This window comes from Pseudoflavonifractor sp. An176, assembly GCF_002160435.1.
GTDB classification, from domain to species: domain Bacteria; phylum Bacillota; class Clostridia; order Oscillospirales; family Oscillospiraceae; genus Enterenecus; species Enterenecus faecium.
In genome coordinates, this window is the sequence record NZ_NFKO01000009.1 from 1 (window position 1) to 57,671 (window position 57,671).

General features: G+C 60.2%; 44 protein-coding genes (1 of these 44 running past the window's edge). 31 read left to right on the forward strand and 13 right to left on the reverse strand.

Annotation, left to right across the window (positions count from 1 at the left end; genetic code table 11):
* Positions 1-114: 114 nt before the first annotated feature.
* The 5 genes from asnS to asnA form a co-directional block, all read right to left on the reverse strand.
* Positions 115-1,509: an asparagine--tRNA ligase gene (gene asnS, locus B5F12_RS06105; protein WP_087231853.1), complete on the reverse strand. Its 1,395-nt coding sequence runs from the start codon at positions 1,507-1,509 to the stop codon at positions 115-117.
* Between the two features lie 192 nt (positions 1,510-1,701).
* Positions 1,702-2,529: a DUF3021 family protein gene (locus B5F12_RS06110; RefSeq protein WP_087231855.1), complete on the reverse strand. Its 828-nt coding sequence runs from the start codon at positions 2,527-2,529 to the stop codon at positions 1,702-1,704.
* A 14-nt stretch (positions 2,530-2,543) separates the two neighbouring features.
* Positions 2,544-2,987 (reverse strand): LytTR family DNA-binding domain-containing protein, encoded by a 444-nt coding sequence (locus B5F12_RS06115; protein ID WP_087231857.1) that lies wholly within the window; start codon positions 2,985-2,987, stop codon positions 2,544-2,546.
* A gap of 139 nt (positions 2,988-3,126) precedes the next feature.
* The gene (locus B5F12_RS06120; protein ID WP_087231859.1) at positions 3,127-4,239 is read right to left on the reverse strand and encodes an aldo/keto reductase; all 1,113 of its coding nucleotides are present in this window, start codon (positions 4,237-4,239) and stop codon (positions 3,127-3,129) included.
* Between the two features lie 15 nt (positions 4,240-4,254).
* Positions 4,255-5,268: an aspartate--ammonia ligase gene (asnA, locus tag B5F12_RS06125; protein WP_087231862.1), complete on the reverse strand. Its 1,014-nt coding sequence runs from the start codon at positions 5,266-5,268 to the stop codon at positions 4,255-4,257.
* 160 nt (positions 5,269-5,428) lie between these two features.
* On the opposite strand from asnA, the gene B5F12_RS06130 reads away from it, so the two are divergent.
* Together B5F12_RS06130 and B5F12_RS06135 are read left to right on the forward strand one after the other, a co-directional pair.
* A complete protein-coding gene (locus B5F12_RS06130; protein ID WP_087231865.1) occupies positions 5,429-6,670 on the forward strand; it encodes an aminopeptidase in 1,242 nt (413 codons plus the stop codon).
* A 32-nt stretch (positions 6,671-6,702) separates the two neighbouring features.
* Entirely contained in the window at positions 6,703-8,430 is a 1,728-nt protein-coding gene (locus tag B5F12_RS06135; RefSeq protein WP_087231868.1) for a phospho-sugar mutase, read from the forward strand.
* Between the two features lie 262 nt (positions 8,431-8,692).
* Here B5F12_RS06135 and B5F12_RS06140 read toward each other — a convergent pair whose 3' ends face one another.
* Complete coding sequence (locus B5F12_RS06140; RefSeq protein ID WP_087231871.1) at positions 8,693-10,957, reverse strand: glycogen/starch/alpha-glucan phosphorylase; 2,265 nt, start codon at positions 10,955-10,957, stop codon at positions 8,693-8,695.
* 94 nt (positions 10,958-11,051) lie between these two features.
* Between B5F12_RS06140 and B5F12_RS06145 the strand changes: the two genes are divergently transcribed.
* The 4 genes from B5F12_RS06145 (at position 11,052) to rpsR (ending at position 13,425) form a co-directional block, all read left to right on the forward strand.
* Positions 11,052-11,969 (forward strand): LacI family DNA-binding transcriptional regulator, encoded by a 918-nt coding sequence (locus B5F12_RS06145; RefSeq protein ID WP_158096759.1) that lies wholly within the window; start codon positions 11,052-11,054, stop codon positions 11,967-11,969.
* Positions 11,970-12,390: 421 nt separating this feature from the next.
* Complete coding sequence (rpsF, locus tag B5F12_RS06150; protein WP_087231877.1) at positions 12,391-12,687, forward strand: 30S ribosomal protein S6; 297 nt, start codon at positions 12,391-12,393, stop codon at positions 12,685-12,687.
* 14 nt (positions 12,688-12,701) lie between these two features.
* Positions 12,702-13,148: a single-stranded DNA-binding protein gene (gene ssb / locus B5F12_RS06155; protein ID WP_087231880.1), complete on the forward strand. Its 447-nt coding sequence runs from the start codon at positions 12,702-12,704 to the stop codon at positions 13,146-13,148.
* A 34-nt stretch (positions 13,149-13,182) separates the two neighbouring features.
* The gene (rpsR, locus tag B5F12_RS06160; protein ID WP_087231883.1) at positions 13,183-13,425 is read left to right on the forward strand and encodes a 30S ribosomal protein S18; all 243 of its coding nucleotides are present in this window, start codon (positions 13,183-13,185) and stop codon (positions 13,423-13,425) included.
* 831 nt (positions 13,426-14,256) lie between these two features.
* On the opposite strand, the gene B5F12_RS06165 is transcribed toward rpsR, so the two are convergent.
* Both B5F12_RS06165 and B5F12_RS06170 read right to left on the reverse strand, forming a co-directional pair.
* Positions 14,257-22,650, reverse strand: a complete 8,394-nt coding sequence (locus tag B5F12_RS06165; protein ID WP_158096760.1) for a S8 family serine peptidase — start codon at positions 22,648-22,650, stop codon at positions 14,257-14,259.
* A 308-nt stretch (positions 22,651-22,958) separates the two neighbouring features.
* A complete protein-coding gene (locus tag B5F12_RS06170; RefSeq protein ID WP_143482342.1) occupies positions 22,959-23,531 on the reverse strand; it encodes a hypothetical protein in 573 nt (190 codons plus the stop codon).
* A gap of 447 nt (positions 23,532-23,978) precedes the next feature.
* Here B5F12_RS06170 and B5F12_RS06175 point away from each other — a divergent pair, with 447 nt between their 5' ends.
* The 4 genes from B5F12_RS06175 (at position 23,979) to B5F12_RS06190 (ending at position 28,577) form a co-directional block, all read left to right on the forward strand.
* Positions 23,979-24,650 (forward strand): response regulator transcription factor, encoded by a 672-nt coding sequence (locus B5F12_RS06175; protein WP_087231892.1) that lies wholly within the window; start codon positions 23,979-23,981, stop codon positions 24,648-24,650.
* Between the two features lie 14 nt (positions 24,651-24,664).
* A complete protein-coding gene (locus tag B5F12_RS06180; protein WP_087231895.1) occupies positions 24,665-25,657 on the forward strand; it encodes a sensor histidine kinase in 993 nt (330 codons plus the stop codon).
* A 110-nt stretch (positions 25,658-25,767) separates the two neighbouring features.
* Positions 25,768-26,532, forward strand: coding sequence for an ABC transporter ATP-binding protein (locus B5F12_RS06185; RefSeq protein WP_087231898.1), 765 nt, complete (start codon positions 25,768-25,770; stop codon positions 26,530-26,532).
* Positions 26,529-28,577, forward strand: a complete 2,049-nt coding sequence (locus B5F12_RS06190) for an ABC transporter permease (protein ID WP_087231901.1) — start codon at positions 26,529-26,531, stop codon at positions 28,575-28,577. The genes B5F12_RS06185 and B5F12_RS06190 overlap by 4 nt, the downstream gene beginning before the upstream one ends.
* Positions 28,578-28,682: 105 nt before the next feature.
* On the opposite strand, the gene B5F12_RS06195 is transcribed toward B5F12_RS06190, so the two are convergent.
* Together B5F12_RS06195 and B5F12_RS06200 are read right to left on the reverse strand one after the other, a co-directional pair.
* Complete coding sequence (locus B5F12_RS06195; RefSeq protein ID WP_087231904.1) at positions 28,683-29,093, reverse strand: hypothetical protein; 411 nt, start codon at positions 29,091-29,093, stop codon at positions 28,683-28,685.
* Between the two features lie 122 nt (positions 29,094-29,215).
* Complete coding sequence (locus B5F12_RS06200) at positions 29,216-30,010, reverse strand: FAD-dependent oxidoreductase (RefSeq protein ID WP_087231907.1); 795 nt, start codon at positions 30,008-30,010, stop codon at positions 29,216-29,218.
* A gap of 147 nt (positions 30,011-30,157) precedes the next feature.
* On the opposite strand from B5F12_RS06200, the gene B5F12_RS06205 reads away from it, so the two are divergent.
* A complete protein-coding gene (locus tag B5F12_RS06205) occupies positions 30,158-31,153 on the forward strand; it encodes an asparaginase (RefSeq protein ID WP_087231909.1) in 996 nt (331 codons plus the stop codon).
* A 3-nt stretch (positions 31,154-31,156) separates the two neighbouring features.
* Complete coding sequence (locus B5F12_RS06210; protein WP_087231912.1) at positions 31,157-31,750, forward strand: sugar O-acetyltransferase; 594 nt, start codon at positions 31,157-31,159, stop codon at positions 31,748-31,750.
* 36 nt (positions 31,751-31,786) lie between these two features.
* On the opposite strand, the gene B5F12_RS06215 is transcribed toward B5F12_RS06210, so the two are convergent.
* The 3 genes from B5F12_RS06215 to B5F12_RS06225 form a co-directional block, all read right to left on the reverse strand.
* On the reverse strand, positions 31,787-32,164 hold the full coding sequence (locus tag B5F12_RS06215; protein ID WP_087231915.1) for a metal-dependent transcriptional regulator: 378 nt from the start codon (positions 32,162-32,164) through the stop codon (positions 31,787-31,789).
* Positions 32,165-32,264: 100 nt separating this feature from the next.
* Complete coding sequence (locus B5F12_RS06220) at positions 32,265-33,647, reverse strand: undecaprenyl-phosphate glucose phosphotransferase (protein WP_087231918.1); 1,383 nt, start codon at positions 33,645-33,647, stop codon at positions 32,265-32,267.
* A gap of 17 nt (positions 33,648-33,664) precedes the next feature.
* Positions 33,665-34,771, reverse strand: coding sequence for a glycosyltransferase family 4 protein (locus B5F12_RS06225; protein ID WP_087231921.1), 1,107 nt, complete (start codon positions 34,769-34,771; stop codon positions 33,665-33,667).
* A 218-nt stretch (positions 34,772-34,989) separates the two neighbouring features.
* Between B5F12_RS06225 and B5F12_RS06230 the strand changes: the two genes are divergently transcribed.
* The 19 genes from B5F12_RS06230 to B5F12_RS06320 form a co-directional block, all read left to right on the forward strand.
* Positions 34,990-36,408: a sugar transferase gene (locus tag B5F12_RS06230; RefSeq protein ID WP_158096658.1), complete on the forward strand. Its 1,419-nt coding sequence runs from the start codon at positions 34,990-34,992 to the stop codon at positions 36,406-36,408.
* A 44-nt stretch (positions 36,409-36,452) separates the two neighbouring features.
* On the forward strand, positions 36,453-37,553 hold the full coding sequence (gene glf / locus B5F12_RS06235) for a UDP-galactopyranose mutase (RefSeq protein WP_087231928.1): 1,101 nt from the start codon (positions 36,453-36,455) through the stop codon (positions 37,551-37,553).
* Positions 37,550-38,323 (forward strand): DUF4422 domain-containing protein, encoded by a 774-nt coding sequence (locus B5F12_RS06240; RefSeq protein ID WP_087231931.1) that lies wholly within the window; start codon positions 37,550-37,552, stop codon positions 38,321-38,323. Before glf ends, B5F12_RS06240 begins: the two co-directional genes overlap by 4 nt.
* A 24-nt stretch (positions 38,324-38,347) precedes the next feature.
* Entirely contained in the window at positions 38,348-39,388 is a 1,041-nt protein-coding gene (locus B5F12_RS06245) for a glycosyltransferase family 2 protein (protein WP_087231934.1), read from the forward strand.
* 11 nt (positions 39,389-39,399) lie between these two features.
* A complete protein-coding gene (locus B5F12_RS06250) occupies positions 39,400-40,506 on the forward strand; it encodes a glycosyltransferase family 1 protein (RefSeq protein ID WP_087231937.1) in 1,107 nt (368 codons plus the stop codon).
* A complete protein-coding gene (locus B5F12_RS06255; protein ID WP_087231941.1) occupies positions 40,503-41,558 on the forward strand; it encodes a sugar transferase in 1,056 nt (351 codons plus the stop codon). Before B5F12_RS06250 ends, B5F12_RS06255 begins: the two co-directional genes overlap by 4 nt.
* Positions 41,555-42,790 (forward strand): hypothetical protein, encoded by a 1,236-nt coding sequence (locus B5F12_RS06260; RefSeq protein WP_087231944.1) that lies wholly within the window; start codon positions 41,555-41,557, stop codon positions 42,788-42,790. Before B5F12_RS06255 ends, B5F12_RS06260 begins: the two co-directional genes overlap by 4 nt.
* Before the next feature lie 2 nt (positions 42,791-42,792).
* Entirely contained in the window at positions 42,793-44,256 is a 1,464-nt protein-coding gene (locus B5F12_RS06265; protein WP_087231947.1) for a flippase, read from the forward strand.
* Positions 44,257-44,349: 93 nt separating this feature from the next.
* The gene (locus B5F12_RS06270) at positions 44,350-45,198 is read left to right on the forward strand and encodes a DUF4422 domain-containing protein (RefSeq protein WP_158096761.1); all 849 of its coding nucleotides are present in this window, start codon (positions 44,350-44,352) and stop codon (positions 45,196-45,198) included.
* A 5-nt stretch (positions 45,199-45,203) separates the two neighbouring features.
* Positions 45,204-46,220, forward strand: coding sequence for a glycosyltransferase family 2 protein (locus tag B5F12_RS06275; protein WP_158096762.1), 1,017 nt, complete (start codon positions 45,204-45,206; stop codon positions 46,218-46,220).
* A gap of 2 nt (positions 46,221-46,222) precedes the next feature.
* The gene (locus B5F12_RS06280) at positions 46,223-47,290 is read left to right on the forward strand and encodes a glycosyltransferase (RefSeq protein ID WP_087231953.1); all 1,068 of its coding nucleotides are present in this window, start codon (positions 46,223-46,225) and stop codon (positions 47,288-47,290) included.
* Positions 47,278-48,198: a hypothetical protein gene (locus B5F12_RS06285; RefSeq protein WP_087231957.1), complete on the forward strand. Its 921-nt coding sequence runs from the start codon at positions 47,278-47,280 to the stop codon at positions 48,196-48,198. Before B5F12_RS06280 ends, B5F12_RS06285 begins: the two co-directional genes overlap by 13 nt.
* Before the next feature lie 53 nt (positions 48,199-48,251).
* Entirely contained in the window at positions 48,252-51,374 is a 3,123-nt protein-coding gene (locus B5F12_RS06290; RefSeq protein WP_158096763.1) for a glycosyltransferase, read from the forward strand.
* A 5-nt stretch (positions 51,375-51,379) separates the two neighbouring features.
* Positions 51,380-52,612, forward strand: coding sequence for a nucleotide sugar dehydrogenase (locus B5F12_RS06295; protein ID WP_087231963.1), 1,233 nt, complete (start codon positions 51,380-51,382; stop codon positions 52,610-52,612).
* Positions 52,613-52,626: 14 nt separating this feature from the next.
* The gene (locus B5F12_RS06300; protein ID WP_087231965.1) at positions 52,627-53,394 is read left to right on the forward strand and encodes an ABC transporter permease; all 768 of its coding nucleotides are present in this window, start codon (positions 52,627-52,629) and stop codon (positions 53,392-53,394) included.
* A 32-nt stretch (positions 53,395-53,426) separates the two neighbouring features.
* Complete coding sequence (locus B5F12_RS06305; RefSeq protein ID WP_087231968.1) at positions 53,427-55,109, forward strand: glycosyltransferase family 39 protein; 1,683 nt, start codon at positions 53,427-53,429, stop codon at positions 55,107-55,109.
* Positions 55,106-56,071, forward strand: a complete 966-nt coding sequence (locus B5F12_RS06310; protein WP_087231971.1) for a glycosyltransferase family 2 protein — start codon at positions 55,106-55,108, stop codon at positions 56,069-56,071. The genes B5F12_RS06305 and B5F12_RS06310 overlap by 4 nt, the downstream gene beginning before the upstream one ends.
* Positions 56,068-56,832, forward strand: coding sequence for an ABC transporter ATP-binding protein (locus tag B5F12_RS06315; protein WP_087231974.1), 765 nt, complete (start codon positions 56,068-56,070; stop codon positions 56,830-56,832). Before B5F12_RS06310 ends, B5F12_RS06315 begins: the two co-directional genes overlap by 4 nt.
* Before the next feature lie 221 nt (positions 56,833-57,053).
* Positions 57,054-57,671 carry the 5' portion of an iron-containing alcohol dehydrogenase gene (locus B5F12_RS06320; protein ID WP_087231977.1) on the forward strand. It continues 591 nt past the right edge of the window, so 618 of the gene's 1,209 nt are visible here — the first part of the coding sequence; the start codon lies at positions 57,054-57,056; the stop codon falls past the right edge of the window.

The window sequence follows — 57,671 nt, forward strand, 5'->3', positions numbered from 1 at the left end:
GCAAATTCGTAAACAGCACTTATGCGATTGAACCGCCGTGTACCGAACGGTATGCACGGTGGTGTGAGAGGACGGCTACTCAACTAATGGGTAGCCTCCTACTCGATTTTTAAATTAGAACTCAGCGTTGCCCACGGTACGGGGATGCAGCTCCACGTCCCGGATGTTGCTGATGCCGGTGAGGTACATCACCATGCGCTCGAAGCCCAGGCCGAAACCGGCGTGGCGGCAGGAGCCGTAGCGGCGCAGGTCCAGGTACCACCAGTAGTCCTCGGGGTTGAGACCCAGCTGGTGCATGCGCTCCTCCAGCACCTCGATGCGCTCCTCACGCTGAGAGCCGCCGATGATCTCGCCGATGCCGGGCACCAGGCAGTCGGCAGCGGCCACGGTCTTGCCGTCGTCGTTGAGGCGCATGTAGAAGGCCTTGATGTCCTTGGGGTAGTCGGTGACGAACACGGGCTTCTTGTACACCTGCTCGGTGAGGTACCGCTCGTGCTCGGTCTGCAAGTCGCAGCCCCACTCCACCTTGAAGTCGAACTTGTCGTTGTTCTTCTTCAAAATCTCGATGGCGTCGGTGTAGGTCACACGGCCAAACTCGGAGTTGGCCACCAGCTCCAGACGCTCCTTCAGGCCCTTGTCCACGAAGGAGTTGAAGAAGTTGATCTCGTCGGGGCATTTCTCCAGCACAGTACGGATGATATAGCGAATCATGTCCTCGGCCAGGTCCATGTCGTCGTTGAGGTCGGCGAAGGCGATCTCCGGCTCGATCATCCAGAACTCGGCGGCGTGGCGCTGGGTGTTGGAGTTCTCAGCCCGGAAGGTGGGGCCGAAGGTGTACACAGAGCCGAAGGCCATGGCGAAGTTCTCGGCGTTGAGCTGGCCGGACACGGTGAGGTTGGCCTTCTTGCCGAAGAAGTCCTGGGACCAGTCCACGCTGCCGTCGGGCAGGCGGGGCGGGTTGTTCACGTCCAGGGTGGTCACCTGGAACATCTCACCGGCGCCCTCACAGTCGGAGGCGGTGATGATGGGGGTGTGGACGTACACAAAGCCACGGTCCTGGAAGAAGCAGTGGATGGCGTGGGCGGCCACGCTCCGCACCCGGAAGGCCGCAGAAAACAGGTTGGTGCGGGGGCGCAGGTGCTGGATGGTGCGCAGGTACTCCACGGTGTGGCGCTTCTTTTGCAGGGGGTAGTCGGGGGCGGACACGCCCTCCACCGCCACAGAGGCGGCCTTGATCTCCAGGGGCTGCTTGGCCTCGGGGGTGAGCACCACGGTGCCGGTGACAATGAGGGCAGCGCCCACGTTCTGGCCGGTGATCTCCTTATAGTTGTCCAGGACGTTGGCGTCCAGCACGATCTGGAGATTCTTGAAGCAGGAGCCGTCGTTGAGCTCCACAAATCCAAAGGTTTTCATGTCACGGATGGTGCGGGCCCAACCCATGACGGTGACCGTCTGGCCGGAGAGCTTCTCGCTGTCGGCAAAGACGGAGGCAATGGTGATGCGATCCATACTACTTCCCTCAATTCTCAAATGATCTATCCGAACACAACAAGTTGTGTCAAAGGCGTTGATGATACAACGCCAGGTTTTTCGGTTGTCCCGTCAGGGGCAAGAAAAACGGCAATTGATAACAGCCGCCGTGCGGCTATTATACCATTTTCTGAAGATTTTGCAAGGGCTGAGGGAAAAAAGAGGGGGGAGCTAGGGGTTCTTTTCCCGTGTGGCCCGCTTTTTCAGCAGAGTTCCCACCCCATTTCCCATCAGGGCGCACATCAGGGAGATACCCCCGTGGAAGAGGGCGGAGCCGTTGAACAGCAGAAACACCGCCGCCACAGACAGCAGGGCGCAGGCCGCCGGATACAGGGGAGAGAAGCCGTGCCGATGCCCCAGGGACACCCCCGAGCAGAAGGTGCCGATGGGCAGCAGCAGGAAGGGAAAATACACCCCAGAGAGGACGGGCACGTCCTGGGGGTCTACCAGACGCAGCAGAGCGGGCAGCCCCAAGCACAGCCCCAAGGCAAACACCAGATAGGGAAGACTTTCTCGCCAATGAAGGAGAGAGGGACCGGGGGCAAGCCCCAGCTTGGCCCGGATGGCGGCCACCTCCACATACCAGCCCACCCAGCGGCCCAGCCACACCAGCACATAGATGAATGCCAGGAGGATGAGGCAGAAGGCAGCCCCCGCCCCGCCAAAGTTCAGCCCACCCCACAGGGCCACCGTGGCGGCCATGAGGGCGAAGTGGGCCAGGGTGCGAAGAACCAAGGTGCGGCCATGATCGGCGAAGGGGAGGGTGGACACCCCGATCTCCGCCCCCAGGACGCCAAACAGAAGATAGGATAGAAGAATCCCACAGTCCTCAAACGGGGGAGGGAAGGAGCAGGTGGGGGAGGAGAACACGGCGGCCAATCGGTCCCCCAAGAAACCCAGGGTCCCCAACACATAGCCCAACAGGACATGAATGGCCACCCCAGCCACAGCTCCCACGGCGATGCGGCACAACGCCTGTTTCTTATCGTCAAAGAGCATGGTTCACCCTCCTTTCACAGGTCCAGCGCTTGTTTGATCTTCTTCACATACCGCCGGGACACATACACGGTGGTCCCGCCCGCCAGGGTCATTTTGATGGTTCCGGTGAGGGACAAATCCAAAGCGGTGACGTGGTCTAAGTTCACCACCTCTGAGTGGGATACCCGCACCAGCCGGGTCCCGGCCAGGGCCTCCTCCAGCTCGTACAGCCGCTCCCGCACCGTGTAAATCCCCGTGGTGGTCTGGCAGGACACCCCTTTACCGTCGGCGTAAAAGCGGAGAATGTCCGAGAGGGGAAGAAGCCGAGCCTCGCCGTCCCGGAAGACGGTGAAGGTGGAGGGGGCGGCCAGTTCTTCCAGCTGGCGTACCAGCTGTTCCACCTGGGGAGAGCAGGCGGGGGCGCGGATGACCACATGGGTGTGGGTCAGCTGGGGGTCGATGTGCACTTCCACTTTCATGGCGTTCCCTCCCTTCTCTTGGTACTTTGAGTATACGGAAAATCCGGGGTGTTGTCTACCGATTGGGAATAGGCGGCCTGTTTTTTGGGACAGGTGGAAAAACAAACGGGCCGCAAGAAGCACTTGCGGCCCGTTGGGGTCAATCTTCGAACACTTTGGCCACACGCTGGAGCTGGTTCACCACCTCCAGGTGCTGGGGACAGGCTCCCTCACACTGGCGGCAGGCGCTGCAGGCCGAGGCAGGCGCGCCTTGGACGCACAGCTCCCGGTACTCCTTCTTGTGGGGAAGCCCAGGTTGGCCCAGCGTCCGGTTATACAGGGCAAACAGGGCGGGAATGGGAATGCGCTGGGGGCAGCCGTCGGTGCAGTAGGAACAGGCAGTGCAGGGGATGGTGCCGTCTGCCTGGATCTGCTGGGCGGCCTGCTCCAGCACCGCTACCTCCTGGGGAGTGACGGGGCGGAAATCCGCCATATACCCGGTGTTGTCCGCCACCTGCTCCAGGGAGGACATGCCGGAGAGCACCATAAACACATGCTCCAGAGAGGCGGCAAAGCGGATGGCAAAGGAGGAGGGGGAGGCGTTGGGGTCCAGGGTGGCGAACATCTCCCGCACAGCGGGGGAGGGATTGGCCAGCTTGCCACCCTTCACCGGTTCCATCACCACCACTGGCTTGTGGTGGGCCACCGCAACCTCGTAGCAGCGGCGGGACTGGACCTTGGGGTTCTCCCAGTCCAGGTAGTTGATTTGCAATTGCACAAAGTCCACTTCCGGGTGCTGGGTGAGCACCTCCTCCAGCAGCTCGGGGGTGCCGTGGAAGGAGAAGCCCGCCTGACGGATGTACCCTTCCGCCTTCTTCTGCTGGACAAAGGCGAAGCTGTCCAGCCGCTGGGCGATCTCGTAGTTCTCGTCGTCGATGCAGTGGAGCAGATAGTAGTCGAAAAACTCCACGCCGCAGCGCTTGAGCTGGAGCTGGAACATGTCGGCCTGCTCCTGGGGGGTGGCCTCTTTCAGCTTGGCCAGGGGCAGCTTGGTGGCCAGGGTGAAGGAGTCCCGGGGGTGCCGCTGCACCAGGCAGCGGTTCACCGTCTCCTCACTGGTGCCTCCGTGGTAGAAGTAGGCGGTGTCAAAGTAGGTAAAGCCCCGCTCCAGAAACAGGTCCACCATCTGGCACACCTGGGGGAAGTCGATGGAAGTGTTGTCCTCGGCATCCAGAAGGGGGAAGCGCATACAGCCAAAACCAAGTTTTTTCATGGTAGGCACCCCTTGTTACAGAAGGATGACCCCGGCGTCCCGGCAGGCCTCCAGGGTCTGCTGGTCCCACACAGAGGCCTGGACCTCGCCGATGTGGGCCTTGCCCAGCAGGTACATGGACACCCGGCTCTGGCCGATGCCGCCGCCGATGGTCAGGGGCAGCTTGCCCTCCAGGAGCATCTTGTGGAAGGGCAGCTCCCGGCGGTCGTCGCACCCGGCCAGGGTGAGCTGGCGGTCCAGGGACTCGGGGCTGACCCGGATGCCCATGGAGGAGATCTCAAAGGCGCTTTCCAGCACCGAGTTCCAAACCAGCAGGTCGCCGTTTAGGTTCCAGTCGTCGTAGTCGGGGGCACGGCCGTCATGGGGCTTGCCGGATTTCAGGGGGGCGCCAATGCCCATGAGGAAGGTGGTGGGGTGGTCCTTCACCCAGGCGCTCTCCCGCTCCTTGGGGGACAGCTCCGGCCACAGGTCCTCCAGCTCCTGGGCGGTGACAAAGGACACTTCCCGCTGAATGGTGGGAAGGGGAGTGAGCTGGGGATAGACCGCCCGGAGGGTAGACTGGGTGTCCGCCAGGGCTGCCACAATGGTGGTGACGGTGTTTTTTAAGTAGGTCTCGTTGCGGTCCCGGGGGGCCAGCACCTTCTCCCAGTCCCACTGGTCCACGTACACGGAGTGGATGTTGTCCAGGTCCTCGTCCCGGCGGATGGCGTTCATATCGGTGTACAGCCCTTCGCCCACCGAGAACTGATAGCGGTGGAGGGCCAGACGCTTCCACTTGGCCAGAGAGTGCACCACCTGGGCGTCCCGGCCTGCGTCGGGGATGTCAAAGGACACCGCCCGCTCCACGCCGTTGAGGTCGTCGTTGAGACCGGTGGAGGCCTCCACAAACAGGGGGGCGGAGACCCGGCGCAGATGGAGGGCGCCGCCTAAATTGTCCTCAAACAGGCGCTTTAAAAGACCGATGGCCTTTTGGGTATCGTATAGGTTTAAACAGGGGGAATACCCTGCAGGAATGACAGTGTTCAGCATGGCGCAGCTCCTCCAGACGTTAAGATAGAAAAGATTATACTTCATCACGCTAAAAAATGCAATTTCCGATTTGTATTTTTTTTGATGTGATGTTATAATATTAAGGTATTTTGAAATCCCCGTTCTGGGGGAAATGCACAGCGAAAGGAGAACCTATCCTATGGTTCCAAATTTTAAGGAAAAATTGGAAGAATACGCCCATCTTTTGGTAGAAGTGGGCTTGAATATCCAGCCCGGCCAGATGGTCAATCTGGCTGCCCCGGTGGAGTGTGCGCCTCTGGCCCGTCTGTGTGCCCAGGTGGCCCTGGACCGTGGGGCCAAGGACGTGATCATGGACTGGCGGGACGACTTCATCGTCCGGGAGCGGTACCTGAAGGCGGACAGCCAGGTGTTTGAGGAGTTCCCCCACTACCTCAAGGAGAAGTACGAGTGGCTGGTGCAGGAGGGCTGCACCGCTCTGTCCATCATCGGCTCGGACCCTGAGATGCTCCGGGGCGTGGACTCCACCCGAATCCAGACCTGGCAGCGGGTGCAGGGAGAGAACACCCGGATGTGGCACGACTCCCTCAGCGCCAACCGGTTCCAGTGGTCCATCGGAGCTCACCCCACCAAGGCTTGGGCGGAGAAGGTGTTCCCCGACAAGAAGGGGGAGGAGGCCATTGACGCTCTGTGGGAGGCCATCTTCTCGGTGTGCCGCATCACGGGGGACGGCAAGGCCGTGGAGCGTTGGCGCGACCACGTGGACGCCACGGCCCGGAGAGCCAAACTGCTCAACGAGTATAACTTCAAGACCCTGCACTACACCAACTCCCTGGGTACCGACCTGACCATCACCCTCCCCGACAACCACGTGTGGATGGGCGGCAGCGAGGACACCCCCCGTGGTGTGGAGTTTGTGGCCAACATGCCCACCGAGGAGATTTTCACCGCTCCCCGCTGGGACGGCGTCAATGGCCGGGTATACGCCGCCATGCCTCTGGCCCTCAACGGCAACCTGGTGAAGAACTTCTACATGGACTTTGAAAACGGCAAGATCGTGAATGTCCACGCCGAGGAGGGCGAGGAATACCTGCGCCACTCCGTGGGCATGGACGAGGGCTCTTCCTATCTGGGTGAGGTGGCCCTGGTGCCCTATGACTCCCCCATCCGCAACAGCGGCATCCTGTTCTACAACACCCTGTTTGATGAGAACGCCTCCTGCCACCTGGCCTTTGGCTCCGCCTATCCCAACTGCGTCAAGGGCGGCGAGGACCTGGACGAGGCAAGTCAGAAGGCCGTGGGGCTCAACCAGTCCATGAACCACGTGGACTTCATGGTGGGCACCAAGGACCTGTCCATTGTGGGCACCACTCAGGACGGGAAGGAGATTCCCGTGTTTGTGGATGGCAACTTTGCATTCTAAACAACATTGAGAATATAAGGAGGAACTGTACCATGGATTACAAGGCACAATATCAGCGCTGGATGGAGAGTCCGGCCCTGTCCCAGGAGGAGAAGGCGGAGCTGACCGCCATTGCCGGGGACGAGAAGGAAATGGAATCCCGCTTTTTCTCCCAGCTCAGCTTCGGTACCGCCGGTCTCCGCGGCACCATGGGTGTGGGCCTGTACCGGATGAATGTACATGTGGTGCGCCACGCCACCCAGGCGTTTGCCCAGGTGATTTTGGAGGAGGGCCCCGAGGCCGCCGCCAAGGGTGTGGCCGTGTGCTACGACTGCCGCAACAACTCCGAGCTCTTCGCCCGTGAGGCCGCCTGTGTCATGGCCGCCAACGGCATCCCTGTGCGCCTGTTCGACTCCCTGCGCCCCACTCCCGAGCTGTCCTTTGCCATCCGGGAGTACGGCTGCATCGCCGGCATCAACATCACCGCCAGCCACAACCCCAAGGAGTACAACGGCTACAAGGTGTACTGGTCTGACGGCGCTCAGCTGCCTCCCGGCCCCGCCGACAAGGTGGCCGCCAAGATGCAGGAGCTGGACGTGTTCGACTGCGTGAAGACCATGGACTACAAGAAGGCTCTGGACGAGGGCCGTATCACCCTGATGGGCACCGAGACCGACGAGAAGTTCCTGGCCAACGTCATGGAGCAGGTCAACGACCAGGCTGCTGTGGACGCTGTGGCCGACACCTTCAAGATGGTGTACACCCCCTTCCACGGCACCGGCTACAAGCTCATCCCCGAGGCTCTGCGCCGTCTGGGCATGAAGCATGTGATCTGCGTGCCCCAGCAGATGATCATCGACGGGGATTTCCCCACTGTGGTCTCCCCCAATCCCGAGAACCCCGAGGGCTTCGCCCTGGCCGTGGACATCGCCAAGCGGGAGGGCGCTGACTTCATTCTGGGCTCTGACCCCGACGCCGACCGTGTGGGCATCATGGTGCGCACCAAGGACGACGACTTTGTGGTCATCAGCGGCAACCAGACCGGCGTGCTGCTGCTGGACTACCTCATTGGCGCCAAGACCCGTACCGGCAAGATGCCCGCCAATCCCGTGGCCCTCAAGAGCCTGGTGACCACCGAGATGGCCCGCAAGGTGGCCGAGGACAACGGCCTGAAGTGCTTCGACACCTTCACCGGCTTCAAGTTCCTGGCCGAGAAGAAGGACCAGCTGGAGAGCTCCGGCGAGGGCAACGTCATCATGTCCTACGAGGAGTCTTTCGGCTACATGCTGGGCAGCTTCGTCCGGGACAAGGACGCCGTCACCGCCTCTGTGGCCCTCACCGAGATGGCCGCCTGGTATGCCGGACAGGGCATGACCCTGTATGACGCCCTCCAGGGCCTGTATGAGAAGTACGGCCACTTCGGCGAGCGCACCATGAACCTGGTGATGCCCGGTCTGGACGGCCTGAAGAAGATGGCCCAGCTCATGGCCGACCTGCGTGCCAATCCCCCCAAGGAAGTGGGCGGCACCGCTGTGGCCCAGTGGAAGGACTACAAGGACGGCAGCGTGGTGGACGCCGCCACCGGCGACCGCACCACCATGGAGCTGTCCGGCTCCAACGTGCTGCGCTACGAGCTGGTGGACGGCACCTCCGTCATCGTCCGTCCCTCCGGCACCGAGCCCAAGGTGAAGGTGTACATCCTGGCCCGTGGCGAGAGCCAGGCCGACTGCGCCGCCAAGGTGGAGCGGTACGCCGCCTGGGCCGAGAGCCTCAAGGGCTAAAAACATCCCAAACCGAAAAAATCCCGCTCCTGAATTGGAGCGGGATTTTTTATGCAGAAAGCTTGCCTGATCAGGGGCCTCGCAGAGTTCCGCCACCCGCAGGTGGCGGAATCAATTGAAATAACGTCATTTTCCAGGACATGTGCATGGGAAATGACACTTCTCATGGCGGATGGGGTGACTTTTTCGTAAGAAATCGAGCCCCATCCGTCATGCGAACCCCTGGCAAAGAAGTCCGTGGACTTCTTTGCCGAGCGTCAGCTCAGTTCAGGTGCCAGATGTCGTGGTTGTACTGGGCGATGGTACGGTCGCTGGAGAAGAAGCCGCTCTTGGCGGTGTTGATGAGCATCTTCTTGGACCACTCGGTGCGGTCCTCGTAGTCGCTGAGCAGGCGGCTGCGCACAGCGGTGTACTCCTCCACGTCCAGCAGGGCCATGAACCAGTCCTTGGTCTTTATGTCATTCCACAGAGCCCGCAGGCAGGTCTCGTCGCCCAGAGCCACCAGGGTGGGGGAGACGATGAAGTCCACCACTTCCTTGACCCAGGGACGGTTGTAGAACTCCTGGGGGTGATAGCTGTGCTGGGCGTACATCTGGATGACCCGGTCGCTGGAGGCGCCGAAGGTGTAGATGTTCTCCCGGCCCACCAGCTGGGCGATCTCCACGTTGGCACCGTCCATGGTGCCCAGGGTGACAGCGCCGTTGGCCATGAACTTCATGTTGCCGGTGCCGGAGGCCTCCTTGGAGGCCAGGGAGATCTGCTCGGAGATGTCGCAGGCGGGGATGAGCTTCTCGGCCCAGCTGACGTTGTAGTTCTCCACCATCACCACACGCAGCCAGGGACGCACCTGGGGATCGGACTCAATGAGCTGGCGCAGGCAGAGGATGAGGTGGATGATGTGCTTGGCCATGACATAGGCGGGGGCGGCCTTGGCGCCGAAAATCACGGTGATGGGACGGGTGGGCAGAATGCCGTTTTTGATGTCCAGGTACTTTTTGATGACGTACAGGGCGTTCATCTGCTGGCGCTTGTACTCGTGGAGACGCTTGACCTGGATGTCAAAGATGGACTGGGGGTCCACCTCCACGTTCTGGCGCTGCTTGAGGACCTTGGCCAGCTGCTGCTTGTTGTAGTCCTTGATGTCCAGCATGGCGCTGAGCACCTTGGGGTCCCGGACGAAGGTGGCGAAGTTCTCCAGCTGGCTGGCGTCCCGACGCCACTCGTTGCCGATGCAGTCGTCAATGAGGGTGGCCAGACGGGGGTTGCACACCTCCAGCCAGCGGCGGAAGGTGACGCCGTTGGTCTTGTTGTTGAACTTATAGCTGTACACGTCGGCGAAGGGCTTGAGCTCCGAGGTCTTGAGGATCTCGGTGTGCAGGGCGGCCACGCCGTTGGTGGAGTAGGTGTAGTGGATGTCCATGTGGGCCATGTGCACCACGTCTTTGTCGTCGATAATGGCCATGCGGGGGTCGGGGAACACGGACTTGGCCCGGCGGTCCATCTCCCGGATGATGGGCACCAGCTGGGGAGCCACCCGCTCAATGTAGCTCATGGGCCACTTCTCCAGGGCCTCGGCCAGGATGGTGTGGTTGGTGTAGGCACAGGCGTGGGCCACCTGGTGGAGGGCGTCGTTCATGGACAGTCCACGCTCCAGCAGCAGGCGGGTCAGCTCGGGCAGCACCATAGAGGGGTGGGTGTCGTTGATCTGAATGGCCACGTGCTCGCACAGGTTCCAGGGGGAGATGCCCTTCTCGTCCAGCTCCTTCAAAATCAGCTGAGCGCCAGCGGACACCATGAAGTACTGCTGATACACACGCAGCAGCCGTCCGGCCTCGTCGCTGTCGTCGGGATAGAGGAAGGAGGTGAGGTGGTGGGCGATGTCGCCCTTGTCAAAGTCGATGCCGTCCTCGGGAGCGGCGGCGGGCTTCTCCACGTCAAACAGGTGCAGACGGTTGGCGGTCTCGGTGTTGGCGCCGGGCACGGCGATGTCCCACATCACGGCGTTGAGGGTCTGGTTGCCGAACTGGACGGGGAAGGAGACGTCGGTGGGGATGAGCCAGCCCTGCTCCTCAATCCAGGGATCGGGCTGCTCTTCCTGCTTGTTATTGCGCAGGTACTGGTGGAACAGGCCGTAGTGGTAGTTCAGACCCACGCCGTCGCCGGGCAGGCCCAGAGCGGCCAGGGAGTCCAAAAAGCAAGCGGCCAGACGGCCCAGACCGCCGTTGCCCAGGGAGGGCTCGGGCTCCTGCTCCTCGATCTCGGCCAGAGTAAAGCCGTTTTTCTCCAGCAGAGCGGACACCTGGTCAAAGATACCCAGGGCCAGCAGGTTGTTGCTCAGCAGCTTGCCGATGAGGAACTCAGCCGAGAAGTAGTACAGCTTGCGGCCGGTGTCCGGGGCAGGGCGCTGGGCGGACAGCTCTTGGGTGAGCTGGAGAAGAGCGTGGTAGACCTGGCTCTTGGTGCACTTGGCCAGGGGCTTGCGGTAACGCTCCTTGATGATCGCATTGAGTCTTGCTTGAAATTCCATGGTGAGATTCGCTCCTTTTTGAAAGGTATGGTGCTTTTCAACCTAGCGGTTTTCTGATATGATGGTCATTGATATGACCGGAGGGGGAAGTGTTATGGGAGAGAAAAAAGTGTCCATGCGCCAGATTGCCAAGATCTGCGGCTGTTCACTGGCCACGGTGTCCTACGCCCTCAACCACACAGGGCAGGGGAAGATCAGCAGCGCCACCCGGCTGCGTATTATTGATACGGCCAAACAGCTCAATTATCCCACCACCCGCACCACCCGGGGCAAGAAGAACCGGGCGGCGATTTTGGTCACCCGCCTCCACGGGGAATCGGTGGGGCGGCGGCTGCACCTTACCGACCTGGCCATGCAGCTGGAGGCCCAACTGCTGGAGCTGGGCATTCCCTCGGTGATTTTACGCCTGGGGGACCTGGTGGAGGACTGGCGGAAGATTCTGGCGGTGTCGCCCAGCGTCATCTTTGTGCTGGACGGCGGGTGCCGGGCGGTGGCCCATGTGAACCCTCCCTGTGTCACGCCCATGATCTTCGTGGACTGTGACAACGACGACCCTCTCTATTATAAGATTTTGCCGGACTATCCGTCCCTCATGTTGGAGGCCAAGACCCGGTTGGGCCGGGAAGACCTGTTCCTGGTGGCCGAGCCGGTGCGCAGCGGTCAGCTCATGACCCTGCTCTCCCAGGGCTTTGCACCACAGGACGTGTTCTTCCACGACGGCACCCAGTCCCTGTCCCACTTCCTGGAGGCCCACCAGGGCCGGAAAGGCGTGGTGGTGGGGGACTTGCTGGGGGTGGAGGTGTGCGGTCAGTTCCCGCCAGAGGACTTGGCCGTCATCTGCTCCCTGGATGACCCGGGACTGTTCCCACCCCAGACCACCCTGCTGCCTGCCCCCAATGCGGACAAGGCCAAGGCCGCTGCCGCAGTGGCCTCGGATTTGCTGACACTGGATTATGACCCAACCCAGGGCAACCGCATTCTCGTGAAAGGAAATTTTCCGGCGAACGGGTAAATTTTACTACAAAAACAAAAACACGTCAAAGAAAACTGTGAAAAAATACTACACAAGAATAAAAAGTTCAAATTATAGAAAGTGAACAAACATAGGTGAACAAAAAATGTTCACCGAACAAAAGGACGGTGAATCCGTTGCAGCCCAACGAGTTCAAAGTTTGTTCACAAATTGTTCACCCGGAAATTCGACTGAACAAAACAAAAATCGACCCGTGTTTATTTGCCAAAAAAAGTACATTTCTTCACCGAAACAACGAGCTAACCGAGTAGAGAAGCGAGAAAACCGGAAAATGTGGAGAAAAAAGACTTGACAAACGGAAGAAATACGATATAATTAATGAGTCTGTCCAAGAGGACGGGCAACATCCTTGCCTCCGGCAAATCCGGGGGCCATATGTCCGTAAGGAGGTGCAAAAGTTATGGCAAAAGTGACTGGTAACTACGAGGTGCTCTACATCATCAACCCCAACCTGGGCGAGGAGGAGACTGCCGCTCTGGTGGCTAAGTTCAAGACCCTGGCTGAGAGCCGCGGTACTGTGACTGAGGTGGATGAGTGGGGCAAGCGCAAGCTGGCTTACCTGATCGACGATCTGGCTGAGGGCTACTACGTCCTGATGAGCTTCACCGCCGATCCCGCATTCCCCGCTGAGCTGGACCGTCTGATGCGCATCAACACCGGCATCATGCGCTCCATCATCGTCAGCAAGGAAGCCTGAGGAGGAGGTTGCACATGCTCAACCGAATCATTCTCATGGGCCGTCTGACCCGTGACCCTGAGCTGAGACACACCCAGAGCGGCACCGCCGTGGCGTCCTTCTCTCTGGCTGTGGATCGTGATTTCAAGAGTCGTGACAGTGGCGAGAAGACCACCGACTTCATTGATGTCGTGGCTTGGCGCAACACTGCTGAATTCGTATCCAAGTACTTCGCCAAGGGCCGTATGGCCGTGGTGGAGGGCCGCCTTCAGATTCGTGATTGGACGGATCGGGACGGCGGCAAGCGCCGCTCTGCTGAGGTGGTTGCCGACAATGTGTATTTCGGCGACTCCAAGCGGGACGGCGAGAGCGGCGGCAGCTTCAGCCGTCCCGCCGCCCCCGCTCCCGTGGATTACGGGATTCCTGCCGGCGCCGACCAGTTCGCTGAGCTGGCCGATGACGACGGCGATCTGCCCTTCTAAATAGGGCCCATCATAAGTAAGGAGGTCTGCCATTATGGCTATGGATAATGTGAAGCCCCGCGGCAACCGCAAGCGCCGCAAGGTCTGCGCCTTCTGCGTGGACAAGGTGGAGCACATCGACTACAAGGACGCTGCCAAGCTCAAGCGTTTCCTGTCCGAGCGCTCCAAGATCCTGCCCCGCCGCACCACCGGCACCTGCGCCATGCATCAGCGTCAGCTGACCGAGGCCATCAAGCGTGCCCGTCACGTGGCTCTGCTGCCCTACGTCACCGACTAATAGCAGCACGGGAAACCAGCGATATGAAAAGCGGAAGCAACTTCGGTTGCTTCCGCTTTTTTTATGCCTTGTTTGCCCGGCAGGCAGGGGATCCTTAGTTTCTCAATGTCCTAGGTGTAGACCAGCGCCCCAGCCGGGGACGCTCCGCTGGGCCCGATTTCTCAGCGATGAGAAATCGGGGAAAGAATCGCCAAAGGCGGGGCCTTCCCCCGCCTTGTGGAATCCACCCCGCGGTACTGGGGGGACGTGCGCCGTTCTCTGTTCGGCCCTTGGTTCGGTGGGGTCACATAGATGACGTGTCATTCTATGGCTTGTATTTGCTTCTCTGCTAGTGTGTCTTTCTACTGCCAGGGCCTTTTCCTGGTGAGCCGCTGTTCCCAGCGATCGGGGCCCGGCTCCCGGCGGCGGGAACGCCGCACACCGGGGTGAGGCCCTGGAAACAGAGGCACAGTCTTACAGAGAAGGGAATGCTTTCTATAGATGTACCAGAGCATCCATGTGACCCCACCAAGGCCAGGGCCGGCCATAGAATTGATGCAGTTCCAGCTTCGTACCCCAAGGGAGGTCCTTAGGGGGGAACGCCCTAAGCGGGTTTTGGTTTCTTTTGCCCGCTCAAAAGAAACCCCCAGCGGGAAGCGTCCCCACCAGGCTGGCAAGCCTGATACATGGATGGTTAGACGATTAATCCCTCCGCCACAGCTGACGCTGTGCCACCTCCCTTTACACAAGGGAGGCTTTACTCTGGGAGAGGAAAACAGAAAAGCCCCGGAGGAAGCATTTGCTTCCTCCGGGGCTTTGTCATGCGTTGGGTCTCAGAGACCTGAGAGAGCCTTAGCTGCGACGCTTGCGCACCACGGCGGTGGCGCCCAGAGCGCACACAGCGGCGAACATGACAGCCACGTACAGCATCAGCTGAGCGTTGTCGCCAGTCTGGGCGGGCTTCTCAGCGGGCTTCTCGGTGGCCTGAGGCTGATCGGTGGTCTCAGGCTTGTCAGAGGGCTGAGTCTCGCCCTCGGCGGTGAGGCCGTTGATGGCGGCATTCAGAGCAGCCACGGCGTCCTCCACGGTCTTCTGATCGTCCTCGGACAGGGTCTCGTCGGCCATGACAGCCTGAGCAGCGGCCAGAGCGGAACGGAAGGTGGCCACGGACTCGGCGGTGTAGCCCTCCAGGTTGATGCCCTTGGCCTGGCCGATGAGGTCTTCCAGGATGGACTTGTCAGCCTTGAAGCGCTGGGCCAGGATGGCATTGAGCAGGGCCTGAGCCACAGGCTGGATGTCCTCGTCCATGGCGTCGCCGTCAGCGGCAACTTCCTTGGCCTTGGCCAGGGCGTCCACCAGCTCCTGCCAGTGGTCAGCCACATACTTGTCGGCATTGTCCATCATCTCGTCGGCCTTGGCAATGAGCTTGTTCAGCTCATCCTTGCTTCCCTGAACCAGACCCAGACCCCAGATGCCTTCCAGCAGCTGGTCCCAAGCGGCGTTGACCTCGTCCTGGGTGGCGTTGTCGTTGTCCAGAACGGTCTTGGCGTTCTCGAGAGCCTTCTCGAAGGCGGCCTTGGCGGAGTCGGTGACACCCTCCGTGGACAGGGTCACGGCATAGTCATAGGTCTTCTGCAGCAGGGTCTTGTCGGCCTTGGCCACAGCCTGGAAGGTCACGGTGACGGTGGCGCCACCGGCGGGCATGGTGAAGGCGTTGTTGGTGACAGCGATGGTGTTACCCTCGGCGTCGGTGACCACGATGGAGCCCACCTCATAGCCCTGGTCGGGAGTGGCGGTGATGGTCACCTGAGTGCCGGCAGCGGCGCTGGTGGGATCCACCTTCACGGTGCCGTTCTCAGTGGGAGTGATGGTCACGTCGTACTTGCGGCCGGAATCCTCCTGATCCCAGTTGAAGTCGGGATCGTTGTAGATGCCCAGACCGGTGACGTTCAGGCCGCCAGCCACCAGGTCAACCTTGGTCAGGTTGGTCAGGCCGTTCTCGTCGGGCAGGTTGAAGGAGTACAGGTTGTTGGCAGCGTCGGTGACGTAGAACTTGCCAGTGTTGGAGCTGTAGCTCATCTCACTGCTGTTCTCCACGGTGTTCAGCTGCAGGTCGGTGTTCTCCAGGATGGTGTAGGTCTGCATGTTCAGAGCCACTTCCATCAGACGGGACTCCTCGTAGTACTTACCCAGCACATAGGTCTTGCCGTTGGCACAGGCCACGGTGTGCACACGGGTGTAGTCACTGTCGAAGCCGATGCTGGTGTAGGGATTGAGGTCGGTGGTCTGGAGGCTGGGCACGTAGTACTGATACAGGTAGTAGCCGCCGCCCAGATAGATGACGTTGTGCTCGTCATCGTAGGCCAGGGTGTAGACCTGCGTGTTGGTCTGGAGCTGGCCCATGTAGACATTGGTGTTACCCTGGATGTCGTAACGGTACAGCAGGGGGAAGGAGCCGTCGTCGTACACAGCGTAGTAGAGGTAACGGCCGGAGTCGTCCACGTCCACACCCACCAGCTTGCCGTCCACGGGCATGGCGGAGTTGACCACCACGTACTCGTTGGGCAGCTCGGGATCGAAGGCCACCAGGCCGACGCCCTGGGAGATGGTGTAGGCCACGTCGCCGCTGAGCTGGGAGAGCACGGAGAGCTGGCAGGAGGCGGACAGGCCGCTGACGGTGTCAGTGACGGTGATGGTGGTCTCGCCGGCAGCCACAGCGGTGATGGTGCCGTCCTCGGCCACAGTGGCCACGGACTCATCGCTGCTGGACCAGACCAGCTGAGCCTTGTCGCTGCTCACAGCGGGCTGAACCAGAGCGTCCATGGTCATGGTGGTGCCAACCAGCATCCGGGTCACGGTGCGGTCCAGCATCAGGTTGATCACGTCCATCTCGGGCAGTTCGCTGTCCTCGGGGATGGGGCAGAGCATACCCAGCACGGCGTTGTAGCCCTGCATGGACTCACCACGCAGGTTCAGAGCGGTGCTGCCCAGCTTCATGGCGGTGAAGGAGTCGCCCTCCTTCTCGATCATGTAGAGGTTGGAGCCGCTGCACCAGCTGGCGGTGATGTTGGCAGCGTGGAAGTACAGACGGTCGCTGCCGAAGTCATAGGACAGCTGGGAGTTGTAGGCACCGTTCTGATCGGTGTAGGCCACAGCGCCCTCCACCTCAGTCAGCTGGGTGCAAGCGCCGGTGGCGGTGTCGATCTGATAGAGTACGGCGTTGGCGCTGGTGGAGGTGCTGCCTGCAGTGTACAGCTTGCCGTCCTTGTCAGCGGCCAGGGTGAAGGCACCGGCGGTATCCAGGGTGCACACAGTGGTCAGGGCACCGGTGGTCAGGTCGATCTTCACCAGCTCGGGGTAGGTCTGCTCCTGCTGATAGGTCTCGGAGTTCCAAGCCTTGTAGCTGAGGGTCAGGCCGTACATGGTTCCGGTGGTGTAGTCGAAGGCCAGATCCACCACACGCTTCTCAGTGTTGCCCAGCACGGTGTAGGCATCCACGGAATCCGCATCGATGCGCATGAAGTTGTTCAGGTCGTCCACCACATAGTAGTAACCGTCGAAGTACTCGCCGGCACGGACGGTGTAGGCACCATTGGTGCCCTGACCCACGGTGGAGTTGGCGGGATCATAGTCGTTGACGGTGATCCAGAAGTTGGCGTACATGGAGCCGTTGTCGTCCCGGGCCATGAAGGCGGCCATGGAGCCGGCAGCGGGCAGGACGGTGAAGGTGATGGAGTCGGAGTACACGGTGCCGTCACGGTCGGTGAGGCTGACGGTGATGGTGGCGGTACCCACATCCACCAGGGTCACCTTGCCGAAGGCGTCCACGGTGGCCACATCGGTGTTGTCGCTGGACCAAGTGCGCTTCTGCACGGTGGGACGGGCGGGCTCGGTGGAGGTCTGCAGCTGCACCTGAGCGCCAGCCAGGCCGGTGTAGGTCTCGCCGGTGGTCAGCCACAGGTCTTCCACGGGGATGTAGTTGGTCTCGGGTTCGTTTTCGGTGATGGTGAACATGGCAGTCTGCTCCACGCCGGAACGGCTGCTCACGTCGCCCAGGTCCATGACGTTGGCCTCAATGGAGCCCCAATCGGTGTCCTCCAGAGTGACCAGGAACAGGGGATTGATGCCGGAGCCCATGGAGGGGTTCCAGTAGATGTTGCCGGTGTTGTAGTCGTAGGTCATGCCAGCGTAGAACCAGTACTCCTGGGAGCTGGAGTAGACCTTGGTGGCCTCCATGGTGTCGGGGTCCACGATGAACAGGTTGCCGTTCATGCTGCCGCACAGGATGGTGGTCTCCTCACCCTCGCAGATGACGGCCATGGCGGTCATCACGTTGTCGCCGGAGGCAGAGCCTTCGGGGAACTTGAACTCGCCGATGGGATCCACAGCGCCGGTCTCCAGGTCGATGACCACGAGGCCGCCGTTGGTCAGATCCACGCCGTACATACGGCCGGTGTTGTAGTCGAAGCCGATGTTGCCCACTTGGATGTTCTCGGTGTGGCCGATGCGCTCGGGCTCGCCGAAGGTGGTCTTGGTGGGATCCTCATTGCCGGTGACCAGGGTGCGATAGAGGACGGTGGCGTTGTAGATCACGTCGTCCTCCACCCACTGTTCCTGCTGCACGGTGTACACATAGCCGTTGTAGTAGGTGCCGCCGGTCCAGAGGGCGGAGCCAACGGTGCCGTCCAGAGTGGTGGTCTTGGGGGCGTTGAGCTGGGTGACCTGAGTGGGAGCCTGATCGGAGTAGGTGACCCACTTCATCTGGTTGCCCTGGTTGACATCATCGGTGACGATGTAGCCGTACAGGGCGTCCTGAGACTCCACTACGGTGACCTGGCAGGTGACCTCGTAGGGGGTCCACTCGGTCTGTCCAGCATACATAATCTGGGTAGCGCCGGTGATGGTGGCAGTGCCGGGGCCAATGGCCTTGACATAGCCGGTCTCAGAGACGGTGGCCACGTCGGTGTTGTCGCTGGTCCAGGTCACTTGCTGAGCAGCGGCGTTCCAGGGGGCCCAAGTCAGGTTCATGCGCTTGCCCTGGTTGACCACCAGGGTGGTCTTATAGGGCTCCAGCTGCACGCCGGTGGGGTTGACTTCGCCCACGGTGAACAGGTCGGTGCCCAGGTCGTTGGGGATGAACAGGGCGGAGGTGCCGCTGGGGGCACGGCTGCCCAGGCTTTCGGCGGTCTTCTTCACGGGGTCAATCTTGTAGGTCTCGCACACCTGGGTGTTGCCCACCTGGGCGTGAGCGTACCAGTAGATGACGTCCTCTTCGTAGTCATAGGTCATGGACTGGATGCTGCTCAGACGCTCGCCGTTGGTCTTGACCTTGAAGTCGGACATGGTCATCAGCCAGGTAGCAGCACCGGTGGTCTTGTCCAGGGAGTAGAGGTTCAGGTCGGTGCCGAGGGCGTACAGGTTGCCCTCCTCGTCAGCGGACAGGGTGAGGATCTCGTAGCCCTCAGCCAGGCCGGTGATGGTGGCCACCTTCTCAATGCTGGTGTAGCCCCAGGGAGTGAAGCACACCTCATAGAGGTTGTTGGAACCGCCATAGCTGCCGGAGGGAGTGATGGTGCCGTCATAGGTCCAACCCACGGCGTACAGAGCGTCCTCGCCGTTGCGCTGGAGGATGCCGCCGCCGTTGTTGCCATGGCTCAGGGCCATGTCATACAGGGTGATGAAGTTGGCGGAGCCCTCCTTGCCGCTCTGGGTGTACAGAACCTGGCTGCCCCAGTAGGTGGAGTAGGGAGAGAGCAGCACCAGAGCGCCGTCGTTGCGCTGGGCAATCACACGGCCGTTGATGTACTCGCCGGCGGTGTAGGCGGTGTTCTCATAGGTCTCGTTGCGGGGTGCCTCGGTCTGGCCCTTGTCAATGCTGAACCAGCCGCGGTCCAGAACGGTGGAGTCGGTGTAGGGCTCGAAGCCGTACAGACGGCCCAGCTCCAGATCCTTCAGGCTGGGAGTCAGAGCGGAATCATCCAGCTCCAGGGCCACCTTGATCTCGGTCTCGTTGCAGGCGTAGTCGCCCAGCACGATGGTAAAGTCAGCGCCGTAGCCAGCCACGTTGAAGGTCTGCTCAAAGCTCTTGCCGGCCACATACTCGCTGCCATCGTCGGGCTTGGGAGCGAACTTGCTGATGATGGAGCCGTCGGGGGAGACGAAGAGGATGGCGGCCAGGTTGGCGTTATCCTGCAGCTTCAGGGTCAGGTTGATCTGACCGTTCTCCACCTTCAGGGAGTCCTGGAGATTGTCGGCGTTGAGCAGCTGAGGCTTCTGGTTGTCCAGAGAGGCCTGGAAGGAGAAGGAATCATCCACCACATCGTCGCCGTCGTCCACATAGGCCTCTACGGTGTAGGTGATGGTGGTGCCGTCAGGCAGCTGATTGCCGTCCTTGTCATAGCCGTTCCACACATACTCCTCGTCGGTGGTGGCGTTGTAGATGTAGAAGGGGAAGATCTGGCCGTAACTGCTGTTGTAGTAGCTCTTAGTGGCGTATTCGTGGACGTAGTTGAAGTACTCTTCTCCGGTCTCGGTATTGTTGACACGGAACACCAGCTTGCGGGCGTTACGCAGCATACCGAAATCCAGCTCCATCAGGGGGTTGGCATAGGAGAAGGCGTTGTACTCATCGCCGGAGGCACCGCCCCGCAGATAGGGGTTGGTACCCAGCTGGGCGATCATGGTGAACACGCCAGTGCCATACAGGCTGGCCTCGTTGTAGTCGGGGTTATCGAAGACGGGAGGCTTGGACCAGTCGCCGTAGTAGCCCAGGAAGGGCATGGTCAGGTTCTGGTTGTCAGCGCCCTCCAGGTACAGGTAACCCTCCACATACATGCCGTTTTCAAAGCGGCTGTTGATGTACTCCTTGTCGGCCTCGGTGAGGGTGATGGTGGCAGTGAGGGTGACGGTCTCACCAGCAGCCACGGTGACGCTGTCCTGGCTGACCTTCACCTTGGACTCCAGCAGATAGGGGGTGCCGGCGATGAAGCCATCGGTGGCAGTCTCGGTCTGCACGTCAGAATCGAAGGTGTAAGTCTTGGACTCGTCGGAGAAGTTGGTCACGGAGAACTCAAAGGAGTAGGTTCCCTCGGTGCTGTCGCCCAGCTCGGCCTTGGCACGGCCCATGGAGTTGGAGGTGCTGGACAGGTAGGCATCCACGGTGGTGGCCTTCACCAGGTTCACCAGACCGGCGCCCTGGAGACGGGGGGAATACTTCAGCCCCGTGGAACCGGGCACGTCGATGGGATCGGCGGTGCTCATGAGGATGTTGGTGGCCATGGTCCACATGTCCTGATTGCTGTAGCCCTTGCTGCGCAGGTACTGCATCAGCACGGTCATAGCGCCGGTGACCTGGGGAGTGGCCATGGAGGTACCGCTCATGTTGCCGTAGCCGGTGGGGGTGTCACGGGTGGAATAGATGTTGCCGCCCACGCCGGTGATCTCAGGCTTCAGGGACAGGTCGGGAGCGGGACCCCAGCTGGAGAAGTCGCTCATGGTCTTGGCGATCTGGAAGGAATCGCTCTTGCCGGTGACGGTGAGGGTCTTGGTCTCAGCGTTGGCCAGCAGGTCCCAGGCCTCCTTGGACATGAGCACGCAGGGGATGTTCCCGGCGGCATCGTTGATGGCCATGTTCAGCAGACCGGCGGTGTTGTTGACCACGATACAGGCAGCAGCACCGGCGTTCTGAGCGTTGGCGTGCTTGTCAGGGAAGGCCACGCCGCCGCCACGCCACACCACGGCAACCTTGCCGTTGACGTCCACGCCGTCGAAGTCCTCGGCGGCACCGTAGCCGTCGATCATGACATACTCATAGGAGTTGCCGGCCAGGTTCTCCAGACGGGTGAACACGCCGGAGTCGTTGTAGCCGATCTTGGTCTCACCCACGGTGACGTACTGCTGGGTGATGCGGTCGTTGTCCGCAGAGGCAACAGACAGCACGTGAGAGTAGGTGCTGGGGTTGCCCACCAGGCCGGTGTCGGGGTTGCCGGTCAGGGACAGGTTGTTGCCGTGGTTGTTGTTCAGAGCGTTGTTGGTGTCGTTACCGGCGGCGATGATGACTTCCACACCGGCCTGCTCCAGCAGGTCCAGCAACTCGGTCATGGGAGCATCGTTATCCACGAAGCCGGCGGCGGAGCCCAGGGACAGGTTGGCGGTGTCCACGTTCAGGTAGACACAGTCCTCCAGGGCGGCCATAACGGTATCCCAGTTGGCGCCCTTGGGGTTGAACACCTGCATGACGATGAGCTGAGCGTCGGGAGCCACACCGATGACCTCAGAAGAGGAAATCTTGTTGGCGGCGGCGATGCCAGCCACGTGGGTGCCGTGGTCACTACCAGCGACATCGTGGGACACGTCAATGTTCTTGTTGTAGTAGTTGAAGGCGAAGGGGATCTTGTTGCTGAAGTAGGTGGAAGCGGGGAGCACGTTGGAGTCGGAAGCATTCAGGTTGCTCCAAGCGTTCTGCACATCCTCCACAGTCAGGGAGGTATCGGTGAGCTTGTCCTCGCTCATGGCTTGGAAGTTGGGGTGATTGGCCACGATACCAGTGTCCACAATGGCGATGCGCATGCCCTTACCAGTCCAGCCGCTCTCGTTGGCCACGTTGGAGCCAATCATGTTGGTGGCGTTGTTGGTATAGGGCTCCATCACGGTGTCCTCTTCGGGAATGCTGAACACGGGAGCCACGTACACCCGATCCACGCCGGGCATCTTCTGGATGGCAGCCTTGTTCTCATAGGTGGTGGTGACGGACAGGCCGGTCATGGTCACGGTGTAGGTGTAGCCCACCTCCACGGCGTCACTGCCCAGCTCGTCCTCCAGAGCCTGGGTGAACAGCTCCACGGCGTCCTTCTGGTCGGCAACATAGTTGCTGACGCTGGCGGTGTCGGCGGCGATGTCGTCACCGCTGAAGCCGGCCTCCAGAAGGGACTCCTTGTCCAGAGAGACGATGAAGGTCACTTCGTCCTCGGGAGCGGGGGCAGAGGCGTCGTTGTTCTGAGCAGCGGGAGTGCCGCTCTCCTCCAGACCGATGGTGGCCTGGCCGTCGTCCTCTTTCACTTCGGCCTGGACGGTAGATCCAGACTCTTCACTGGGCAGGTCTGCGTCATAGCCTGCGTGGGGGTTGCCCTCTGTCAGGGAGAGAGCCCCGCTGCCAGCGGCGAAGCCAGGTGTCAGCAAGCCGAGCACCATGACCACCGAGAGCAGCAGACTGACGAGCCTGCGTGATGCTTTCACGTGATGTCTCATGTTATCCTCCTTAGTTTTCGTTTGCCGCTTCCGTCCACAGGGCGGAAGCGAACGGGCGGGGACGGTCCATCCGGGGACAGGCCGGACCTCGCAAATATGAAAACCCCTCATCTTTTCTCTGCGTGGAAACCCACTGCCACCCCTCCTTAACTGGTTTCCAGACGCTTGGTCGAAGAAGACAGGTTATCATCCAACTCGTGTTCTCTCAATTCTCGATTGATAACTGATAAAGGGAAAGACAAAGGGACAGTCCGCTGTGGATATCTGCCCCTTTGCACACTGTGTTGTATTGTACCCGGCCAACCTGGTTACTTGGTCACGCCGGTCCCGGTGCCGCTGGCCCCGTCCAACACCCATTGACAGTCGCTCAGAGACTTGTCCACCTCAGCCCACAAAAGCCAGGTGGCCATGTCCGAAGTTCCCATACCCGAAGACTGGGCATCCACATGCACGGACACCATGTTGCTGACTTGGGTGGCGCTGTCCAGGCTGAGTTGGGTAGAGCCGCTGTTGACGGTGTACTTCACCAGCACCAGGGCCTTGCTGTCAAAAAAGTTGTTGTCATATGCGGCCAGCTTGTCGCTGCCGTACAGACCGAAGCGGTTGAGCTGGTCCACACTGGACACGCAGGTCACGGAGTTGCCCGCGCCCTGCTGATAAGTGATGCGCAGCTTGTCGCTGCCTTCCAGAGTCACGGACTGGCTGCCCACGGCTCCGGTGCCGCCGCCGGCAAAGCCGCTCTGGCTGGGTTTTTCAGAAATGGCTGCGGACGGACTGGTCAATGGCATACTGCTCTCCTCCTGAGGGGATGAGGTACATCCCACGGTTATGGTACACATGGCCGCTGCCAACAGCAGCGCAGCCAGTTTCTTGTTCTTCACGTGATTCCTTCCTCCTTATGCCCACGGTAGCGGGCGGGTGAATTCGCTTCGCTAATTCACTAAACAACACCCGGCGCAAAAACCGCCCCCACCTAGATGAGGGGACGCATCCTCAATCAACCAGGTATGTTCTGGAATTCTGGCTTATCCTCCTGCATTATAGGGCATGTTCCTTGATTTGTCAATCCAACACACAAATCTACCTTTTTCTCCTTCTTCTCTGTGGCATTCCTGTGATTTTTTCGTAAAATTAAAGAAAAATGTTGCAAAAATGTAAAGAATATAGGTTGATTCCTTTTTTATCCATTAAAAATTGTTGAAATTTTTCAGTTTTCTGCCATAAAGTGGGATGGAATCCCTGTACCGGGAACTTCGTTGACAGGGCGGGGGAAAGCACCTAAAATGGAGGGGATACCACCCCCGGAGAGGGGGAAAGGAGCGAAGCGCATGTATCGAATTCTAATTGTGGAGGATGATCGGGGCATTGCCGGGGCGGTGCAGATCCAGTTGGAGGCCTGGGGACTGGAGGCCAAATGCGTCTCCGACTTCCGCAACGTGCTGGGGGAGTTTGCTCAGTACCAGCCCCACCTGGTGCTCATGGACATTGGACTGCCCTTTTTCAACGGCTTCCACTGGTGCAGCCAGATCCGTACCGTCTCCCAGGTGCCCATTGTCTTTCTCTCCTCCGCCTCGGACAACATGAACCTGGTGATGGCCATGAACATGGGGGCGGACGACTTCATCGCCAAGCCCTTTGACCAGGGGGTGCTCATTGCCAAGGTGCAGGCCATGCTCCGCCGGGCCTATGACTATGCCGGAGCCGTGCCGGTGCTGGAGCACCGGGGAGCCATGCTCAACACGGGAGATGGCACCCTCACCTATCAGGGGGAGAACATCGACCTGACGAAAAATGAGTACCGCATCCTTCTGGCCCTGATGCGCAACAAGGGCAGCGTGGTCAGCCGAGAGCGGCTGATGGAGCTTCTCTGGGAAGGGGACAGCTTTGTGGACGAAAACACCCTGACGGTGAACGTCAACCGCCTGCGCAAGAAGTTGGACGGGGCGGGGCTGAAGGCCTTCATCACCACCAAGTTCGGGGTGGGCTATCTCATCTCTTAAATAAGGAGGGCGTCATGAGATACCTGAAAACCTATCTGAGGGACCGCCTCCCGGCGGTGGGGATTTTCCTCCTCTTCTCCCTCATCTTTCTCACCGTGTTTGCCCTGTACCGACTGCCGATGGCCGCGGTGCTCTACCCGGTGGGGCTGTGCGCCGTGCTGGGGTGCGTGTTTTTAGGGCTGGACGTCCGGCGAGCCCAGGAGCGGCACCGCCGCCTGGAGCAGCTCTCCCAGCTGTCCGGAGCGGTGATGGGGGAGTTCCCCCTGCCCATCAACCAGGACCACCGGGACTACCAGCACATCATCCAGCTGCTGCGGGCCGAGCAGGCCCAGCGGGAAGGGGAGATGCAGCGCCGCTATGAGGACATGGTGGACTACTACACCGTGTGGGCCCACCAGATCAAGACCCCCATTGCCTCCATGCGCCTGACCCTCCAGAGCCAGGACTCCCCCACCGCCCGGCAGCAGTTGGAGGAACTGCTGCGCATTGAGCAGTATGTGGAGATGGTGCTGGCCTTCCTCCGCCTGGACTCGGAGTCCACCGACTACCTGTTCCGGGAGTACCAGCTGGACGGCATCCTCCGGGGAGCGGTGCGCAAGTTTTCCACCCAGTTCATCCGCCGCCACATTGCCCTGCACTATGAGCCCACGGGGCTGCGGGTGCTCACGGATGAGAAGTGGCTGAGTTTTGTGGTGGAGCAGGTGCTGTCCAACGCCCTAAAGTATACCCCTGACGGGGGCGAGGTGTGGCTGGAGCTGGAGAAGCCCGCCACCCTGTGCATCCGGGACAACGGCATGGGCATCGCCGCCGAGGACCTGCCCCGCATCTTCCAAAAGGGGTACACCGGGTACAATGGCCGGGCGGACAAGAAGGCCAGCGGCCTGGGGCTGTACCTGTGCCGCCGCATTTGCCAGAACCTGGGCCATACCATCTCCGCCCAGTCGGTGGCGGGGGAGGGCACCTCCATCCGCATCAATCTGGAGCGGGAACAGCGGTGGCTGGAGTGACTTGTGACAAAAGTGTAAGAAGTGGAGGGCAAAGTGTAAGGAGATGCCATGGAGAGGCGGGATTCTCCCGGCTATAATAAGGGTGTAAACAGCAAAGGAGGAACCGCTCTATGAGTATTTTGGAAGTACAGAGCTTACAGAAGGTCTACACCACCCGCTTTGGCGGCACCCAGGTGCAGGCGCTGAAAAATGTTACCTTCCACGTGGAGGAAGGGGAGTATGTGGCCATCATGGGAGAGTCCGGCTCCGGCAAGACCACCCTTTTGAATATCCTGGCGGCGCTGGATAAGCCCACCGGGGGCCTGGTGAAGCTGGACGGCCAGGAGCTGGGCAAAATCCGGGAGTCTGAGGTGGCGGCGTTCCGGCGGGACCACCTGGGCTTTGTGTTCCAGGACTTCAACCTGCTGGACACCTTCTCCCTGGAGGACAACATCTACCTGCCCCTGGTGCTCTCGGGTAAGCAGCCCAGCGAGATGAAGCAGCGCCTGGTGCCGCTGGCGGCTCAGCTGGGCATCGCCCACCTGCTGAAAAAGTACCCCTATGAGGTGTCCGGCGGCCAGAAGCAGCGGGCAGCCGTGGCCCGGGCTCTCATCACCAACCCCCGCCTCATCCTGGCCGACGAGCCCACCGGTGCTCTGGACTCCAAGGCCACCGACGAGCTGCTGCGGCTGTTTGGCGACATCAACGCCCAGGGACAGACGATCCTGATGGTCACCCACTCGGTGAAGGCGGCCAGCCACGCCGGACGGGTGCTCTTCATCAAGGACGGCGAGCTGTTCCACCAGATCTACCGGGGAGAGAGCACGGAAAACCAGTTCTATCAAAAGATTTCCGACGCCCTCACCCTGTTGACCACAGGTGGTGAGCGGGCATGAGACTGGGATTTTATCGCCGACTGGCGTGGACGGGTATCCGTCAAAACAAGAAGATGTACCTGCCCTACATCCTGGCCTGTATCGGCGTGGTGATGGTCTGCTACATCGTCTCCTTCCTGGGCCTGTCTCCGGTGCTGAAAGAGATGCCCGGAGGAGGCAGCGCCCAGAGCTTTTTGAACACGGGCTTTGGGGTCATGTGCGTGTTCTCCACCATCTTCCTCTTCTACACCAACTCCTTCCTCATCCGCAGAAGAAAGAAGGAGTTTGGCCTGTACAACATCCTGGGTATGGGCAAACGGCACCTGGCTCTGGTGCTGCTGTGGGAGACCGTGATCATCGCGGCCATCACCCTGGTGGTGGGCCTGTTCTGCGGCGTGCTCTTCTCCAAGGTGGCCGAGCTGGCCCTCACCCGCATTCTGGACGGTGGAGTCACCTACACCATGACGGTGGAGCTGAACTCCGTGGTCAGCACCGTGGTGCTATTCCTGGTGATTTTCGGCCTCATGTTCCTCAACACCCTGCGTCAAATCCACCTCACCAGCCCCATCGCCCTGCTGCGCAGTGAGAACGCCGGAGAGAAGCCTCCCCGTGCCAACTGGATCTTCGCCCTGCTGGGCCTGGTGGTGCTGGCCGGGGCCTACTACTGGGCCATCACCGTGAAAGACCCTATTACCGCCATGATTGGCTTCTTCATCGCGGTGGCCATGGTGGTGGTGGGCACCTATCTGCTGTTTGTGGCGGGCTCTGTGACCCTGTGCCGCCTGCTGCAAAAGAATAAGCGGTACTATTACAAGACCAACCATTTCGTGTCGGTGTCCTCCATGGTCTACCGCATGAAGCGCAACGGGGCGGGCCTGGCCTCCATCTGCATTCTGTGCACCATGGTGCTGGTGATGATCTCCTCCACCTCCTGCCTGTACATCGGCATTGAGGACAGCATCCGTAACCGCTACCCCCGCAACATCAACCTGGACGCCGTGGTGGACTGTGTGAACACCTTGGACGGCTCCCACCAGGAGCAGGTGCGGGTGCTGGCTGAAGAGACGGCGGAGCAGTATGGCGCCACCCCCAGCAACATCCTGGACTACCGGGTGTGCGGCTTTGTGGGGGTGCGTCAGGAGGACCGGATGGGCATGGACGACGTGTTCCTCAGCTCCTACAACATGGAGACCATGGCCAATACCTGGCAGGTGTTTGTGGTGCCGCTGGAGGACTACAACAGCCTGATGGGGAAGCGGGAGACCCTGATGCCCGGTCAGGCGCTGATGTACACCACCAAGGGAAGCGACTACCCCTATGCCTCGGTGGAACTGGGGGAAGGGGTTACCCTGTCGGTGGCCAAACAGGTGGACAGCTTCGCGGACAACGGGGTGGATGCCATGCAGATCATCCCCTCCATGTATCTCTTTGTCCCCAACTTCCAGGAGACGGTGGAGGGGGTTCAGGCCCAGCTGGGTGAGCAGAGTGCCTCCAGCCTCCACTGGTACTACGGCTTTGATCTCAACTGTGACGACGAGACCCAGAAGAGCATTGCCCAGGACTTGCAACAAGAGCTGCGGGACATGGAGATTTCCGCAGGAGATGAGGAGTTTTTCCACGTCTTGCTGGAGGCGGCTGCCCAGGAGCGGGCGGACACCTACGGCCTGTATGGCGGTATGTTCTTCCTGGGCATCCTGTTGGGGGTGGTGTTCATCCTGGCGGCGGTGCTCATCATCTACTACAAGCAGATCTGCGAGGGGTATGAGGACCAGGCCCGGTTTGACATCATGCAGAAGGTGGGCATGACCAAGGGGGAGATCCGCCGCAGCATCAACTCCCAGGTGCTCACCGTATTCTTCCTGCCGCTGCTCATGGCCGGGGCCCACTTGGCCTTTGCCTTCCCCCTCATCCGCAAGCTGCTGCTGCTGTTGGGCCTGACCAACGTGTGGCTGTTTGCCGGGGTGACGGTGGTGTGCTTTGTGGCCTTCGCCCTCTTCTATGTCCTGATTTATCGTCTGACCTCTCGTTCCTACTTCCGCATTGTCAGCGGCATGAGAGAGGAATAACACAAAAAAGGGCCGGATGCGTCAGCATCCGGCCCCAGCTGCATCCAAAGTTTGATAAACAAAAGGGCCGAGTGCATCAGCACTCGGCCCTCATTGTTTGATGTATTAGAAATACTTGCGCACACCCTCGCTGGCGGTGGACTCGTCCTCACTGATGGAGACCGTGTACTTGATACCGCTCTTCTGGGAGAACGCTTCCAACCAATCCAGGAACGCCTCGACATCGGCCTTGTTCTCGGTGGAGACCAGCTTGTTCAAGCTGTCGATGAACACGTGGGTGATGTCGTAGTTGCTGGCGTACAGGCCGTACAGGAATCCCTTCAAGGTGTCATAGTTGGGGATATCGTAGTCGGAGGTCTCAACCAGTCGGATCTTGTAGTTAATATCAAAAGTCAGCTTGGAATCGTGGGCGATGGCAACCACGTTGCCGTGCTCGGTTTCCACTGCTGTGTTGATCAGATCGATCATCTGCTTGGTCTTACCGGTACCCTTGGGGCCCATAATTACTTTGACCATAACAATCACTCCTTATTGGTTTCAAGGGGGAGTCCCCTTTTCTTGTACATCATGTTACCATCTTCCGCGGGAAATTTCAATAACCTTCGTGCAAGATTTCTAAAAAATTTAACAAGTCAAAGTCAAAGACCCAGGGCGTGGTGGGCGGCAATCTGGCCTTCGCCCACTGCCTTGGCCAGCTGGAGGGGCTGGCCGGTGCAGTCTCCGGCGGCGTAAATCCCAGGCAGGTTGGTGGCCATAAAGGAATTGACCTTTACATAGTTGCCATCCAATTCCAGCCCCGGAGCCAGCTGAGTGGGGGTAATGGAGGCCCGCAGCAGGAACACGCCCTGGCAGGGGATTTCCTCCCCCTTGGCGGTGCGCACGCCGCACACCTGGTCCTCGCCCAGGATGTGCAGACCGGGCAGACGCACACTGGTGACTTCGCAGCCGATGGAGCGCAGGTACTCCGTCTCCTCGGCCAGGTCGGGGGCGTCGCCCGCTACCACCACCTGCTTGCCCCGGTAGAACATGCCGTCGCAGGTGGCGCAGTAGCTCACGCCCCGGCCCAGCAGCTTCTCCTCGCCGGGGAGGGGAGTGGCCCGGGCCACGCCGGGGGCCAGCACCACCGCGGTGGCCTGTTCCACCTGGTCGCCGATGGAGGCCATGACGGAGTCGCCCAGGGGCATGAGGGTGAGCACCCGGCCCTGGCGGAATTCCGCACCCATCTCACGGGCCTGAGCCAGCATATCCTCCACCAGCTGCAAACCAGTGATGTGAGCGATACCGGGGTAGTTGTCAATCTGGTGGGCCTTGCACAGAGGGCTGGCGGTGGGGTCGTTGGACACCACCAGCACAGACTTGTTGCGGGCCCGGGCATAAATGGCGGCGGAGAGTCCGGCGGGTCCGGCTCCCACCACCAGAAGATCGTATGGCATAGGATGGTCCTCCTTTTGTTTTTTCTCAGTATACCAACTTTTTCAGCTCCCGGCAAGATGGCCGGAATGGCGGGATTCCCTTGAAAAGACAGCGGAAATTCGCTATACTTGAAATCGATATCAAGAGAGAATCCCAGGGGGATCAACATGAAACGAATTTTACTTTTGACCACGGGTGGCACCATCGCCTCCCGTATGACGGAAGAGGGGCTGGCCCCCGGCATGGACGGGGATATGCTGGCCCACTACATGGGGGGACTGGCGGGCAGCTATGACCTGACGGTGAAGGACATTCTCCACCTGGACTCCTCCAACATCCAGCCCGAGGAGTGGAAGCTCATCGCCTCCCACGTCTACAAGGCCCGGGAGGAGTACGACGGGGTGGTCATCTCCCACGGCACCGACACCATGGCCTACACCGCCTCGGTGCTGTCCTACATGGTGCGCAACATCCCCATTCCGGTGGTGCTCACCGGGGCCCAGCTCCCCATTGAGCACCCCCTCACCGACGGCCTGGACAATCTGCGCACCGCCCTGGCCATGGCCGCCTCGGGGAAGCCGGGGGTGTTTGTGGCCTTTGACCGGAAGGTGATTCTGGGCTGTCGGTCGGTGAAGACCCACACCACCGACTTTGCCGCCTTTGAGAGCGTGAACTGGCCCCTGGTGGGCCGGGTCAGCGGCTCGGGGCTCACCATTGATGAGAGCGCCATTCCCCCGGTGAAGGGGCCCTGCCGCCTGCGGGACCAGCTGTGCCGGGAGGTGTTCCTCATCAAGCTCACCCCGGGACTCAACCCGGAGATCTTCGACATGCTGCTGGATATGCACTACCGTGGGGTGGTCATCGAGGCCTTCGGCACCGGCGGACTCCACTTCATCCGCCGCAACCTCATTGAGAAGTTGCAAAAGGCGGCCCAGGCGGGCATGTCTGTGGTGGTGTGCAGCCAGTGCCTCTATGAGAGCAGCAATTTTGCCCTCTATCAGGCGGGGCAGAAGGCCCTGGCGGAGGGCGTCATCCAGGGCTATGATATGACCACCGAGGCGGCAGTGACCAAGCTGATGTGGGCCCTGGGCCAGACCGACGACCCGGACCAGGTGCGGGAGTATTTCGCCCACAGCTTGGCCGGGGAGCGAAAGGAAGGGTAAAACGTGAACCACAGAGAGCGGATGTTGGCGGGCCTGCCCTACCTGGCCAACCAGAACGGGCTGCTGGAGTCCCGCATGGCGGCCCAGGAGCTGCTGTATACCTACAACAACTTGCCGCCCCAGCGGTGGGAGGAGCAGCGGGGGCTGCTGGAGCAGCTGCTGGGAGGCATCGGGGAGAACTCAACTATTTTACCGCCCCTGCGCTGTGACTACGGCAAGCACATTGTGGTGGGCCGGGACGTGTTCACCAACTACAACCTCACCATTTTGGATGTGTGCCAAGTGACCATCGGGGACCGCACCCTCATCGGCCCCAACGTGTCCATCTACGCCGCCGGGCACCCCATCGCCCCGGAGGACCGGGCCACAGGGTGGGAATATGGCGCTCCTGTCCACATCGGCAAAGACGTGTGGATTGGGGGCAGCTGTGTCATCCTGGCCGGGGTCACCATTGGAGATGGGGCCGTGGTGGGAGCTGGCAGCGTGGTCACCCGGGACGTGCCACCCAATTCCATCGCCGTGGGCAACCCCGCCCGAGTGCTGCGGGAGATCACCCAGGCCGACCGAGACCACTGGAAAAAAGAGATGGAGAGATAAAAAATATCCCGAGAGCTTTTGCTCTCGGGATATTTTTTACAGGATTTTGTCCTGATGCTGGGCAATGTGGTCTTTCAACGCCTGGAAGGACTCCGGGCTCAGGTCATGCTCAATTTTGCACGCGTCCTCGGCGGCAATGTCCGGGGGGACGCCCAGCCAGGTCAGCCACTGGCTGAGGAGCTTGTGGCGCTCATAGATGGTCTCCGCAATGTCCAGACCGGCGGGGGTGAGGACCAGGAAGCTGTTCTCATCCATGACCACATAGCCGTTGTCCCGCAGCAGGCTCATGGCGCGGCTGACACTGGGCTTGGAGAATCCCAGGTGTTGCGCCACATCAATGGAGCGTACCGGCCCTTTTTCGCTCAGAGCCAGGATGGCCTCCAGATAGTTCTCCGCAGAAGCATGGATTTCCATTTCATTTCACCGTCTTTCCCACGCCGCATGTCCGGCGGTGATGGATGTTACACCATTTGGATCATTGTAGCATAATTTGGTCGCCAGGGCAAGCGGAGGGTTACTTTAGCTTTTCCTGGTTGATAATTCCCTTGAGAGGGGTCATGAGCAGGATTTTCAAATCGAAGAAAATGCTCCAGTTCTCGATATAATAGATGTCGTAGCGGATGCGGTCCACAATGGAGGTGTCTCCCCGCAGGCCGTTGATCTGGGCCCAGCCGGTGATGCCCGGGCGCACCTGGTGCTTGACCATGTACAGGGGAATCTCGTCTTTGAACTGCTCCACAAAGTGGGGGATCTCCGGACGGGGGCCCACCAGGCTCATGTCGCCCTTGAGCACGTTGAACAGCTGGGGCAGCTCGTCGATGGACAGCTTGCGGATGAGGGCGCCGAACTTGGTCTTCCGGGGGTCCCGGTTGCGGCTCCACCCGGTGTCCTGCTGGGCGTTGACTCGCATGGACCGGAACTTGTACATGTCAAAGGGCTTGTTGTGCAGTCCCACCCGCTCTTGGCGGAAGATGATGGGGCCGGGGGAGGACAGGCGCACGCCGATGGCGGCAAAGAGCATGATGGGCGAGGTGAGCAGAATGAGCAGCAGGGAGCCCACAATGTCCATGGTGCGCTTGACAACGGCGTAGACCAGGTTGTCCAGGGGAATCCGGCGAATGTTCATCACGGGGATGCCGTTGATGTTGTCAAACTGGGGATTGGAGGGCATGTATTCCGCATAGAAGGGGATAATGGACAGCTTGATGCCCTCTTTCTCACAAATCTCAATGATGGTGGGGGTGAGGGAGAACTCCTGGGCGGACAGTGCGGCCACCACCTCATCGGGCTGGTAGTCGCTGAGCACCGAGGACAGGTCGTCCAGATTGCCCAGGTAGCCCAGGTCGGGGATGGTGTCCTGAGAGGCCAGGTATCCCTCCACAAAGAAGCCCAGGTTGGGGTCATCGGCCAGCGCTTGGATATAGCGCTGGGCCATGGGGCCGTTGCCCAGCAGCAGCACGTGCTTTTGGTTGAAGCCCCGCTTGCGGAACTTGCGCAGACACAGCCGCAGCATCAGCCGCTTGCCGCTGAGGGCGAAGAACACCAGTACGAAGTAGAGCACAAAGGTCAAACGGGAGAAGTAGAACTGTTTGATGAGGAAGAGGATGGTCTGGAGCACCACGAAGTTGATGGAGCAGGCCCAGAACAGCCGCCCTACCTCCCAGTGCAGCCGCTTGGTGCGCAAAGAGTCGTAGAGGTTCATGGCCCCCAGGGTGATGAGGAAGATGGGGAGCATGCACAGGGTGAGGATGAGGTAATAGCGCAGGGTGATGCCCCGGTCGTCAAAGGGGAAGAGGAAGAACCGGGCCCAATAGGCGATGGGCATGCACAGGAAAATGAGGAGGGCGTCTAGAATGACATTGATATAGTTGAGGGTGCGTTGATTTTCCTTGATCATTGTGTGTGAATTCCTCCCTAGTCAAGTAGCTGCTGATACTGTCCCATCACCTGGGGCAGCACCGTGGGCAGCAGATAAGGGGTGACCGCCTGTCGGGCGGTGGTGCTCAGGGCCTGGCGCAGCTGAGGCTGTGCCAAGAGGTCCCGAATCTGTTGGGCGCAGGCCGCCGCATCCCCGTAGGGGTACAGAAGCCCCGCCTGGTTGGGGGCCAGCAGGTCGTGGTGGCCCTTCACGTCGCTGGCAACAATGGGCCGGCCGTAGTACATGGCCTCCATGAGGTTGAAGGGCAACCCTTCAATGCGGCTGGCGGATACTACCACGTCACAGGCGGCGTACCAAGTGGGCATGTCCGACACCTGGCCGGGGAAGCGCACCCGATGCGCCACCCCCAGCTGCTGGGCCAACTGCTGGCAGGCCTCCAGCTCACTGCCCTGGCCGGGGAGGAGCAGATACACCTGCTCCGGCAGTTGGGCCAGAGCCTCCAGGAGCACCGGCTGGCTCTTGCGGTGGGAGAACTCCCCGGCGAAGAGGAGGACAAAGGCGTCCCCGGGCAGCTCCAGGTCGTTGCGCAGCTGTGCGCCCCGCTGGGGCGGGACAGCGGGGAGCTTTTGGGGGTCAATGCCCATACCGGGGATGTACGCCACCTTTTTGCCCAGCTTGTGGGCGGCAGCGTACTGGGTGTCCCACTGGTTCATGGTCAGCAGCAGATCGGTGACCGGGGCGGTGACGGCCTCGGCCGTGCTGAGCACCAGGCGCTTGAGGGCAGCGGTGTCCTGGTCGAAGAGATAGCCGTGGCAGATGGACACCACCTTGGGGCGGTGGCGCATCCCCATCACCGCCAGACGCACAAAAAACGAGGCCAGGGCGGTGTGGCAGCTGATGAGCTGGTACCGGTTTTCCCGGATGAGGCGGCGCAGCTGCCGGGTGGCGGAGATGTTTTTGGGAGAGGCCATGCTCTTCTCCAGGGGGATGGGGTACAGCTTGCGGGCATGGGGCAGCTCCATCACCGCCCCGCCGCAGGCCACATCCACTTCCCAGCCCTGTTCCGTCAGGGCCTTTAGATAGGGAAGGTGGAAGTTTCGGATATGAGAAAACGTGGATGCCACAAAGAGAATGCGGCCCATGGGTGATACCTCCTTGTATCAAAAACCCCAGAAAATGGGGTGGTACGCGAAAATACGACGTGTATTATATCACGGGTTTGGGAGATTGAAAAGTCTCCGGGAAAAAATATGGAGATTCTTAAGAATTACGATAAAAAACATTCGTCGGTTGTACATTGGCGGGGAATGTGGTATGATGAAGAACACTACACCTGCGAGATACAAAGGGAGGTTCTGCTGTGTATCAGCAAAAGCAGAAGTTACAAAACAGTTTGCTTGTCCTGGTGGATGCCGTATGCCTGGTGGCTGCGTTCCTCTTCGGCAGCGTGGTGCGGCTGGAGTTTCGCCCTGACCCGGTGAACCCCACCATGAACGGGGTCATCGCCAACCTGTGGTTGGTGTTGGTGACCTACTTTTGTGTGTATGTATTTTTCAATGCCAACCAGGACTTTACCCGCCGGGACGGCTATGAAGAGCTGGTATATGTGGTCAAAGTCAGTGCGTTTGTGGCGGGAGTCATTGCACTGGTTTTCTTTGCCGCTCACAAGCTGGAGTACCTGACCCGTACCGTGTGGGCAGTGACGGTGCTCAGCAACCTGGTGCTGATGTACACCAGTCACATGCTGGTCAAGAAAGTGGCCAAAAAGCGCCGGGCCATGGCGGAAAAGGAACACATGTACCTGGTGACCACCCAGAGCCGGGTGACCTACATCCTCTCCCAGCTCAAGCACGAGGAGGTGCTGGAGCGGTACACCCTGCGCATCGCCATTGTGGACCAGGACATGCGAGGCATGACCATCGGGGGCTATCCCGTGGTGGCCACCCTGGAGGACATGATGGAGGACCCCCGCCGGGAGGTGGTGGATGTGGCCTACATCAACGTGCCCTATGACACCGGGAAGTCCCTCCAGGAGTACATTGACGGCTTCGAGGAGATGGGCATTCCCGTCCAGCTCAACATCAACATGCTGGAGGGCAAGGAGGGCTACAGCCGCTGCATCGACATGGTGGGCAACATGCCGGTGGTCAGCTTCGCCCCCCGGTTCTTCGACTACAACAAGTTGGTGATGAAGCGGGCCATTGATATCATTGGCGCCCTGGTGGGACTTCTCATCACTGCTGTGGTGAGCATCTTCGTGGTCCCCGCCATCAAGCTGGAGTCCAAAGGCCCGGCCCTGTTCCGCCAGAAGCGGGTGGGCAAGAATGGCCGCTACTTCTATATCTACAAGTTCCGCTCCATGTCGGCGGATGCCGAGGCCCGCAAGGCGGACCTGATGGAGCAAAATGAGATGAAGGGCCAGATGTTCAAGATGACAAACGACCCCCGGGTGACGAAAGTGGGCAAGTTCATCCGTGCCACCAGCATTGACGAGCTGCCCCAGTTCTGGAACATCCTCAAGGGGGAGATGAGCCTGGTGGGCACCCGTCCCCCCACGGTGGAGGAGTTCAAGCAGTACGAGCCCCGGCACAAGCGCCGCCTGAGTATGAAGCCCGGCCTCACCGGCCTGTGGCAGGTCAGCGGCCGCAGCGACATCGAGGACTTTGAGGAAGTGGTGCGCCTGGACGTGGCGTACATTGACAATTGGAATCTCCAGCTGGATGCGAAAATCCTGCTCAAGACCCTGGTGGTCATTTTCAAAAAGGTGGGAGCCCGATAAGCCCTCCACCCAAGCTGTTGTATCAAAAATAGGAGTGAATGAAAATGAAGCAGTATGATTACATCTTGGTGGGCGCCGGTCTGTTCTCCGGCGTCATCAACTACCTGGCCCGTCAGCAGGGCAAGAAGTGCCTGGTGGTGGAGCGCCGGGACCACATGGGCGGCAACGTGTACTGTGAGGATGTGGAGGGCATCCACGTCCACAAGTACGGCGCCCACATCTTCCACACCAGCAACAAGAAGGTGTGGAAGTTTGTCAACGACCTGGTGGAGTTCAACCGCTACACCAACTCTCCCATCGCCAACTATAAGGGCGAGATCTACAACATGCCCTTTAACATGAATACTTTCAGCAAGATGTGGGGCGTGCGCACTCCTCAGGAGGCCAAGGCCAAGATCGACCAGCAGCGCGCTGTCATCCAGGGCGAGCCCCGCAACCTGGAGGAGCAGGCCATCAGCCTGGTGGGCACCGACATCTATCAGAAACTGGTGAAGGGCTACACCGAGAAGCAGTGGGGCCGGGACTGCAAGGACCTGCCCAGCTTCATCATCAAGCGTCTGCCCGTGCGCTTCACCTACGACAACAACTACTTCAACGACGCCTACCAGGGCATCCCCATGGGGGGCTACAACGTGCTGGTGGACAAGCTCTTTGAGGGGGCCGACGTGGAGCTGGGGGTGGACTTCCTGGCAAACCGGGAAAAGTACGAGGCCCTGGGCGACACCATCATCTACACCGGCGCCATCGACGCCTACTATGACTACTGCTTCGGCAAGCTGGAGTACCGCACCGTCCGCTTTGAGACCGAGGTGCTGGACACCGACAACTACCAGGGCGTGGCCGTGGTCAACTACACCGACCGGGAGACCCCCTACACCCGGGTCATCGAGCACAAGCACTTTGAGTTCGGCACCCAGCCCAAGACCGTCATCTCCAAGGAGTACTCCACCGACTGGCAGGAGGGCATGGAGCCCTACTACCCCGTCAACGATGAGCGCAACCAGGCCCTCTATCAGCAGTATGCCCAGAAGGCCGCCCAGGAACCCAACGTCATCTTCGGCGGCCGACTGGGCGAGTACAAGTACTACGACATGGACAAGGTCATCGAGTCCGCCATGAACCTGTGGGAGCGGATTCAGGGATGACGTGCACCATTGTCGTAGCGACCCATAAACCCTACCGTATGCCCTCCGACCCCTGCTACCTGCCCCTCCATGTGGGCAGGGCGGGGAAGGAGGATATCGGCTTTTCGGGGGACGATACGGGGGAGAATATCTCCCAGAAAAACCCGTTTTACTGTGAACTAACAGGCCTTTACTGGCTTTGGCGCAACGTGGATTCCGACTATAAGGGGTTGGTGCATTATCGCCGCCACTTCGGGGGAAGCGGGAAGAGCCGTGACCCCTGGGAACGCATCCTCACCCAGGGGGAGCTGGAGGCCCTTTTGAAGGGCCAGGACGTGCTCCTGCCCCGTAAGCGCCGCTATTATATTGAGAGCCTCTACTCCCACTACGCCCACACCCACTATGGGGAACACCTGGATGTGACCCGGGAGATCATTGAGGCCCAGTGCCCCCAGTACCTGCCCGCCTTTGACCGGGTGATGCGCCGGACCTGGGGACACATGTTCAACATGTTTGTGATGAAGGGGGAGAAGTGCGACGCCTACTGCGCCTGGCTCTTCCCCATTTTGGAGCAGCTGGAGGGCCGGGTGGACTACCGGAGCCTGGACCCCTTCCAGGCCCGCCTCTTTGGCCGGGTCAGCGAGTTGCTGCTGGATGTGTGGCTGGAGACCAACGGGTACGCCTACCAGGAGCTGCCCCTGGTGTCCACCGAGCCGGTGAACTGGTGGAAGAAGGGGACCTCCTTTTTGAAGGCCAAGTTCTCCGGCAAGAAGTACGGCTCCAGCTTTTGAGACGTTGGAATAGGTGAAATTGGAATGGAAGAGGAAAAGATAACCGTTAGTGTGGTGGTACCTGTGTACCAGACGCCCCTGGAGCTGTTGCGCCGCTGCCTGGACAGCCTGGAGGCCCAGACCCTGGAGGGGGTGGAGGTGCTGCTGGCCTTTGACGAGCCGGCGGACGGATACCGGGACACCGTGGCCCCCTACGCCCAGCGCATGGCCCTGCGGGTGCTGGAACTGCCCCACGGGGGTGTGTCGGCGGCCCGGAATGCGGGCATCCGCCACGCCCAGGGGGAGTGGATCTCCTTTGTGGATGCCGACGACTGGATTGACCCGGAGATGCTGGCCCGACAGGTCCAGGAGGGGGAGAGCAGGGGCGCGGATATCATCATGACCGAGCACGTCATGGAGTACGGAGCCAGCTCCCAGCCCCGCGGCTATCAGAGTCAGGCCATGCTCTTTGCGGGGGAGGACAAGCGCCGCTTTGAGTGCGACGTACTCAAGCCCCAGACGGGAGCGGGGTTTGTCACCGCCAAGCTGCTGCGCCGGGCGCTGCTCATGGAGAGAGCGATTTTCTTCCGGGAGGAGCTGTCGGCGGCGGAGGATGCGGAGTTTATGTTCCGGGCCGCTTGCGCCGCCCAGTGCATTGCCTACCTGCCCCTGCCCATGTACCACTACTGGTTCAATGCCGCCTCGGCGGTGCGCCGTTACCGCTCCGACTACGCCCAGCGGTATATCCGCTCCATGGAGGCCATCCGGGCGGACCTGGACCAGATGGGGGACCGGGGGTACTGCCGGGGGGCCTACCACAGCTGTGTGCTCTACCACCTGCTGCTCATCGCCGTCAACGACTCCTTCCACCCGGACAACGGGCTGGGGGGACGGGCCCAGCGGAAGGCGTTCCGGGACCTGGTGCGCACCCCGCTGTTTGCCCAGTCCCTGGAGCACGTGCACCTGGGGGACTTCTCCACCACCCGGAAGGTGACCCTGCTGTGTGTGAAGCTCCGGTTTTACTACGGGGTGTATCTCATTGCCAAGGTGCGGCACTGGCAGTTTCGGAAATTTGCAGGACAGTAAGGAATGGACCCATGAAAAACGTATTGGTATTTGGTATGACGGAAAACCCCGGCGGGGTGGAGAGCGTCATCATGAACTATTACCGGGCCATGGACCGCAGCCGGGTGCAGCTGGATTTCCTGTGCAACTCGGACACCGTGGCCTATGAGGAGGAGATTTTGGCCCTGGGCGGCACCGTCTACAAGATTCCCGCCCGGCGGGACGGACGGCGGGCCTTCCACCAGGCCCTGGACGCCTTTATGGCCCAGCACGCCCGGGAGTACTGCGCCATCTGGGTCAACGTGTGCAGCCTGGCCAACATCGACTATCTGAAAGCGGCCAAGCGCTATGGCATCCCCAAGCGCATCATCCACTGCCACAACGCCGCCAACGGGGACAGCTTCCTGCGGGGACTGCTCCACCGGTACAATCGGCGGGTGGTGCGGGGCGTGGCCACCGATTTCTGGTCCTGCTCCGACGGGGCCTGCCCCTGGTTTTACGGGGCCCAGGCCCATGAGCTGCCCCACTATCAGCTCATCACCAACGCCATTGACCCCGCCCAGTTTACCCCCGACCCCCAGGTGCGGCAGGACTACCGCCGCCAGCTGGGGTGCGAGGACGCCCTGGTGGTGGGACACGTGGGGCGCTTTCACTTTCAAAAAAACCAGAGCTTTCTCCTGGACGTGGTCTCGGAACTGGCCCGCATGGGCCAGCCGGTGAAGGCGCTGCTGGTGGGCCAGGGGGAGGACCTGGAGCCCATGCGTGAGAAGGCCCGCTCTCTGGGGCTGGAGGGCCAAGTGGAATTTCTGGGGGTGCGGTCCGACACTGCCCAGCTCTACCAGGCCATGGACGTGTTTGTCTTCCCCTCCCAATTTGAGGGGCTGCCCATGGCCCTGCTGGAGGCTCAGGCCAACGGCCTGCCCTGTGTGGTGTCCGACGCCATTGTACCGGAGATTCAGGTCAACCCCAACCTGTACCGCCTCTCTCTCCAGGATAGCCCCAAGCAGTGGGCGGAGTGTGTGGTGAACAAAGCCCTCAAGGCGGGGCGGGTGGACCAGACCCAGTTTGCCCACTCCCCCTATGACATCAACAGCCAGGTGCAGCGTCTGCAAGCGCTGCTGACAGAGGAGGCACTATGAAGCAATTCTGCATTGTGGAGCGGGACTCCCACGAGTTCCACGCAGGCTCCAAGGCCCGCAACGATGTGGGAGAGATTCTCACCGCCCAGGGGTGGACGGCCCTGCCCGTCCACCGCAGCCAGGGCAAGGGCACCCCGGATAAGCTGAAAATGGCGGCGGTGACCTGGATGGACTGGCGGGGAGTGGCCAAGCAGTTGTCCCCCGGGGACACCCTGCTGGTGCAGTACCCCCTGGATATGTACCCCAAGGTCAGCCGTCTGGCCATCCCCTTTTTGCGGGGAATGAAGGAAAAGGGCGTGCAGCTCATTTTCCTCATCCACGACCTGGACAGCCTGCGGGGCGTGGAGGGCAACGGAGAGCGGCAGTTCTTGGAGCTTGCTGACCTGCTCATCGCCCACAACCAGGAGATGACGGAATACTTATGCGAGCGGGGATATGGGGACAAGGCCATCCGCACCCTGGACCTCTTTGATTACCTATTGGAGGAGGAGCCCACCGCCTGCAACACCCAGGACCCCTGGGAGGTGGTGGTGGCGGGAAATCTCCGTCCGGACAAGGCGGGGTATGTCTACCGTCTGGGCCAGCTGGACTCCAAGGTCCGCTTCCGCCTCTACGGCCCCAACTATCAGGAGGGGGTGCCCCAGGTGGGGGTGAAGTACTGCGGCCAGTTCCCCCCCGAGCAGTTGCCCCAGACTCTGCGGGGCGGCTTCGGCCTGGTGTGGGACGGCGATCGACTGGACTGCTGTGATGGAGTGTACGGCACCTATTTGAAGTACAACAACCCCCACAAGGCATCCCTCTATCTGGCCTGTGGCATCCCGGTGATGGTGTGGGACCAGTCCGCCCTGGCCGACTACGTGGTGGAGCACCATTTGGGTATTGCGGTGGGTAGCCTGGAAGAGCTGCCCCGCCGGCTGCAGCACATGAGCCGGGAGGAGTACCAGACCCTGTGCCAGGGAGCCCGGGAGATGGGCGCCCGGCTGCGCCGGGGCGCCATGCTGGGCCGGGTGCTCCGGGCCTATGAATCATCCAAGGACGAGGTGACAGAATGAAACGCCACGATGGACTGCGCCAATGCCTTTTCTGGTGCGCTTTTCTCCTCTATTTGGTGGCCACCACCCTGCAATTTACCATGGCCACCGAGGTGGGTATGGTGGGCAAGATATTGACCCTGGCCCGCTACCTCTCCTTTGGGCTGGCCGGGTTGAAAATCCTGTGGGATTGGGCGTTGCTGGGCCTGAAAAAGGAGGGGCCGTGGTCCCTGACCCGGGGGGCGGTGGGCTGTGCCTTGAAATATATCCTGCTGGCAGGGATTGTGCTGCTGGCGGTGGTGACCTCCAAGGATACCTTGCCCCTGTTTGTGCTGGTGCTGCTGCTGGCCTCCAAAGGGGTGGAAGTGGACGACATCTTTGGGATCGCCCTGCCTGTGCAGGTACTGGTGCTGGCGTTTGTCTTCTTTCTCACCCTGGATGGGACCCTCCCCGACCTGACGTACGTGCGGGAGGACGCCACCGTGCGCCACTCCCTGGGCTTTACCTATCCCACCGTGGTGATGACCTACTTTTTTTTCATCCTGGTGTGGGCCATGTGGCGGTGCAGAAAGGGCATCTCAGTGGGCTCCGGAGTGGCGCTGTTGGCGGTCACCGTGGGCCTTTACTACCTCACCGACGCCCGCAACGGCTTTTTGCTCTCCTGTGTGGTGATTCTGGTGGAGATGGTGCTGGGCCAGCGGTCCCGTTGGGATGGCTTGGCCCGCCGTCTGAGTGAGCAGCGCTGGTGCCGGGTGTTGTGCCGGGTGGTGCGGTTTGGCTATGAATACTGTGCCGTGCTCCTGTGCGTTTTGTTGGCGGGACTGTGCTGGCTCTATCCCGCCCAACCGGCAGCGATGCTCAACAGTCTGCTCTCGGACCGTATCCGGCTCACTGCCCAGGCGGCTGCCAACTACGGCATCCACCTGTTGGGCAACTCCATCCAGTGGGTGGGCTACGGCGGAGATGTGGATTGGGCGACCATTGGAGAGCGGTACAACTTTGTGGACTGCTCCTATTCCCTGACCCTGTTCAACTACGGCGTGATCTTCTCTGCCCTGGTCCTGGTGGGGCTGGTGCTTCTGGCCCGTCGGCTGTACAAACAGGGCAATTGGAACCACTGCTTCCTCTATCTCATGGTGTTGGGATGCTGCTTTATTGAGCCTCGGCTGCTGGAAGTGCACCTGAACCTGGTGCTCTTTGCCGCCGCGCCCATCCTGTACACCTGTCCCAAGTGGCTGGAAGGCAGGAAGTGACCATGGCCAAGATTCAGTCGGTAAAATTCAATTTCGTCATGAACAGCATCCTCACCATGTCTGCCATGATCTTCCCCATTATCACCTACCCCTATGTGACCGGGATTTTGGGGCCTCAGGGAATTGGCACGGTGTCCTTTGCCAACTCGGTGGTGACCTACTTCTCCATGTTTGCCCAGCTGGGCATTCCCACCTACGGCATCCGGGCCTGCGCCAAGGTGCGGGACAACCGGGAAGAGTTGTCCAGAGTCACCCAGGAGATCTTGCTTATCAACCTGGTGACCTGCGTGGTGTCCTATGTGCTGTTCTTTATCTCCCTCCAGGCCATCCCTCAGCTCCGGGAGGAGAAGGGGCTCTACCTGGTGATGAGCTCCATGATTCTGTTCAACTCCATCGGGGCGGAGTGGCTGTACAAGGGCCTGGAGCAGTACCGCTATATCACCCTAAGGTCGGTGCTCTTTAAGTTCATCGCCCTGGTGGGGATGTTCCTCCTTATCCATGAGGAGGGGGACTATGTGATCTACGGCGGCATCACCATTTTTGCCTCCGTGGGGTCCAACCTCTTAAACCTCATCAACCTCAAGTGGCTGGTGGATGTGCGCCCCATGGGGCACTACAACTTCCGCCGCCACCTGCGGCCCATCTTCGTGTTCTTCGCTATGTCCATCGCCACCACGGTGTACACCAACATGGACAATGTGATGCTGGGCTTCCTCCGTGGCACCACCGAGAACGGCTACTATGATGCCGCGGTGAAGATCAAGAACATCCTGGTCAGCGTGGTGGCCTCCCTGGGCACGGTGCTGCTGCCCCGAGTGTCCTACTACGTGGAGCGGGGGGAGAAGGAGGCCTTTGCCCAGGCCACTCAGAAGGCCCTGCGGTTTGTCTTCCTGCTGGCCATGCCTCTGTGCCTCTACTTCATCCTCTTTGCCCGGCCCTCCATCTACCTGCTGTCGGGCAAGGCCTTTGAGGCCTCCATTTTGCCCATGCAGCTGATCATGCCCACTCTGGTGTTCATCGGCCTGACTAACATTATGGGCATTCAAATTCTGGTGCCCACCGGGCGGGAGAAACAGGTGCTGTTCTCCGAGCTTGTGGGGGCTGTGGTGAATGTGGTGGCCAACTCCCTGCTCATTCCCCAGATGGGGGCGGCCGGAGCGGCCATCGGCACGGTGCTGGCCGAGCTGGCGGTGCTGGTGGTGCAGATCGTCGCCCTGGGCCGGGAAATTCTCCCCGCTCTGGCGAAGCTGCCCTATCTCAGGGTATGGATGGCCCTGAGCGCTGCGGCGGCCTCGACGGGGTGGCTGTTGGGCAGTTCCCTCCACCCCCTCGTGGTACTGGTGGCTTCGGCGGTGCTGTTTTTCGCCTCCTATGGGGTACTCCTGCTGCTGTTGGGAGAGCCTATGGTGCGGGAGATCTGGTCCCAGGTGTGGGAAAAGACCGTGGGAAAAGTGTTGAAAAAGTAAATGGAATCTGGTATAATTCGTTGGATAAACACCAGCGAGGACAAAAGGAAGCTGGCGCATCCCGCCAGCTTCTCTTTTTTGGGAGGGAACCCCTTGTCTCAAATCAAATTATTTGTGTGCTGTCACCAGGCGGGGCAGCGCGTCCCGGCGCACCCGCTGCTCCAACCCGTGCAGGTGGGGGCGGCGCTGGCCCAAGACCATTTCCCTGGTTTTGCCCACGACGATGCGGGAGAGAACATCTCCCAGAAGAACCGCTCCTACTGTGAGCTCACCGCCCACTACTGGGCGTGGAAGAACGTGGAGGCGGACTACTACGGATTTTTCCACTACCGCCGCTACCTGTATCTGGACGAGCACGCCCGCCGTCCCTACCGTCTGGCGGGAGAGTTGACGGCGGAGGGCCTGGAGACCCTAGGCTTCGACCGGCTGGAGCAGTGGCTGGAGGGCAAGGCCTGCGTGGTGCCCATGGGAGAGGACATGCACATCTCGGTGCGGGACCACTACGCCCGGGCCCCTTATCACCACCGTGAGGACTTGGCTCTGGTGGAGGACATTGTGAGGGAGAAATACCCGGACTATGTGCCCGCCATGGAGGAATATCTCTCCGGCACCAACTGTTATTTTGGCAATATCTTTATCATGCAAAAGCCCCTGTTTGACCAGTATTGCGGGTGGCTTTTCTCCATTCTGGAGGAATTTGACCGCCGGGCAGACACCACCGGCTACTCCACCCAGGAGCTGCGGGTGGACGGGTATCTGGCCGAGCGGCTGTTGGGGGTGTATGTCACCCATCTGCGCCGCACCACTGGGACCCAAGTGTACGAGCTGCCCCGGGTGCAGTTTGAGCCGGACAACAAGAAGCGGGTTCAGCGGAAGCTGCTCAACGCCCTGCTCCCACCGGGGAGCCGCCGGAGGGCTTGGGTGAAGAAGGGAAGAGGGTGAAGCGCTTGGCAGCATGTGACATTTCTGTGATTATCCCGGTGTACAACATCCAGCAGCACTTGCGGGAGTGCCTGGACAGCGTGCTGGGCCAGAGCTATCCCCATCTCCAGGTGATCTGTGTGGACGACGGCTCCACCGATGAAAGCCCCGCCATCCTGGCCGAGTACGCCCAGAAAGACCCCCGGGTGCAGGTCATCCGCCAGAAAAACGCCGGACCCGGCGCTGCCCGGAACACTGGACTGGAGGCGGCAACGGGGGAGTATGTGATTTTCCTGGACTCGGACGACTGGTTCGAGCCGGACTTTTTGGAACAGATGGTGGACACCGCCCAGCGGGAAGGGGCGGACGTGGCCATTTGCCGGGCGGTGGAGTTTGACACCAACTCCGGGCGGGAGCTGCCCTCCGAGTGGATGATGAAAAAGCAGTATCTCCCCGGCAAGCTGGCCTTTGCCCCCCAGGAGATGGCTGACCACCTGTTCCAGTTCACCTATGGCATGCCATGGGACAAGTTCTACCGCCGGGAGCTGCTCACTTCTTCGGGCATTCGCTACCCGGCCCTGAAAAACTCGGAGGATCTGGCCTTTGTCTATCCCACGCTGTTGGCGGCAACACGCATTGCCGTGGTGGACCAGGTGCTCATTCATCACCGGATTAACCGCATGGCCTCGGTGTCCAACAGCCGCTGCGGCCAGCCCGAGGCCCCCTATGAGGCCTTCCAGATCGTCAAGGAGTATCTGGAACAGCACCAGCTCATGGACACCTACCGCCGCAGTTTCCTCAACTGGGCCATGGAGTTCTTGGTCTGGCACATCAGCAACATGTCCCAGCGGGACATTCAGAGACAATACCTACACACGCTGCGGCGCCAGTGGCTGCCCCAGCTGCACTTTGAGGAGCATCCCGCCAGCTACTACGAGAGCAAGAGCTGTTACGCCAAGTATCTGCTGGCCCGGTATGCCCCTTATCCTGTGTTTGCCGCCGTGGTGAAGGTGTATAAAAAAGCCAAACATGGGGGGCAGTGAGCATGGAGAAGATGCAAATTTCCGTCATTATCCCGGTGTACAACACCGAGGCCCACTTAAACGCCTGCCTGGACGGCGTTCTGAGCCAGAACATCCCAAACCTGGAGGTCATCTGTGTGGACGACGGCTCCACCGACCGCAGCCTGGAGGTACTCCGCGAGTACGCCGCCCGTGACCCCCGGGTGGTGGTGCTCACCCAGAAAAACTCCTTTGCCGGCGTGGCCCGCAACCATGGCCTGGAGGTGGCCCGGGGTGAGTACGTGGCCTTTTTGGACTCCGATGACCAGTTTTTGCCCGGGGCCCTGGAGGGGCTGTATGCCCAGGCCAAGGAGCATGACCTGGACGTCATCAAGGCGGGCTTTTCCTATGTGGAGCCGGGAGGAGAGCCCTACACCACCCTGTACTCCACCTTGAGCTGCATCGGCAAGAGTCAGGCCAAGCGGGTGATGCGCTTCACGGACCTGCCTCTGCGCCTGCTGCAAGTGCCCGACGTGCCCTGGAATGGCCTGTACCGCCGGGCCTTTTTGGAGCAAAACCACATCCACTTCAATAGCCTCCGGTGCATCAACGACCACTCCTTCTGGATTGCCTGCCTCATCCACGCACCCCGGCTCATGGTGACCCACACTCCGGTGGCCTGCTACCGGGTGGAACAGAGCACCTCTCTGGTGGGGCGTAAGGCGGCCCATTTCCACTGTCAGCTGGAGTCCTATGCAATTGTCCGGGAGATGGTGAAGGATTTGCCGGACAAGCTGCGCCGGGCTGTCATGCGCAACGAGCTCAACGGCATGTTCGGCTGGTATGAGCGGCTGCGCCCCCAGGCCCCGGACGTGGAGGGCCTGGACCGACAGGTGGCGGAGTTTTTGAAGCAGTTGGACGAGGAAGAGGTGGGGGTGAAATTCCTCCGCTCCTTCTCCTATAGCGGCTCCTATTTCTCCCTGCGCTATGGCCAGCCTGCCCCCAAGCGCCCCAACCCCCTGGTGCGGGCGGTGAGTTGCTGGCGGGACCACGGCTGGACCTACACCTGGGAGAAGCTGCGCTCGAAAGGAGAACAGACATGGGTACGGTGAAAAACGCCTTGAAAAAGGTGCTGCCCCCGCCTGTCTCCGCCTTCAACCGGGAGGTGGAGCGGATTTTGGCCGCTCAGGAGGGCAATGCTCAGCTGATCCAACAGTTGCGCCATGAGGTGGAATCGCTGACCCGACAGCTGGAGGATACCCAGAAGATGGTGAATGTCCTGACCAAAGTTGTGCAGGAGAACCAAGCTGCAAAACTGGAGCATGTGCGCAGACAATCGGTGGATGCCTCCCGGAATGCGGCAGAAGGGACTTGGGCCAACGTCTTCCACGATACGATTCGAGAAAGCAAGTGGCTGACCGATGCCACATTTTCGCCGGGCAGATGGGCGGTGGGATATCCCTATCTGTATGCCATGTATCGAGTGCTCAACGAATTCCAGCCCAAGCGTATTTTAGAGCTGGGGTTGGGCCAGTCCACCCGAATGATTGCCCAGTATGCTGCGGCCCATGAGGGCGTAGAGCATCTTGTGGTGGAGCATGACCCGGCGTGGATTCAATTTTTCAGCCAGGCATTCTCCCTGCCCGCCTCCACGCAGATTGTACAGCTGGAGCGGGAAATGGTGCCCTATCAAGAGGCACAACAGGTGCGCGTGTTCCAGGGCTTTCAGCAGGCCTTGGCGGGAAAGCAGTTTGACTTTATCTCCATCGACGCACCGTTGGGTGGAGATATGAAGGAGTACGCCAGGATCGACGTATTGCGTATGATGCCCGGATGTTTGAGTCGGGACTTTGTCGTTATGGTGGATGACGCAGAGCGACCGGGAGAGCGGCATACCGTGGCAGCTATGGAGAAATGCTTGCAGGAACATGACATTGCCTATCAGCGTGGCGGATACAACGGGAAAAAAGATACCGTTTTGCTCTGCTCACAGTCTGTGGGATTTTTGAGCAGTATGTGAGGGCTTGCCCCTGACACATCATGTGATGAAGAAAAGGAATGGAGAAAAAAGAAATGGAACCTAAGGTTTCGGTGATTATCCCGGTATACAACGTGGAGAAGTATCTGGGCCCCTGCCTGGACAGTATATTGGGACAAACTCTGAACAACATCGAGGTCATCTGCGTGGACGATGGCTCCACCGACCGCTCCCTGGAGATTCTCCGGGAGTATGAGAAGCGGGATGCCCGGGTGAAGGTGCTCACCCAGCCCAACACCAACGCCGGAGCGGCCCGCAACAAGGGCATCCAGCAGGCCAGGGGCGAGTACCTGTCCTTCCTGGACTCCGACGACCACTTTGACCCCACTATGCTGGAGAAGTGTGCCGCCCGTATGGACCAGGACGGGTCTGACGTACTGGTCTTCGGGGCCAAGCAGCACAACATGCGCACCGGGGTCATCTCGGACATGCCCTGGAGCCTGCGTCTGGACCGCTGCCCCCAGAAGTCGGTGTTCACCCCCCGAGAGGTGAAGGACTACCTCTTCAACAACTTCCAGAACTGGCCGTGGAACAAGCTGTTCCGCCGCTCCTTCGTGGAACAGCACCACATCACCTACCAGGAGATCACCCGCACCAATGACATGGCTTTTGTCTGTCAGGCGTTGGCCCAGGCCGGGCGCATCTCGGTGCTGGACGAGTATCTGGCCTACTACCGGGTGGAGACGGGCAGCAGCCTCCAGCAGAGCAACCACCGGGACCCTATGGCCTTTACCCAGGCCTTTGTGGAGACCAAGCGCCGCCTGGAGCAGGTGGGACTGTACCACAAGTTTGAGAAGAGCTTTTTGAATGTGGTGCTCAGCGGCACCCGAACCAACCTCTATAATATGAAGACGGTGGAGGCCAAGGAGACGGTGGTCCGCTGGATTCAGAATGAGATGGACCAGGAGTTCCACGTGTTCTCCAAGGACCGCAGCTATTTCTACATGCCCGCTCACTATGACGAGCTCAAGGACCTGAGCCAGCAGGGCGAGGTGGCCCGACAGGTGGCGGCCCCGGTGAAGCAGCCCAAGGTGTCGGTGATTATGCCCTCCCTCAATGTGGGCCGCTTTATCCGGGAGTGCATCGCCAGTGTCAGCAAGCAGACCCTGGAGGACATTGAAATCATCTGTGTGGACGCCGGGTCCACCGACGGCACCCTGGAGTTGCTGGAGTATGCCGCTCAGCTGGACCACCGAATTCAGGTGGTGCGCAGCGACAAGAAGAGCTACGGCTACCAGATGAACCTGGGACTGGATGCAGCTCGGGGCGAGTACATCGGCATTGTGGAGACCGACGATTGGATTGAGCCCACCATGTTTGAGACCATGTACCAGGCCGCCAAGGCCCAGAAGGCGGACATGGTCAAGTGCAACTATCACTGGTTCACCACCGGGCAGGGCAGACAGTCCCTCCCCTTTGAGAACCTGTCCCGCTGCCAGTACGGCAAGGTGTTCTGTCCCCGCACCGACGACCACGCCATTTTCACCACCACTCCCGCCATCTGGAGTGGCATCTACCGCAAGGACATGCTCACCAGCCACGGCATCCGCTTCCATGAGACCCCGGGGGCCTCCTTCCAGGACACCTCCTTCCACTTCATGGTGTGCACCGTGTCCCAGCGCTGCTATCTGCTGGAGGACCACCTGCACCACTACCGCAAGGACAACGACGGCTCCTCGGTGCACTCCAAGGGCAAGGTGTTCTGTGTCAGTGACGAGATGCACTACTATGAGCAGTTCCTGGAGAAAAATCCCCAGTACAAGAAGGAGCTGTATGCCTTCTACCTGTCTTTGAAGTATGAGAAGTACCGCTGGAACTACGAGCGCCTGACGGCGGAGAACCAGTGGTCCTTTATGGAGCTGATGCACCGGGAGTTCCAGGAGGCTCACCGCCAGGGCCAGCTGGACAATCGGGAGTTTACCCCCGACGCCTGGGAGAACCTGAGCCGGGTGGTCACCAACCCCATCCAGCAGTTCAAGCTCACCTGTAAGACCTATTCCACCCGCCCCAACCTGTCCCAGGTGTTCCCTGCCCAGGTGGTGGTGGAAAGCCGGGTGGAGGCCCCCAAGGTGTCGGTGATCATCCCCATGTACAATGTGGAGGAGTACATTGCCCAGACCGTGGACAGCGTGCTGGGCCAGACTGACAAGCAGGTGGAAGTGGTGTGTGTCAACGACGGCTCGGTGGACGCCACCCTGGACATTGTCCGGGACATCGCCCAGCGGGACGGCCGGGTGACCCTGCTCCACCAGATCAACAAGGGCCAGTCTGCTGCCCGCAACGTGGGCATCCAGCAGGCCAAGGGTGCGTTTATCATCTTCCTGGATGGGGATGATATGCTGGAGGAGAACACCGTGGCCACCCTCTATCCCCAGGCGGTGGAGCGGGAGCTGGACGTGCTGTACTACGACGGCAAGTCCATCTACGACACCCCCGAGCTGGAGAAGGCCCACCCCTATTACAAGACGGCCTATGAGTACCTGGCCGAGTTGCCCGATGTGATGACGGGCCGGGACCTGTTCTGCCGCATGAAGGACGACCGGAAGTACCGGGCCTCCCCCTGTCTGGGCATGTACCGCAAGTCCTATCTGCTGGACAAGCACTTGACATTTGTGGAGGGCATTGTCCACGAGGACAACCTGTTTAGCATTCAGTCCTTGGTACAGGCCCAGCGGGTGGCCCACGTCACCGACCAGCTGCTCATCCGTCGGGTGCGGGAGGGCTCCACGGTGACCATGAAGAAGACCTTCATGCACATCTATGGCTACCTCACCTGCATGACGGGCATGTATGAGTTTATCCAGAGCCGGGAGTACGACCAGGAGCTGCAGCGGCATGTGTCCACCGAGATCAGAAGCCTGTCCCGCCAGACCTGGAACGACTACGCTCTGGTGGAGGACAAGGGCGCCTGCCGGGGTAAGCTGACCCCCGCCGAGGACATGATGCTCAACGCCCTTATGGCGGGAGCGGGCGGCGGAGGCGGCTTTGCCGCCGACGAGGCCAACCTCATCCGAGCCTCCTGGACCTACCGCATCGGTAGCTTCTTCACCTTCATCCCCCGGAAAATCCGGGGCGGCATCCGCTGCTACCAGGAGAACGGGAAGGAGTACACCATCAACCGGGTGAAAGAAAAATTCGCACACTTGTTTGGGAGATGAAACAGATGAACATTGCCATTGCCGGAACCGGCTATGTAGGACTGGCCAATGCCATTTTGTTGGCCCAGCACCACCACGTCACTGCGGTGGACCTGGTGCAGGACAAGGTGGACGCCATCAACGCCAGAAAGTCTCCGCTGGTGGATGCGGAGATTGAGGACTACCTGAAGAACAAAGACCTGGACCTCACCGCCACCACCGACGGGGCGGCGGCCTATTCAGGGGCGGACTACGTCATTGTCTCCACCCCCACCAACTACGACCCGGTGAAGAACTACTTCGACACCTCTTCGGTGGAGTCCGTGGTGCGCCTGGTGATGCAGGTCAACCCCGAGGCCATCATCGTGGTGAAATCCACCGTGCCGGTGGGCTTTACCCTGGGCCTGCGGGAGAAGCTGGGGTGTGAGAATCTGATTTTCTCCCCCGAGTTTCTCCGGGAGGGCAAGGCGCTCTATGACAACCTGTACCCCTCCCGCATCATTGTGGGAGCGCCCCTGGACGACCCCCGGCTCAAGGCGGCGGCGGAGACCTTCGCCAACCTCCTGGCAGAGGGGGCGGAGAAGAAGGACATTCCCATTCTCATCACCAATCCCACCGAGGCCGAGGCGGTGAAGCTGTTTGCCAACACCTATCTGGCCCTGCGGGTGTCCTTCTTCAATGAGCTGGACACCTACGCCGAGGTGCGGGGCCTGAACACCCGCCAGATCATCGAGGGCATCGGCTACGACCCCCGTATCGGCAACTACTACAACAACCCCTCCTTCGGCTACGGCGGCTACTGCCTGCCCAAGGACACCAAGCAGCTGCGGGCCAACTATGACCAGGTGCCCAACAACATCATCTCTGCCATTGTGGACGCCAACCACACCCGTAAGGACTTCATTGCCGAGCGAATTCTGGAGAAGGCGGGCTACTACGGCCCCCACGGGGAGGGGAGAGACGGCACCCCCGGCAAGCCCTGCGTGGTGGGTGTGTACCGTCTGACCATGAAGGCCAACTCGGACAACTTCCGCCAGTCCAGCATTCAGGGCGTCATGAAGCGCATAAAGGCCAAGGGGGCAGAGGTGATCATCTACGAGCCCACCCTGAAGGAGGACACCTTCTTCGGCAGCCGGGTCATCCGTGACTGGCAGGAGTTTGTGGAAAAGAGCGACGTCATCGTGGCCAACCGCTACACCAAGGACCTGGAGCCCGTGATGGATAAGGTGTATACCCGGGACCTCTACTTCCGAGATTAATTAGGGGAGTTGCTATGATAGAGAAGTTGAAACGCCACCAGTTCCTCTTTGAGGAGCTGGTGAAGCGAGATTTTAAGAAGAAGTACAAGCGCACTGTGTTGGGCATGGCCTGGAGCGTGCTCTCGCCCCTGATGACCCTGCTGGTGATGCGCCTGGTGTTTACCCAGTTCTTTGGACGGGGGATGGAGCACTACACCACCTATCTGTTCTGCGGTAACCTGATCTTCTCCTGCTTTAACGAGTCCACCAGCCAGGGTATGACCTCGCTGATGGGCAACGCCAACATCTTTACCAAGGTCAACGTGCCCAAGTACCTGTTTCTGCTCTCCAAAAACGTGCAGACCCTCATCAACTTTGCCCTGACCTTGGCGGTGTTCTTTGTGTTCTGTCTGTTGGACCAGATCACCTTTACCTGGAAGTTCATTCTGCTCCTTTACCCTGTGCTGTGCCTGGTGCTGTTCAACATCGGCGTAGGTATGGTGCTGTCCGCCCTGTTTGTCTTTTTCCGGGACGTGCAGTACCTGTGGACCATCTTCACCCAGCTTTTGATGTATATGTCCGCCATCTTCTATACCGTGGACATCTACTCCCCCCTGATGCAGAAGATGTTCTACCTCAACCCGGTGTACACCTTCATCTCCTACTTCCGTAAGATCGTCATCTATGGCACCATTCCCACTCCATGGCACCATGGCCTGATGCTGCTGTATGTGGTGCTGGCTCTGGCTGTGGGAGCCCTGATCTACAAGAAATACAACACCCAGTTCCTGTATTACGTGTGATAAAGGGGAGCAAAAGGGTAAGGAGATAACGCATGAAAACCCAAAATCAAAAACGATATCTGATTCTGCTGGCGTTGGTGCTGGTGTTGGCGGTACAGACCGTCATGATGGGGTACTTCGGCCAGAAAAAGGCCGGGTACCACGTGGACGAGGTCTACACCTACGAGCTGTCCAACTATCCCGGGACCTTCTTCTCGGAGACCGAGGGCTTTTTGGACACCTGGGTGGACGGCTCCTTCTTCCAGGAATCCATGTCGGTGGACGGACTGGGGGATTTGGACTACTCCATCCCCTACCACAACCAGGAAAACGACGTGCACCCGCCCATCTACTACTTTGTCATCCACACCGTCTCCGCCCTGTTCCACGGGGAGGTGAGCAAGTGGATTGGCATTCTGCCCAACATGTTCTTCTGCCTTTTGACCACCGTGCTGCTCTACCTGGTGGCGGCCCGGCTCTTTCCCAATCGGGTGCTGGCCCTGCTGGCGGCAGCCATGTGGGCTTGGAGCGTGGGAGGTATGACCACGGCGGTGTTCATCCGCATGTATGCGCTGCTGACTTGCATCGCCATGGCTCTGGTGCTGGTGCACCTGAAGGCCTTGGAGGATGTGCGGCGGGGTAAATTGCGGAAACGGACCGCTGCACTGCTCTTTGTGGTCACTCTGCTGGGCATCCTGACCCAGTATTACTTCCTGGTGCTCTGCTTCTTCCTGTGCGGGATTTTCTTCCTCTACCTGTGTGCCACCCGGCGGTGGAAGCTGCTGGGGGTGTACACGGTGCTGGAGGGCGGGGCCCTGTGCGCCGCTGTGGTCCTCTTCCCCAAGATGCTGTTCCACATCTTTGGCGGCTACCGGGGCAAACAGGCCTTCGGCAGCATGGCCACGAAAGAGGGCACCTTGGATGGCCTGAAAAAGGTGGCCAGCACCATCAGCCGCCAGCTCTTCAACGGCTGGCTCAAGGAGTGCATCCTGCTGGTGGTGGCTGTGGTGGTGGTGTACTTCCTGGTCAAGCACGTGTTGCACCCCCGCCTGTTCCCCAAGGGGGAAGCGGTGGGTATGGCCGTGGAGATGGATGTGCACATGGACCGCAAGCTGCGCCTGCACATCTCCCATGTGGATGTGGCCGTGGCCCTGCTGGGTGTGGTAGCCGTAGGCTACTGGGGACTGGTGGGAAAAGTGGCGCCCTATAAGACCGACCGCTACTTCTTCTGCATCTACCCCCTCATCGTTCTGTGCATGGTCTACCTGGGCTATCGCACCCTGATGCTGCTGGTGCGCAATCCCCAGCGGTGCACCATCGCCTTGGCTGTGGTGGCCCTGGGTATTACCGCGATGTCCTATCGGACCCAGACGGTAAACTACCTCTTCCTGGAGACCAACCAGAGAGCCCAGGAGCTGGCGGGGTACGAGGAGTATCCCGTCATCATCCTCAGCGTCCAGGGAACCCCGGAATTTGCCGACGCCCAGGCCATGGAGTTCCCAGAGCATTCCCAGATCTACCGCTGTGGAGGGAAGGATTTTGCCGCTCTCAGCGATGCCGTGGAGTCCAAGGACCTGGAGGGCGGATTCCTGCTGTTTATCCGGGACTTCGGTAAGATGTCCCAGGAGGAAATTCAGGAACAGGTGGAGGCCCAGCTGGACCTGGACCAGTTTGAGCTCTTGACCAGAATCGGGTGCAACGTCTACTTCTGCACCCTGGAGGAGGCTGCGTCATGATGATTACTGTGGTGGTGCCCTGCTACAACGAGGAGCAGGCCCTACCTTACTTTATCCCGGAAATTCAACAGGTGGCCAAGACCTTGGAGACGCAGTACCAGGTGGACCTGGAGGTGCTGCTGGTCAACGACGGCTCCAAGGACGGCACCCTGTCCCTCATGCGCACCTACGCCGGGCAGTACCAAAATGTCCGCTATCTCTCCTTTTCCCGAAACTTCGGCAAGGAGGCGGCCATCTATGCGGGCCTGGAACACGCCAAGGGGGACTATGTGGCCATCATGGACGCAGATATGCAGGACCCTCCGGCGCTGCTGCCCCAGATGTATGAGATTCTCCGGGACGAGCCCTACGACTCGGTGGCCACCCGCCGGGTGGACCGGGCGGGGGAGCCCCCCATCCGCAGCTTTTTTGCCCGCACCTTCTACAAGCTCATCAACCGCATTTCTGATGCCGACATTGTGGACGGCGCCCGAGACTACCGGCTGATGAAGCGGGCCATGGTGGATGCCATCCTGTCCATGAAGGAATATAACCGCTTCTCCAAGGGAATTTTCGGCTGGGTGGGTTTCCGCACCAAGTGGCTGCCCTATGAGAATGTGCAGCGGGTGGCAGGGGAGACCAAGTGGTCCTTCTGGAAGCTGTTTCTCTACTCCATCGAGGGCATCGTGGCTTTTTCCACCGCCCCTCTGGCCATGGCCTCGGTGTTCGGCATCATCACCTGCCTGTGCGCCGCCCTGGCCCTGTGCTTTATCCTGGTGCGCACCATCCTCTTTGGCGATCCGGTGGAGGGCTGGCCCAGCATGATGTGCGTGATGCTCTTCTTGGGGGGCATCCAGCTGCTGTCCATCGGCGTCATCGGTCAGTACCTGGCCAAGACCTATCTGGAAACCAAGCATCGTCCCATCTACATCCTGCAAGAGAGCAGCGATGGCACTAAAAAGGATGAAGGGGTACAATCATGAGTATTTTGGAAGTGAATAACGTCTCCATCCGGTATATGACGGGAGATTTTAAAGACATCGGCATCAAGGAGTACGTCACCCGCCGCCTGCGGGGCAAGTACGAGGTGAAGAAGTTCTGGGCGGACAAGCACGTCACCTTCACCCTGGAAAAGGGGGACATGCTGGGCATCATCGGCACCAACGGTGCGGGCAAATCCACCCTGTTGAAGGCCATCTCCGGCATCATGGAGCCCACCGAGGGGTACGTGCACCGAGAGGGCACCATTGCCGCCCTGCTGGAGCTGGCCAGCGGCTTTGACGGGGACCTGACGGTGCGGGAGAACACCTACCTCCGTGGAGCCATGCTGGGGTATACCCGCAAGTTCATGAACGAGATGTACGACCAGATCATCGAGTTTGCCGACCTGAAGGAGTTTGAGGACCGCCCCTTTAAGCAGCTGTCCTCGGGCATGAAGTCCCGTCTGGCCTTCTCCATCGCCTGCCTGGTCCAGCCGGATATCCTCATTCTGGACGAGGTATTGTCCGTGGGCGACGGCGCCTTCCGCCGCAAGAGCGAGGCCAAGATGAAGGAGATCATCTACGGCGGCGCCACCTCCATTCTGGTCTCCCACTCCCTGGAGCAGGTCCGGGAGATGTGCACCAAAATTTTGTGGCTGCACAAGGGCCACCAGGTGGAGTTTGGAGACGACGTCCAGGGTATCTGCGACCGCTATCAGGAGATGCTGGACGGCAAGCGGAAGATTGAGGTCCCCGCTGACTGAACCATCCTCTATATCAACCCCCTCGCCCCACGGGCAGGGGGTTTTTCCTTGCTGAAAAAACATCGGTCACAGTGCAAAAAAGGTACTACTCAACCGGGCGAAAAGGTGGTATAATCCCACAAAGGGCGTTGACCGTGCTGACTCCCTGTAAGGCTCGTACACCATAGGCTGTCTGTCCCGGAGTGGGGACAGACCACACCACACATATGGAGGTAATCAGTATGCGTTTTACTCTTCCCCGTGATCTGTACCATGGAAAAGGCTCTCTGGAGGAGCTGAAGAACCTGAAGGGCACCCGTGCATTTGTCGTCACCGGCGGTGGCAGCATGAAGCGATTTGGCTTCCTGGCCCGGGTAGAGAATGCCCTGAAGGAAGCGGGCATGGAGGTACATATTTTTGAGGGCGTGGAGCCCGATCCCAGCGTCACCACCGTGATGCGGGGCGCTGAGGAAATGCGCCAGTTCCAGCCCGACTGGATTGTGGCCATCGGCGGCGGCAGCCCCATCGATGCAGCCAAGGCCATGTGGGCCTTCTATGAGTACCCCAACGTCACCTTCGACGACCTCATCGTCCCCTTCAACTTCCCCACCCTGCGGCAGAAGGCCCATTTCTGTGCCATTCCCTCCACCTCCGGCACCGCCACTGAGGTGACTGCCTTCTCCGTCATCACCGACTACGACAAGGGAATCAAGTACCCCCTGGCCGACTTCAACATCACCCCCGATGTGGCCATTGTGGACCCCGAGCTGGCCGAGAAGATGCCCCCCAAGCTCACCGCTCACACCGGTATGGACGCCATGACCCACGCCATTGAGGCCTATGTGTCCACCGTCCACTGC

What these genes read in the sequence shown, in the direction of transcription:
- asnS (WP_087231853.1), bottom strand. Translation starts at nt 1,509, where the DNA reads ATGGATCGCATCACCATTGCCTCCGTCTTTGCCGACAGCGAGAAGCTC.
- B5F12_RS06110 (WP_087231855.1), bottom strand. Translation starts at nt 2,529, where the DNA reads ATGCTCTTTGACGATAAGAAACAGGCGTTGTGCCGCATCGCCGTGGGA.
- B5F12_RS06115 (WP_087231857.1), bottom strand. Translation starts at nt 2,987, where the DNA reads ATGAAAGTGGAAGTGCACATCGACCCCCAGCTGACCCACACCCATGTG.
- B5F12_RS06120 (WP_087231859.1), bottom strand. Translation starts at nt 4,239, where the DNA reads ATGAAAAAACTTGGTTTTGGCTGTATGCGCTTCCCCCTTCTGGATGCC.
- asnA (WP_087231862.1), bottom strand. Translation starts at nt 5,268, where the DNA reads ATGCTGAACACTGTCATTCCTGCAGGGTATTCCCCCTGTTTAAACCTA.
- B5F12_RS06130 (WP_087231865.1), top strand. Translation starts at nt 5,429, where the DNA reads ATGGTTCCAAATTTTAAGGAAAAATTGGAAGAATACGCCCATCTTTTG.
- B5F12_RS06135 (WP_087231868.1), top strand. Translation starts at nt 6,703, where the DNA reads ATGGATTACAAGGCACAATATCAGCGCTGGATGGAGAGTCCGGCCCTG.
- B5F12_RS06140 (WP_087231871.1), bottom strand. Translation starts at nt 10,957, where the DNA reads ATGGAATTTCAAGCAAGACTCAATGCGATCATCAAGGAGCGTTACCGC.
- B5F12_RS06145 (WP_158096759.1), top strand. Translation starts at nt 11,052, where the DNA reads ATGGGAGAGAAAAAAGTGTCCATGCGCCAGATTGCCAAGATCTGCGGC.
- rpsF (WP_087231877.1), top strand. Translation starts at nt 12,391, where the DNA reads ATGGCAAAAGTGACTGGTAACTACGAGGTGCTCTACATCATCAACCCC.
- ssb (WP_087231880.1), top strand. Translation starts at nt 12,702, where the DNA reads ATGCTCAACCGAATCATTCTCATGGGCCGTCTGACCCGTGACCCTGAG.
- rpsR (WP_087231883.1), top strand. Translation starts at nt 13,183, where the DNA reads ATGGCTATGGATAATGTGAAGCCCCGCGGCAACCGCAAGCGCCGCAAG.
- B5F12_RS06165 (WP_158096760.1), bottom strand. Translation starts at nt 22,650, where the DNA reads ATGAGACATCACGTGAAAGCATCACGCAGGCTCGTCAGTCTGCTGCTC.
- B5F12_RS06175 (WP_087231892.1), top strand. Translation starts at nt 23,979, where the DNA reads ATGTATCGAATTCTAATTGTGGAGGATGATCGGGGCATTGCCGGGGCG.
- B5F12_RS06180 (WP_087231895.1), top strand. Translation starts at nt 24,665, where the DNA reads ATGAGATACCTGAAAACCTATCTGAGGGACCGCCTCCCGGCGGTGGGG.
- B5F12_RS06185 (WP_087231898.1), top strand. Translation starts at nt 25,768, where the DNA reads ATGAGTATTTTGGAAGTACAGAGCTTACAGAAGGTCTACACCACCCGC.
- B5F12_RS06190 (WP_087231901.1), top strand. Translation starts at nt 26,529, where the DNA reads ATGAGACTGGGATTTTATCGCCGACTGGCGTGGACGGGTATCCGTCAA.
- B5F12_RS06195 (WP_087231904.1), bottom strand. Translation starts at nt 29,093, where the DNA reads ATGGTCAAAGTAATTATGGGCCCCAAGGGTACCGGTAAGACCAAGCAG.
- B5F12_RS06200 (WP_087231907.1), bottom strand. Translation starts at nt 30,010, where the DNA reads ATGCCATACGATCTTCTGGTGGTGGGAGCCGGACCCGCCGGACTCTCC.
- B5F12_RS06205 (WP_087231909.1), top strand. Translation starts at nt 30,158, where the DNA reads ATGAAACGAATTTTACTTTTGACCACGGGTGGCACCATCGCCTCCCGT.
- B5F12_RS06215 (WP_087231915.1), bottom strand. Translation starts at nt 32,164, where the DNA reads ATGGAAATCCATGCTTCTGCGGAGAACTATCTGGAGGCCATCCTGGCT.
- B5F12_RS06220 (WP_087231918.1), bottom strand. Translation starts at nt 33,647, where the DNA reads ATGATCAAGGAAAATCAACGCACCCTCAACTATATCAATGTCATTCTA.
- B5F12_RS06225 (WP_087231921.1), bottom strand. Translation starts at nt 34,771, where the DNA reads ATGGGCCGCATTCTCTTTGTGGCATCCACGTTTTCTCATATCCGAAAC.
- glf (WP_087231928.1), top strand. Translation starts at nt 36,453, where the DNA reads ATGAAGCAGTATGATTACATCTTGGTGGGCGCCGGTCTGTTCTCCGGC.
- B5F12_RS06240 (WP_087231931.1), top strand. Translation starts at nt 37,550, where the DNA reads ATGACGTGCACCATTGTCGTAGCGACCCATAAACCCTACCGTATGCCC.
- B5F12_RS06245 (WP_087231934.1), top strand. Translation starts at nt 38,348, where the DNA reads ATGGAAGAGGAAAAGATAACCGTTAGTGTGGTGGTACCTGTGTACCAG.
- B5F12_RS06250 (WP_087231937.1), top strand. Translation starts at nt 39,400, where the DNA reads ATGAAAAACGTATTGGTATTTGGTATGACGGAAAACCCCGGCGGGGTG.
- B5F12_RS06255 (WP_087231941.1), top strand. Translation starts at nt 40,503, where the DNA reads ATGAAGCAATTCTGCATTGTGGAGCGGGACTCCCACGAGTTCCACGCA.
- B5F12_RS06260 (WP_087231944.1), top strand. Translation starts at nt 41,555, where the DNA reads ATGAAACGCCACGATGGACTGCGCCAATGCCTTTTCTGGTGCGCTTTT.
- B5F12_RS06265 (WP_087231947.1), top strand. Translation starts at nt 42,793, where the DNA reads ATGGCCAAGATTCAGTCGGTAAAATTCAATTTCGTCATGAACAGCATC.
- B5F12_RS06280 (WP_087231953.1), top strand. Translation starts at nt 46,223, where the DNA reads ATGGAGAAGATGCAAATTTCCGTCATTATCCCGGTGTACAACACCGAG.
- B5F12_RS06285 (WP_087231957.1), top strand. Translation starts at nt 47,278, where the DNA reads ATGGGTACGGTGAAAAACGCCTTGAAAAAGGTGCTGCCCCCGCCTGTC.
- B5F12_RS06290 (WP_158096763.1), top strand. Translation starts at nt 48,252, where the DNA reads ATGGAACCTAAGGTTTCGGTGATTATCCCGGTATACAACGTGGAGAAG.
- B5F12_RS06295 (WP_087231963.1), top strand. Translation starts at nt 51,380, where the DNA reads ATGAACATTGCCATTGCCGGAACCGGCTATGTAGGACTGGCCAATGCC.
- B5F12_RS06300 (WP_087231965.1), top strand. Translation starts at nt 52,627, where the DNA reads ATGATAGAGAAGTTGAAACGCCACCAGTTCCTCTTTGAGGAGCTGGTG.
- B5F12_RS06305 (WP_087231968.1), top strand. Translation starts at nt 53,427, where the DNA reads ATGAAAACCCAAAATCAAAAACGATATCTGATTCTGCTGGCGTTGGTG.
- B5F12_RS06310 (WP_087231971.1), top strand. Translation starts at nt 55,106, where the DNA reads ATGATGATTACTGTGGTGGTGCCCTGCTACAACGAGGAGCAGGCCCTA.
- B5F12_RS06315 (WP_087231974.1), top strand. Translation starts at nt 56,068, where the DNA reads ATGAGTATTTTGGAAGTGAATAACGTCTCCATCCGGTATATGACGGGA.